Raw genomic sequence first — 57,671 nt, 5'->3', positions numbered from 1 at the left:
TTAGTCAACGGCAAGATTATTTACAACTTCTGCAAGGATTGTAGATGTTTAGTTGATTTGGTATGATTGGTGTTAAAGAAGAGCTTGTTATTTATATTCCATTTCATTTTATAATATCCTCTAAGGACGATGTAAATTGACAGCCTCTAGAATTCAGACTATACTATAAGTACAAAAGAGCCAGTTAACGTGTTCTAGGCGTTAGGCTCATCAAAGAATTACGAATTTGATAAACCTAACGTGTCTAAGTATTGCAGTACTTAGTCTTAAACGTTAGGTTTATCTTATTTTATAATCAAATAACTGATTATTTCTTAAGAATTAACACTACGAGGGTAGCGAATAAAATCATTAATGATAATGCTTCGTATACAGTCATAATGTCACCTCCCTCGAAAAGACGGAGATGAACCTAACTCACGTTAATGGCTCTTTCGTTATTAGTATATAGCGGATTTTGAATATTGAAAAATACGAATTAATTTCGTACAACTTTTACACGAATAAAAGGGAGACTTTATCAAGAGTCTCCCTTTGTTAGTTTTAAATAGACTAATATTTATTAATAGATTTTTATTACTGTCGTTCCTTAATTACAGTATGTTTCGTTCTTCAAAGACCGCTTTCACCGTGAACAGTGCGTTCAGCACGCGTGGAAATCCCGCATAGGGGATGCAGTGGGTACAGACCTCTACGATTTGCTCGGGCGCAATACCGACATTGAGTGCCGCATTGGTGTGTACTTTCAGCTGTGCCTCGCAACCGCCCAGCGTTAATAGGGATGCGAGCGTAATCAGTTCCCGTTCCTTGAAATCCAGGTTGGGGCGCGTGTAGATGTCGCCGAACAGCTCGACCAATAAATCGGCTATGGCCGGTGAAATCTCTTGGATTGTGTTATACACCTCCTCGCCGTGCAGCCCGTCAATTTGTTTCAATGTGTTCATACCGATGTTAAAACGTGTTTCTTTCATAATTATTACCTCCGTCTAGACGTATGATATATGCTCGAGTATACTTGAGGTCAAGGTGGTGAAAGTATGAAAATCGGTGAATTTTCAAAATTGGTAGGACTGTCTATTTCTACATTACGATATTATGAGGATCAAGGGTTCCTTCACATCGAGCGGCAGAACGGTATTCGCAATTACCATGCGGAGGATGTAGGATTTGTGCAGTTTATAAAGCGCTTGAAAGATATGGGAATGCCGCTTGCGAATATCAAGCGATATGCGGATTTAAGGTATGCCGGATCTCATACAGTCCATGAAAGAATAACACTGTTGCAAGAACACTATCGATTTATTGATGCCGAAATCAAACGATTGGAAGGCTATAAGAATAATCTAGAAGATAAATTGAAGTTGTATGAAACTGTAATAAAGAAAAATGAGATTGATTAGGTTTTTTTATTGTAGATGGTATATAGCACTTGTATCAATATGGAGGTAGGTACCTCCTATTAATCATAATTTGACGATATATGGTATTCAACCTATAATATGAGTAGATAGCCGAGCGAGTAGAGACGTCAGGCTCATCTCAAAAAACTGAAAAAATCAGGAAATGGCCTTTTCGTTTTATCTAGCTACGAGCTGTAACGAAGGGCTATTTGCTTTTTGTAAAGCAAATAAGGGCAATAAGTGAGCCGAATGAAATGAGAATTGTCAAAATATCTATGACAATTGATAAAATTTCAAAATCACTCATAGTTTCACCCCCTTCTAAAAAGAAGAGAGGCCCAACCTCGTCGGCTACACTATTATTATAATGCGAACTAATATGCGATACAATAAGCATTGATTAATAGAGATATAACTATTTTATAGAGTAGTTATAATGTTTTAGTGGAATAAAGTTTTATATGGTATAATACTTTCATTATGTAGTGAGAAAAGGAGATCTAAATGGCAAATTTACCTAACTGCCCTAAGTGTGGCGATGAGTACACATACGAAGACGGTCATATGTTTATCTGCCCTATGTGTGGACATGAATGGACGGCGGCTGACGCACAAGCTGCAGCTGAAGCAGGTATCATTCGCGATGCTAACGGTAACGAGCTGGCTGATGGCGATACAGTTGTTGTTGTAAAAGACCTCAAAGTAAAAGGTGCGGGCATCTTGAAACAAGGTACGCGCGTAAAAAATATTCGTCTCATCACTGATGCTAGTGATGGCCACGATATCGATTGCAAAATCGATGGTTTCGGTGCAATGGCATTGAAATCTGAAATGGTTAAAAAAATCTAATATAAGGAATCCCTACCGATATATTCGGTAGGGATTTTTTCATATCATAAATGGTATAATCAACGTATACTGCGTGTAGCGTGAGAGTATTTAGTCGAGAGGAAACTATGTTAAAACGTGTTGTGTTACTAGCCGTATTGGCGTCTATGATGGGAACTGTTACTTCTTTAGCGGCTGATTTAAAGCCTACAGATAAGCGTACCTATGAATTACAGCAACAAATCTCTTATAATGTCATCATTCCTAGTGAGGCTTTCAAAACGAGTGCTGACGGTACCTTGATTGTTCCAGTAGAGATTAAGACTGATGATAAGGGTAATATTGTGGCTGTTGAAGCGGGGCCTAATAATTGGAAATTAGATCGAGAGGCTTACCCCATCTTTGAAGAGGCTGCCAAAGAGGCGGCTTGGAATACAAAGCATGTCGATACAGAGGAAGAGTTGGTGATAACCATTCCAGTTAGTATTGTTATGCTATCCGGTGATAAGCCTAAGAAAAAATAAAGGAGCACTTATGGAATCTACAAAAGATTTAGAGAAATACACTTACGACCTACTGGCGGAGCGTGGCGTTACGGTAGAGGATATTGCAGAGCTCGTTTTATACGTTCAAAAACCGTATATGCCGAATTTAAAGATTGAAGAGTGTCGTGAGCATGTGGCATCCGTGCTTTCAAAACGAGAGGTACACAATGCGATAATTACGGGCATTGAGCTCGACAAGTTAACAGAACAAAATAAATTGTCTCAGCCTTTGCAACGCATCGTGGCTAATGATGAAAGCCTCTATGGTATCGATGAGATTCTAGCCTTTTCCATCGTTAATCTGTATGGCTCTATAGGCTTTACGAACTATGGCTATTTAGATAAGGTAAAGCCAGGTATTATTAAGAAGCTAGATAGTGAAGAGGGCGGTCACTGTAATACATTCCTCGATGATCTTGTAGGTGCCGTGGCGGCCGCTGCAGCAGGAAAGCTAGCTCATAATGAGCCACACCGCGTACGTCATGCGTTAGCTGAGGAAAAAGAATAAATTTCTAGTATTGATGTCATTGAGTATAAAGAGTATAACTAGTATAGTGAATAAATAATTTATTACTGGTAGGTTATATACAGGAGGAACTATGCAAAAGGTTCTAGTTGTTATTGATATGCAAAAAGACTTCGTAGATGGTGCCCTTGGCTCAGCACAGGCGCAGATGATTGTAGATAATGTGCGCCAAAAAATTGAGAACTTTGACGGGCCTATTATCTTTACGCGCGATACGCATGATACTAATTATCTTGAAAGCCAAGAGGGCAAGTTCTTGCCTGTTACACATTGCGTGAAAAATACAGAGGGCTGGCATATTGTGAAAGGTTTAATCGAAGCTGCAGAAGGTCGCCCTATTATGAGCCCTGTATCCTTTATCGATAAGCCAAATTTCGGATCCTTTGAACTATTATCACGTTTGGAAGGCATGAATTCGGTGAACCCTATTGAGTCTATCACGCTCGTTGGTTTATGTACTGATATTTGCGTTGTTTCTAATGCGATTATACTGAAAGCAGGTTTGCCAGAAATCCCTGTTTACGTAGATTCTAGCTGCTGTGCTGGCGTTACGGAAGAATCCCATCAAGCAGCATTAACAACAATGAAAATGTGCCAATGTATCGTTGAATAATTATCTTGTTATCACTATAGTAGATTGAATTACATCGGTGTATAGTGATTAACATATACTATTGATGCATAGTAAACATATAGCATTGAGAATTAGAATTTTATATTGGTAAACGAACCCAAAGGCTATAGGTTATCCTATAGCCTTTTTCTATAGGTATTTACATTGACGATTTTCTATATAGAGTGTACAATAAATGAAGAATGATAATTCATATCAATTAAATAAAATACAGATGCAGGTGCATCGAAACGCTTTCACAAGAACGATATCTAGTATTTAAAACCGTTCGTGCCCTATATTTAAGGAGGACTATTATGAAACCTTTCGAACTCGCACCATTACCATATGCTTATGATTACCTTGAGCCTGTTATCGATGCAGAAACAATGAAATTGCACCATGATAAGCACCATCAAGCGTATGTTAATAATTTGAACGCTGCTATCGCAAAATATCCTGATCTTGCTTATGGCTGTGTAGATTGTATTCTCGGCGATATCGCTAATGTGCCAGAAGATATCCGTCAAGCAGTTATCAACAACGGTGGCGGTCATAAGAACCACACTATGTTCTGGGACATCATGACAAAACCAGATACTTCTAAATTGGAAGGCCCTTTGAAAGAGGCTATCGACGCTGATCTTGGTGGTTATGATGCCTTTGTTGAAAGCTTCTCCGCTGCAGCGGCTACACGCTTCGGCTCTGGTTGGGCATGGCTTGTAGTGAATAAAGAAGGTAAACTTGAAGTCACATCCTCTGCGAATCAAGATAATCCTCTATTAGAAGGTAAAAAAGCCATTCTTTGCTTAGACGTTTGGGAGCATGCATACTATTTGCACTACCAAAACCGTCGTCCAGATTACATTAAGGAATTCTTCCGCGTTATTAACTGGGATAAAGTGTCTGAAAACTACGAAAAAGCATTGAAACCACACCATCAATAAGATAGCTTTTAACATTGTATATCTCTAAAACTTAGTTGATCTCAGAAATATGTAAATCTCTCATTTTACTATCTCTCAAAATACTAAACCTTTCAAAACTAATAAATCTCTCAGAACTTTCATCTCTCTAAAAACTAGATATATTTTTAATAGATAACGGATAGTTGGTTCAAAGCGTTCTAAATGATTAGATGACTTTGAATGCTTAGCTATCCGTTATTTTTATATGAAATTTCGATATTTTTGAAATATCTTTCAAAAGTATAGCCATGGATACAGATTTTATAATCGATATCGTTTATCATAGTGTCATAGGTTATGTTAGATAAACCTTTCACAGTATATATTGCCTTGTATACACAGTGGTACGTATAGAGGGCTACGCACATAAGTAATAAACAATATTTTTGACACGAGGGGATCAAAATGGAAAAGAAATTAGATTTGTCCAAATCTGTATATGATTTGGTAACAGAATATCCTGAAGTAACAGAGATTATGAAAAGTTTAGGGTTCAGCGAAATCACTAATAAAGTGATGTTGAACTCTGTTGGTAAAATTATGACCATCCCAAAAGGGGCTAAGATGAAGGGCGTATCCATGATCGATATCGTGAGCGCATTCATGAAAGCTGGTTTTACCTTGGAAGGTGAAATGCCAAATCTACAAGGTGATGAAGCAGCATCTGCTAAAGATGCTCCTGTAGAGACTGTGGCTACTCAAGTAGAGGAGCCTAAAGCTAGCCAAAATACAGAAACTAATGAAGAGGACACTGTTACAGATAGCGAACGTGTAGAACAATTGAAAGGTTTCTTGAAACGGTTAGGTACTGGTGAAGAGCTTGGTGCTGTTCGTGAAGATTTTGCGAGCCAATTCAAACATGTTGAGGCTAGTGAAATTATGAAAGCCGAACAAGGTCTTATGCGCGAAGGTACACCTTTAGAAGAGGTACAACAATTATGTGACCTTCACTCTGCGTTATTCCATGGTTCCACCATTCATGAACAAATGGATGCAGAACATGCTAAGGTAGAAGCGGTTCTAGAAGCTCAAGAAAAGAGCAAGAGCGTTGTGGGTTTGGTAGAGACTGCAGGTCATCCGTTAAACCGATTAACAGAAGAAAATAAAGCGCTCGATGAGTTGATTGAGGCTATTCGTCCAAAAGTAGCAGACAAAACTGCCACTTATGATGATGTGAATACAGTGCGTCAACTATCTGTTCACTATGCTAAAAAAGGCGATTTATTATATCCAAAATTGAAAGTGGATTATGCAATCGGTGGTCCATCCATGGTTATGTGGACTGTTGATGGCGATATTCGCGACCAATTAGGTGATCTAGCAAAATCTAGCCAAAGTGTAGATGATTGGTATAGACGTTTTGATGAACTTCTTACACGTGCTCAAGAAATGATCTACAAAGAACAAAATATCTTGTTCCCAATCTGTGCAGAAAACTTCAGCAAAGAAGATTGGTATCAAATTTACAAAGATACAGCGCAGTATGAAGACATCTTTGGGATAACACGCATTGCTTGGCCAGAAGCTGATACCGCATTAGCTGCGCAAACTACAAAACCAAGTGGTGATAATAATGCTATCGGTTTAATTGGTGGTACCTTAACTGTAGATCAACTAGATGCTATGCTCAATACAATGCCAATGGAAGTAACCTTCGTTGACCATGAAGATATTAACCGTTACTTTAACGATGGTGAAAAGGTATTCAAACGTCCTACTACAGCAATTGGCAGGGATGTGTATTCCTGTCATCCGCCAAAGGTAGAACCAATTGTACGCGGTATTATCGATTCTTTCCGTAAAGGTGACCGCGATAATGTGGCAGTATGGCTTGAAAAACAAGGCCGTCCATTCTATGTAAACTACATGGCTGTACGCGATCAAAACAATAACTATATTGGTACATTAGAACTCGTACAAGACATGCAATTTGCAAAGGAACATTTCGCTAGAATTAAATAAGAACTAGTGTAATACTAGTTGTGTGATATAGTGAAGCTATACTACAAAGAGGCTGCTCTAACATTGAATGATGCTAGAGCAGCCTCTTTTATTTGTACGAAATGAATTCTCTAATATGATTAATGTATTTCCTGAATTAATGTATTTTTTGATAAGAGGTACTCATTAAGGGTGTACGTACTTGATAATATTATGGGTAGCAGTCTTGATATTTTCAAGGCTAGTAGCCAAGTTTAGGCGTACAAAGGTGGTGTAGTTTTTGCCTCCAAACCATTCGCCAAAGCTTGGTGCAATGTGGCATTTATTTTCGAATAAGTCGTGCATATCTTCAGCTTTAACATAGGCACCAAAATCAATCCATGCTAAATAGGTGCCGTCCATAGGGCTGATGCGGATTTGTGGTAATGCCGTACAAAGCTCTCGGCACAGATATTCATAATTTTCACGTATAACAGCTAGTACATCTGTGAGCCATGCCTCCGCCTCTGGATGTGTGTAGGCTACAGTGATGGCCGTTTCGGCAATAACGTCGGAGTCCGTATGGTATACATGAGTTTTATAGGAATTGTATTGGCCTCTCAGCTTTTCGTTTGGGATGATAACCTCTGCATGATGCAAACTAGCCATATTAAACGATTTGGACAGAGAAGACATAGCAATAATGTTGTCCGTATAGGCACCGCTAGCTACTGTTAGGGCCGATGTAAATGGTGTTGAACCTGTGATGAGGTCCTGATGGATTTCGTCGCTGATGATGAGCACCTTGTGTCGCTCACAAATGCTAAATAACCGATCCATCTCATTTTCTGTCCATACGTGACCTACAGGGTTGTGTGGATTGCAGTGAATGAACAGTTTGACATCGTGCTTGGTAATTGCTGTTTCAAAGGCCTCGTAATCTACGGTGTAGCGATTATCTTCGTCGCGACTCATAGGAACGGCGATGATCTGGCGCTGTGCATCGCTAGCGCTCGTATCAAAAGCGCCGTACACAGGACTTAGAACGGCAATGGCATCATTTGGTTTTGTGAAAGCCCCAATACACCACATAATGCCTGTAATGACATTTGGAGCGCTGGTGAGCCAGTCTTTAGAAAGTATACAGTTGTGGCGCCGCTTATACCAATCTATGACTGCTTCAAGATACTTGGGATTTGTCATGGTGTAGCCTAAAGGTTGGGCTTTTACATAGGTACAAATAGCCTCTTGTATGCACTGAGGCGGCATAAAGTCCATATCGGCCACCCATAGGGGTAATAAATCGGTGCGACTAAATTTTAAGTGCTCGCCGTCCCATTTGCGAGAATGGGAACCGCGGCGATCGATATAGTATGTTTCGGTAAAGTCTATTGTGTTCATAGTGAACCTCTATACGTGTATGTTAATGTGGTGGGAACTAATTACTCTATCTATTATCAGTATACATGCATGGATATATATGTAAATATACCCTTAAGAATGGCTGTTACAGTATCTTCTTTTTCTATGCAATCCTTGCATGAATAGGGGCTATATTGGTATACAAAAGGTGCTATATTTGCTTGACTGTTGGGACTTTCACAATTTAGAATATACTATAGAATAGTGTGTGTCTGACCAGTGACCACACGTCTATCGAATGGTTACAAAAGATAAATCTTAGCAGCATGTGGCGGCATCCCTATGTGAGAGGGCTCATCGGATTGCTCAGGTACATGCAACGCTGTATAAGTATAGTACTGGATCCTTGTTAGGAGGCATGTGCCATGAGTAACGAATTAAAACCACTACATTTTGATGCGGATTATACAATGGAGGAAGCGCTCGCTGAGGCGAAACGTTGTCTGAATTGTCCAAAACCATTGTGCCGTATGGGTTGCCCTATTGAAAACGAAATCCCTCGTTTTATCCAAGCTATTGCACACGGTAACTTTGGTTTAGCCAACGATATCTTGGCAGAACGTACAAACTTGCCATCCATTTGTGGCCGCGTATGTCCACGCGAAAACCAATGCGAAGGTAACTGTATCATGAATAAGGCGAAGAAACCGCCTATTAATATCGGTAAATTGGAACGCTTTGCTGCTGATTTTGAAAGCATCAATGAACTTCGAAAACCTAAGAAAATCAAACAAGATCTTGGTAAGGTTGCCGTTGTAGGTTCCGGTCCTGCAGGCTTGTCCGTAGCCGGCGATATCGCTAAACTCGGTTATGATGTAACTGTATTTGAAGGCCAATCTGAACCAGGTGGCGTACTTTTATTCGGTATTCCTGAATTCCGTTTGTCTAAATCCGTTGTACGTCGTGAAATCGCACGTCTTGAAGGTTTAGGCGTTAAATTCGTATGTAATACATTTATCGGTCAAGATAAAACATTGGATGAACTCTTCGCTGAAGGCTTTGATACCATCTTTATCGGTACTGGTACCCATATTCCTCAAGAAGTACGCATGGAAAATGATGAAGTACATGGCGTATTCCAAGCTATGTACTTGTTGACTAACGTACAACTCGTAGAAAATGGTGAGCTTGATGAAGCTCAAATTCCTGTTAAAAAAGGTGACCGCGTAATCATCATCGGCGGTGGTAACGTAGCGATGGATGCGGCACGTACATGCGTACGTTTAGGCTGTGAAGCCGTAACGGTAGCGTACCGTCGTAGCCAAGAACAAATGCCAGCATTGTTGTCTGAATACGAAGAAGCACGTGCCGAAGGCGTTCAATTCCAATGGTTCGCTTCTCCAGTAGGTGTAGAAGGTAAAGACAAGGTAGAAGGCTTCAAATACGAAGTGATGGCTCTTAACGAAGATGGTGCTGGTATCCACGGTACTGGTAACTTCCAAGTTATGCCTGTAGATAAAATCATTATTGCTGCTGGTCACAAACCAAATGCACGTCTTATCGGCGAAGGTAATAACTTGAAAGTAGATGAAAAAGGCTATATCATTACATCTGAAGATCCATATGGTATGACTAATCGCGCTGGCGTCTTTGCTGGCGGTGACGTTGTACATAAACCTGCTACAGTAGTACTCGCTATGCGCGAAGCTAAAAAAGCTGTTGATGGCATGGTTAAATACATGGAAATCAAAAAAGCTCAAGAAAGTGCTAATCAATAATCTTATAGAGATAATTAAAGGGGCCATACTTAGTATAGGCCTCTTTTTACTATAAGGATTTGATTATTATAGTGTTTTAATAGTGTTTTATTATTGGTTTCAGTTTACGGTCAAAGTGGAGGGTCATGTATATATGTACCTATTATGATGTAGGCTCATCCAGTGTGATATTAGAATTCAAATTTGTCTTTCCTGCATAGATAATGTATAGAAATTACGATAAATACTTATAAAACCTGAGCTTATCGATTACAATACCTGTATTTTTAGTCTTAATTATCTCTAGATATACTAAAATTCCACGAATTGATGAAATTGGACATAACTTAATATGCAAAGAAAAAAGCCTCGATAGAACTAATTTATGCCTTAGTTTTTATGGAGGCTTTTCTGTTATCGCATTTCAACTGCTACTAGTCACGGCCTTGGGCTAGACGTATAGTAAAGGCATAACCATGTGTTGAGTGTGAAAGTAGATAGAGGTTGCTATGAATCCTATCATATGTTGTCGAGATTTACAAATTCGACAAGAAGTTCACAAACTCGGTGTGTTGATTTTGCTTTGGCGCAGACAATTGGGCATGACACAGTATCAATTAGCAGATAAATCAGGTCTAGCTCAATCTTATATAAGTGATCTTGAAAGTGGTGCTATTGATCCGCGGTGGTCCACAATTTATAGGGTTGTATCTGGATTAGGGCAAATGAGCGTACAAGATTTTCTAAATGGTCCACAAACCATTAGAAGCCTAAGGATTCATTGATAATAATAATCTCCATGGTTTGCATATTACGCATCTTTTTATAGTAAATAGTTAAGGCATTACATATACGATCTGGAGAGCCGCAGTCGTAGCATTTTTCGTCCAAGGTAGCACACGGATTGAGAGAGCTCTTTTTGTTTTTCTTACTGTTAAGTGGGGCTGCTACATTTCGTGCTCGATAAATGGCGGACGCTAAGTCAGGGGTGATTTTGTTAACTCCTAATACAAAGAATACCTCTTGAGAACCAAATAGAGAGGCTGCCACACGATTGCCTGTGCCGTCGATATTTACCATCTCTCCCGTTTGTGAAAGGGCGTTTACCGAGGTGAGAAATACATCGCGTCCCATTGTGCGTAACGCCGTATCGCGAAAGCTTTCACCAGGCAGTGGACGCTGAATGTCTGTTATGTCCTCGTTGACCTCAGATAAAGCATCATGAATACCTATTTCTAATAAAGTGCGAGAATCGCCAATGGCTACACATTTGTTTTGAATGTGATTTTTTAGATACGCAACGGCTTCGGCGCCCGTTTCAAAATAATGAACTACGAATTTATTGCGCTCTAAAGCTTTGATCGTTTTCTCTATATCGATGGGGGTATCGTTGTTTTGAGGATTGATAACTGCGTTAATCGTCGTTTCTGTATTGGCCATGAGTCCTCCTGAATAGGTATTTGTGATTAGAAGCTAATGTTTCGATTAGTAGTGTTTGCTATTTACTATTGTATCGTTTTATAGACTTAGAGTTCAATGAAAGCTATATATCTTCCTTGATATAAGAACAAATAGAGGTGAGGTATTATAATTTATTAGATTAATTATAGGAATAAAATCCAAATTATGTATCTATACAATAAAACTTTGGAATGAAATCCAACTTTGTGGTAATATTAGTATAAAGTTGGAATGGAATCCAAGTTTTATAGGTGGTCGATATGATGACTGACAATAACAGTAATTGGGTTCCATCTATGAGCAAGTACATAGATGAGGAGGCCCTTATGAAGTTGATTCAGCGCCATGGGTATATAGAGTTTTTGCGACGGAATCGTGAACGATCTATTATTAAAGTCGTTTCTGGTATACGTCGTTGCGGTAAATCGACATTGTTTCGTCTGTTTAAGGATGAACTACTAGCAGAGGGGGTAAATCCGGAGCAGATTATTTCTATAAATTTTGAAGAGTTAGAATACGAACCTTTACGAGAGTATCATGCGCTGTATCAATATATTTTAGATCGAATGCAGCCTAATCAAATGAACTATATTTTTCTTGATGAGATTCAACATGTAGATCAATTTCAGCGTGTTGTAGATAGCTTATTTGTAAAAGAGAACACGGATATTTATATTACAGGTTCAAATGCATATTTTATGTCTTCTGATATTGCTACACTATTGACTGGTCGATATGTAGAAATTCAGATGTTACCATTATCCTTTGCTGAATTTTACTATAGCAAATATGAAGAACAGCAGTACTCCTTGATTCCTGCCTATGAGGCGTATCTTCGTGAAAGCTCGTTCCCTTATACACAACAATTGGGTGGAGAAGATTTTGATATTCAAGAATATCTTCGAGGGCTCTTTAATACCTTGTTATTACATGATGTAGTAGCTCGATTAAAAATTAATGATGTCATGATTTTACAAGATATTGTGCGATATATTATGGCGAATGTGGGAAGCTTGCTTTCACCAAATAAAATAGCTAAATCTCTTGTTAGTGCTGGCCGAAAGATTGATAATAAAACGGTAGAACGATATTTACAAGGGTTACAAGATAGTTTGTTACTATACAAGGTGAATCGCTATGATGTACGAGGCAAAGAATTACTACGCATTAATGCGAAATATTATAGTGTTGATGTAACCTTGAGAAATTTGATTGTTGGCAATACAAGCCGCGATACAGGTCATATATTAGAAAATATTGTTTTTCTAGAACTCATACGTCGTGGATATACTGTATATGTAGGTCAACTAGCTAAGGGTGAAATTGATTTTGTGGCAGAAAAAGCTGGTATTACTGAATATTATCAGGTTAGTGAAACTGTGCTCGATCCAAATACGTTAAACCGTGAACTGGCGCCTCTTGAGGCTGTTAATGACCAATATCCTAAGTTTTTGCTCACCTTGGATGAATTAAATAAAAATGCAAATTATGACGGAATTCAACAACGAAATGTTTTAGAATGGTTGTTAGAGAGCTGTTAACTTGCTATAATAATAGTATTGATATGGCATAAGCCAATGTTAAGGAGGCAAAAATCGTGGATTTAATTCAAAAATTAAAAGACCAAGTAAAACCATTAGGTAAAAAAATCGTGTTGCCAGAATACAAAGATGAACGCGTATTGAAAGCAACTGAAATCATTTTGAAAGAAGGTTTCGTAACACCTGTATTAGTAGGTAACCCAGCTGAAATCGCAGAAGCTGCTAAAGCTGTTGGCGTATCCGTAGAAGGTGCTGAAATCATCGATCCAGCTAACTACGATCGTTACCAAGAAATGGTTGATACATTCGTAGAATTGCGTGCTAAAAAAGGTATGACTCCTGAAAAAGCTGACGCAACTATGAAAGGTGACTGCTTATTCTTCGGCGCTATGCTTGTTCGTCTTGGCGCAGTAGACGGCATGGTTGCTGGTTCCGCTTGCCCAACTGCAAACGTATTGCGCGCTGCATTACAAGTTGTAGGTACTAAACCAGGCCTTAAAACTGTATCTTCTTCCATGTTCATGTTTACAAGCAAAAAAGAATATGGCGACGACGGTATGCTCGTATTCTCTGACTGCGGCGTATTGCCTAACCCAACTAGCGAACAATTGGCTGATATCGCAGAATCCACTGTAGAAAAAGCTCGCAAAGTTGTTGGCATGGCTGACCCTCGCGTATCCATGTTATCCTTCTCCACAAAAGGTTCCGCTTCCACTCCAGAAGTAGACAAAGTGGTTGAAGCTGTTAACATCTTGAAAGAACGCAACGTTGACTTCAAATTCGATGGGGAATTACAATTGGACGCTTCCATCGTTCCTTCCGTAGCAGAAAAGAAAGCTCCTGGTTCCAACGTAGCTGGTAAAGCTAACATTTTGATTTTCCCTGATCTTCAAGCTGCTAACATTGGTTACAAATTGGTACAACGTTTCTCTGGTGCTGACGCTCTTGGCCCATTGATTCAAGGTTTGGCTAAACCAGTTCATGACCTTTCCCGTGGCTGCTCTGCTCAAGACGTTGTAGACGTTGCGGCTATTGCTGCTGTTGAAAGCATCTAATAGCTGCATAACTTCATATATAAACATATGTTGTATATGTTTTGATATGCTGAAAGCTGGCTCTATGGGGCCAGCTTTTTGTATGTTCAATATATATCTATATATTTTTATATTCATTACTTTATGTTATTTTTTACAGCCTTACCATTGTTGTCATGGTACTTTCAAATTGGTAGCTACTGCGACAGACAGAATCCATGGTTGATCGTATAGTATAACTATAAGAATATAGATCGGCGTAAACCATTGGAGGTGTATCTTATGAGTTTTGGAACTATTAATAAATCCATGACCGTAGCTGATGCGGTTAAAGTAAATCCAGAGTTAATGGATGTATTAGCAAAAGATGGAATTGATTTTTGCTGTGGTGGTGGACATCCTTTAGCAGAGGCTATTGCAGAAACAGGTAAAGATGTGGATGCATACATTGCTATGTTAAATAATGTACAAGTTGCTAAGAAATCTTCTCGTGTAGAGGTGCTTAGTTATTCTAAAGACCAATTGATTGATTACATCGTTCATACCTATCATCGAGAACAATTGAATATGATTGATGAAATTGACCAAGGATTGGCAAAACTACTAAATGTACATTATGACCATCATGGTGAGGAATTGACAAAGATTTATCAAACCTTTTTGCAACTCAAATCTGCTCTTGTACCTCATTTCCGGCATGAAGAACATGTAGACTTTCCTGAGTTTAAAGCGGGTAAACCCATAGACTTTGATGAACTTCGGGCTGAACACGAAGCTGCAGGTGTACTTTTGGAATCCTTAAGTGCATTGACCAACCAGTACACAGCACCAGCAGATGGCTGTGCTACTTATGTGTATGTATTTAAGACCATGAAAGCCTTAGAAGAAGGTCTTCATGAACATATTTTCTTAGAAAATTCTGTTTTGTTTGACATGAAGTAGATTATAATATCATCTGTATAACGACAAGGCTCTATTGCAAAATGGATCCTTGTATGTAGTAAAGACACCAATCGAATGGTTGGTGTCTTTTGTTTTCTTAAAAATTATGAGTTTTTGGCTATATTAGTTTGTAGTTATATTATGGTGAAATATGCGGTTTGCGTAAATACATATAGAAGGTGTATGATTAAATTAACTATATTTGATTAATATAATTAATCAATTTGTACATGTAGTTGTGTATGACGTAATAAAAAGGAGAGGGCTATGATTTCTGTATTCGACACAAATCCCGTTGTTTTTGAAGGTTCTGATCGGACTTTAACTATTAGTTATAATGGTGTGCTTTGCAAAGATGCAAATGGACAAGTTCTAACAGACATTGATTTTGAAGATGTAAATGAGTTATATCTTATGAGATATTTAAATTCAAATGGTAATTATTCTATTCTCTTTAGAGATCACAACTGGAAAAATATGGAAGGCCAAGATTTAGATACGGACCGCACAGAATCTAATACTGGTCACAACATTCGTGAAACAAAAGCGATTCTTGCAGCCTTTGCTCGAAATAAATTGACCGCAGATTTTCCTGCGAACTTAGATACTCTTCAATTGCCATTAGACTCTTCCTTTATGGGTAAACGAGAAATTACTATTAAAAACGGCGTTATCTCTAATGGTAAGGTAGATATTCCTATTAAAGATATCCGTCGCGTAGTATGTGCATCTAATGGCACGATTAGTAAATTGCTAGTATACAAGGAAGAAAAGCCTAGCTCTTTCCTTAAAAAGATATTTGACTCTCCTGATATGAAAATCACGTTGAACGCCATTACGTTACCATTATTGGAAGCTATTGTAACGCGCAATACAGGCCATGGTATTGACTTTACTCGTGGTAACGGTTTTGATCAAAAAGACTCCAACTATATCATCATTCGTTATCTTGATTCTGGATTCTTCCTTGAGAAAGATGGCACAGCGCCTACAGAATGGCAGAAAACTGCGGCTGAAAGAACGGCTAAATTTGGCTATGATGTGAAAACATTGTTGGTATAGTATCGGTTAATAAAACTACTTAGTATAGCAATTATAATATGTTAAAGCCCTATCTAGGGTAGTTATATAGAGTGTGTTTGTACTTGTGAAAGTTCAAATACACTCTATTTTTAGGAGGTAATCATGACTGTATATAATTATTCTTTACTTAATAAAGCTGGTGAAGAGCAATGCTTAAAAGACTTTGAAGGTAAAGTGCTTGTTATTGTTAATACTGCTAGTAAATGTGGTTTTACTCATCAATATGATGGGTTAGAGGCTCTTTATAAGAAATATAAAGACCAAGGTCTAGAAATTATCGCTGTTCCGTCTAACCAATTTGGGGAAGAAGAACCTGGTTCTAATAGTGAAATCCAATCCTTCTGCAAATTGAATTATGGTGTAACCTTCCCTGTGATGGGAAAAGCAGATGTGCGTGGTGAAAGTGCATTAGATCTTTTCAAATATATGATTCAAGAACAAAAATTCCAAGGTTTCCCACCTAGTGATAAGACAGAAATGCTTACGGATTATCTTAATAGTATTGACCCTAATTATCTTAAAGATGACGAAGTAAAGTGGAATTTTACTAAATTTGTTATAGACCGTCAAGGCAAGGTGGTAGGGCGCTTTGAACCTGTTGTAAAACCGGCTGAAATGGAAACCTTCATCAAAGAACTGCTATAATTTAATCAAAGAGAAAACATGCCAGCTCATTTAAAACCATATCTTGAAAAATAATAGACATGTAAAAACTGCTTGTACCTATGGTACAAGCAGTTTTTGTGTGTATAGATTTATCTAGTATTAGGGTGTAAGTTATTATTCTGCATCCTCAAAAATAAAGCCCGTCATGGATAGAGAGCCAGAGTTGTAAGTTTGGTTAAATACTGTTGGCTGTAGGCCTTTGCTAGCCCCCATAATGTAAATCAATGGGAGGTAGTGGTCTGGTGTAGGTACCGCATAGCTTGCTTGAGGATGCTGCGCATAATTGATGACCTTGTCCGTATCGTTCGCAAGGACTGCATCGGCAATGTATCGATCAAATTCAATCGTAGCAGGAGTACCCGATGGATTTTCCCATTCCAAGCGTCTTAAATTGTGAACGATATTACCACTGCCCATGATGAGATAACCTTCATCGCGTAATGATTGCAACTTTTCGCCTAGTTCATAGGCTTCTTTTGGGCTCAAGTATTTATTGATCGATAGTTGGACAACTGGAATCGATGCGTCAGGGAACATGTGAACTAATACGGTCCACATGCCGTGATCGATGCCCCATGTATCGTTGATAGAAACAGCGTCGCCCAGTACTTGTTGTACGTCTTTAGTTAAGCTGCTATCACCTTTTGCGGGATACACCACTTCGTACAGCTCTTGAGGGAATTCATACATATCGTAAATTTGTTTTGGGTTCTCTGCGCTTTGAATATAGGTGCCATCTGTATACCAGTGAGCAGAAATCGCTAAGATAGCTTTTAGTTTACCGTAATTATTGATTATGTTTTTGCCTATAGTTTGAAATGTGTTGGTTGTTTCCGTAGATTCTAAAGCCATCATAGGGCTACCGTGACCGACGAATAGTGTAGGCATACGTTTCATAATAGATGACCTCCTTAAAAAGTTTCTACCTTAGTTTTGTACTGCTGTAAAGCGTTGGCGGCTAAATTTGTGGTTGTTAATTTCATCAACCAATATTTGAGCATATGTTTCGTAGGATATGTATGAGTTGCCATCCTTATTGAGGATAAAGTTTTCATTACCTAATATATAGTCTTTAGATTCTACACCCTTTTCATCAAAATCAGCAGCAGGGCTAAAGAATGTCCAGTCTACATTGCTGAATTTACGTAAGATATCGATAGCATTGCCCTGTGCTTTAGCAAGACCTAAATATTCTTCAGGGAAGTCTGGTGTATCGTATAGTTGCACTGTGTGATCTTCGTCTACATAGAGGCTGCCTGCACCACCTACAACGATAAGGCGCGTATTTGTGTTAGCCAATGCTTTTACCAATAACAATGTTAAATCTGTTTGTAAATAATATGTATCTGGTGCGAAAGCGCTTGTCGCATTGACTACTACATCAAATTGAGTTAGTTCTTGTTTTGTTAATTGTAACGCATCTTTTACGATGGTTGGGATTCCTTCAATAGCACCTTCGCGGCGAACCACGCCTGTTACTTGATGACCTGCTTTGAGGGCTTTTTCTACAATACGACGACCTGCGTTACCATTTGCACCGATTACTAAAATATTCATGATAATTCTCCTTTTTGTGAAAGTCTCTTTTGTGAGATATAAGATGTGACTAATATGATTAGATTTTGTTTAGTTCTGTGAATCATAACACTTTATAATCATGACACTTTACTCTGTGTTGCTAGTGTTGTTCACCTGATGACCTCATTATATAGTTTTGCAAACATTTTGAATAGTAGAATTATTTTAGATAGGTACTATCAAAAGTGATAGAATTATGATATTTACTGATTAAATTTTTTTTCAAAAAGTTTTGTACCCTAAAAAAGATACTATAAAATGCTTGCCATACTAAAATTTTGTGATATGATTTGAACTACATTAGAAAGAAAGATTTCTAATTAATTTCGCTTTAATAATCTACTTAAGGTATACATATAAAAGGAGTATTACCATGGCAGAGCAACTCGTAAATGTTCATGACTTAGTGGGCAGATGTCCCTTCGCAACGAGTCAAAAGTTATTAGCCGGCAAATGGTCTTTATTGATCATGCACGAATTGGCGGGCGGTCCTGTGCGCTTCCGTGAATTAGAGCGCCGTTTACATCCTATTACTCAAGCTACACTAACAAGAGCGTTGCGTCAGATGGAGGATGATGGCCTTATACACCGCGAAGTATACGGTACGATTCCACCAAAGGTTGAATATAGCCTTACCGAAGTAGGGGTAGGTTTTAAAACAGTTCTAGCATCCCTTGAGTCTTGGGGTAACCAATATATTGACTATATGAAATCTTCCGGTCGTATTTAAAGAGAAGTATTTCGTATTTAAAGAGAATTATTCTAAACTGTATCACTACTTATCATGCCCTGTCTTTATAAAAATATGGTATAATAAACAATACGAATGATATAAATTCTCAATAAAATAGAGGTATTGATAATAATGTTAAATGTTACTTTTTTAGCTCATAGTGGCTTCCTCGTAGATGATGGTAAGCGTTGCTATGTATTTGATTATTATAAAGATCCTAATAATATAGTTTGGCAATTAGCTAAACGAGGTCGTGAGCTTTGGTTCTTTGTGAGTCACACTCATGGTGATCATTTTAATCCGTCTATTACGGAGTTTGATGGTCCTCAAACTCGTTATATTTGCCATCAAGATGTACCGTTAGAGGGTAAGGTGAAGAAATGTATTACCATGCGCCCTGGACAAGATGCCACACTTGATGATGTAGGTATCCATATGTATGGTAGCACCGATGAAGGCGGTTCTTTCTACGTAAAGACAAATACGGCTAACATCGATTCTGACTCTATCTTCCATGCAGGCGACCTCAACTGGTGGCATTGGCTAGGTGATACACCAGAAAATAATGCAGACGCAAAGCGCATGGCTTGGCGCGAGTTTAAGGAGCTAGAAGGCTTATCTGTAGATGTGGCGATGTTCCCTGTTGATAATCGCCTTGAAGACGCTATGGAGTGGGGCAGTATTGAATTCTTGCGCCGCGTACAAGTGAATAAGGCCTTTATTCCGATGCATCTAAATGGTCCATTATGGACACCATCTGTGTATTTCAAAGCACTCTTTGGGGATGTGCCAATTTGGGCGCCTCAAAAAGATGGTGATGAATGCTCGTTCTAAATCTACTTTCACAGTTATAGTTCGTGAAAGTTCGTGACCCTAGAGGTCACTACGTTATATGGGGAGAGTCTATATACGTAATTCAGTAAGTTAGGATCAAGTGATGATGAAGACTAAACCAGTGGCAACCACCCTGTTGGTTGTCATGGCTATTATATTTTTAATTGCATATCCGCAAAGACAGGATACGTTCTGGGCGTTTATTACGCACGTATCTGGGGCGGCCATGATTGGTGGTTTAGCTGACTGGTATGCGGTAACGGCACTCTTTACGAAGCCTTTGGGAATTCCTTTTAAGACCGCTATTTTGCCGCGCAGTAAGGAGCGACTCATACAAATGGGGCGAACCATGCTCAGTGAAGAGTTGTTGCGCGTGCCGCAGATGTATTATGCCATCAAAAAAGAGCGCGTCATGGTTCGTATCATTGAATACGGCATGAGCGATGTAGGGCAAGGTCAGATTAAAGAAATCTTGTACGGTGTAGGTAATCAAGTGTTATCCCATATGGATATCGAGCCTATGCGTCAAGAAATCAACAAGGCTGTTTATAAAGGTGTTACAAACTGGAAGGCGACGCCTCTCGTTATCTTGTTTGGCCGCTGCATGTTAGAGCGCCAAACAGCAAGCGTTTTCTGGCTCTATTTTAACCGTACCTGTCAGCGCGTTATCGCATCAAATCAGGTATATCCTTATTTGTATCGCGTTATGCTGGACATAATGAAAACCTATACAAAGGATTCCTTCTTCCGCGAATTGGCCATCGCCTTTGGTGGGGATGGGCTTTCACCAGAACGATTGGTGGAAACGGTGCAGAAAAAGGCCGTTCAGTTCCTTAAGGAAAATGAGTCCATCGATTCTGCGTTAGGTCGCTACGTATGGGGCCAAGCGATTCGATTTTTCAATAATTTGGAAACTAATAAGGAATGGCAAGCTTTCATCGAAGAACATAAAGACCAATGGATCCGAATGGTCCTTGAAGAATGGGAAGGTAAGCTCATCGACGGCGATACGGTAGATTGGAATCGCCTCATGGACATCGTTATGGACCGCTTTAATGTGCTCGGTACAGAAATCTTGCTGAACCCAGACAAGCAGGCGCCGTTTGAACGGTTCTTCTTGCTTCGCAGTATTCCGTGGTTACAAAAATTGAACCCGCTCATCGATAGAGTAGTCGGTCAGGAACTGTCTCGCTATTCACCAGATGAAATCACCCAAATCGTACGCGGCAAGATGTACTATGACCTTCAAATGGTTCGTATTAATGGTTCCCTTGTAGGGGCTGTCCTAGGCGGCATCTTCTACGGCTTGACCATTTTTGTAGAGGGGGTGCTCAAATGATTAGCTATTTGAAATCCCTCACCTTGCGGCAGCGCGCAAACGGTATTCTTGGTTTGACTGCTGTATTGTACTGTTTTGTTTTTATAGGTCAATTTTTCTATGGCTATGAAAGCTGGTATCAGCCGCTTTATTGGGCTGTACAGTCTGCGCTCATCGGCAGTGTAGCCGACTGGTTTGCCGTAACTGCTTTGTTCCGTAAGCCGCTCGGTTTTCCATACCATACGGCGCTCATCCCAAGAAATAAAGATCGCCTTATCAACGGTGTTATTAAGCTGGTTGAAACAAAGATGCTTACCAAGGATCGCTGCAAGGTATTGTTAAATAATGTGGAATTTGTTCCATTGTTTGAAAAATTCTTGCTATCACCGGAAGGGCAACGGGCAGCGCGTCTCGTGATTCATCAAGGGTTGCATCTATTATGGAAATCTCAAACGAGCGAGGAATGGGCTCAATGGGGGGCGAAACGCATTCGCGGTTTACTAGAAAAACACTCCCTCGTACCTGTATTAAAACACGTATTGCTCGATTTATGTGAACATAATCGCTATGAAAGCATGGTTGTACAGGTATTGAACGTAATTCAAGAACGTATCAATCATCCAGCTATGGTGACATGGCTTACAGCGGTTGTAGCAGAAGAGGCTCATAAGAAAAAGAGGAAAGGCTTCTGGTCTGATTTCCTCATCTCCATGTCTGAAGCGACTGATGTGGTAAACTACCATGAGTTGGCACAGGCTATCGTTCAAGAGGCTTATGCTATGCTTGAAAACTGGAAGCGACCAAATAGTCCTGAACGGACTGCATGGCTTCGCCAATGGGTAGATCCAATTCGCCATATTGAAGAAAACCGCGAGGTTTGTAATGCTCTCGATGAAGCGTGGGAACGTTGGATTCGTGAACAAGATTGGGAATCTGTCATTGAAAACCATTTATGCCCGTATGTAGAGGAATTGTTACTCGTAGGGGATGAAAATGGGGAAACACCAGCACAAGTTCTCGTGAATATTGCGCTTGAATTGTGGACTGTATATGGTCAATCCGAAGATCTTAGAAAACGTATAGAAGATACATTGCACAATATTGGCATATATGTCCTCGAACAGGGCTATGATCTCATTGAAACTATCATACGCCAAGTGCTCGGCGGCCTTAGCACAGAGAAGTTTATTTACTTCATCGAATCTAAGGTGGAGGATGACCTCAGTTGGATTCGTATTAATGGTGCCATCGTTGGTGCTGTAGCGGGTCTTGTTGTATGGACCTTCCTAGAATACGTTTATATGCCGCTATGGCAACAATTCATAGGCTAAACAATTCAAGGTTACATACTATAAACGCTACATAATACAAAAACGCTACATAATACAAAAACGCTACATAATACAAAAACGCTAGCAACGAGACGATGTCTCTGTGCTAGCGTTTTGTTATATGTCTGTAAGCTTTAGCTTATTCTTCAATTCTATTGTATGGCAATCGAACTGTAAATGTAGTTCTAACTTGTGGCTCACTGGTGGCAGTAACTGTGCCGTGGTGCAAGTTAATAACTTTGTTTACAAAGTACAGGCCAAGGCCAATACCATGGTTGGATTTCTTGTTCCGAGATTGCTCTGTTTGATACATTCGATCCCAAATATGCTCGAGATTTTCCGGCTCGATACCGATGCCGTTATCTGTTACCGTGATAATCAGTTCACCACCTGCAAGCTTAGCTGAAATGTCGATAGAGGAGTTCGTAAACTTGATAGCATTATCAACTAAGTTTGTAATGGCACGACGTAAGGATACTTCATGAGCGACAATACGCATATTAGGTTGAATGGTGGATGTGATGGAAATCCTTTTTTCTGTATTTTCTGCACAGAGCCGTGTATAGTCATGTACCATGTTCGTTAACATTAACGACACATCTACAGGCACTAAGTTAAGGTCATGAGCATTTTCAAGGCGTGCTACATCGAGCAATTGGCTTACGAGGTTTGTCATAAACTTGGCTTGTTCCAAGATATGTGTCAGACCTTCACGTAAATCATCTTCTGTACGACCGTATTTTAAAGCAAACTCACTTTCCGCTTTAATAACCGCAATCGGTGTGCGCAATTCGTGGGATACGTCAGAACTAAATTGCTTCTCCCGATTGGAGGAGTCTTCAAGGCCTGAAAGCATGCGATTAAATGTGGTAGTAAGCTCGTATATTTCATCTCGTGCTGTACGGGATGAAATATCAATACGGCGACTTAAGTCGTTATTCTTACCGATAACCTTAGCTGTTTTCGTCAAGGTTCGGACCGGCTTGAGACCTTTCTTGATGAATAGATAACCGCCTAATGATGAAATCAACAAGAATATAACATCACCTAATAATAAACTATATAAAAGGTTTTCTGTTTTTTTAGAGGCCGTTTTTACCTTTGTAACGGCGCGCAAAATACCACGATAATTTGGTTCGTTAACCGGTGTATCGTAGTAGTAGAAGGTATCATCGCCAACAGCGATTTCTCCAACCTGCCCCAAGGATAGGACTGTTTGATTAGGGAAGCCATCTGGTAGTGCACCTTTAATGATATAGCCGTCCTGGGTTGATACAAAGAAGAATGTGTTATCTTGGTACGGCTTAAATTTACGGATATCCGTAGCCATGATCATTGCTTGCTGCTGTAAGCGCTCGCGAACTTCTTTGTTATCGGATTCGTGCGTATATGCATAAATCCATGCGGATGCAACCATCAAAATGATAAGCAAGAAGATGGTATACCAAGACATGATTTTAAAAGTTAGGGGCAGCCGATTAAATAAATCGGTAGCTGCCCCAGACATGGTGTCTAGATCTCGGTGAGGATCATTAGTTTTCTGTTTTGAGGACATACCCTACTCCACGAACTGTTTGAATGAGTTTTACATTCTCATCAGTATCGATCTTTTTACGTAAATCTTTGATGTATACATCAATAAGATTAGAGTAGCTTTCATAATCGTATTCCCAAACGTGATCAAGAATTTGTTGACGGGATAATACGATGTTTTCGTTACTTGCTAAATAGTATAAGAGGTCGAATTCTTTTGCAGTCAATGTGATTGTTTCGCCGTCGCGTTTAACAGTACGTTGAGGCACATTGATAGTAAGAGGACCAACATGGATATCATTTTGTGCATGACGTGCGTTACGGCGAGCTAATGCATAGATACGAGCAGTTAACTCTTCAAGATCAAATGGTTTTACAAGGTAATCATCAGCACCAGTGTTGAGACCTGTAACTTTATCTTGTAAGGAATCTTTTGCAGTTAAAAGCAATACAGGTGTTGTATTGCCATCGTTACGCATTTGAGCAAGAGCACTAATACCATCGAGGATCGGCATCATGATATCCATAACGATAACGTCATAGCTAGATGTGTTTACATAATCAATCGCTTGTTGACCGTTGAAGCATGTATCAACCGTCATATTCTCTGCACGTAAATATTTGGCGGTAATGCCATTCAGCATTTCTTCGTCTTCTACAAGTAAAATTTTCATTCTCTGTTCTCCTTATGTATGAGTTAAAAATATAGCTCTCCAACTACATTAATATAGTCATTATATATATAAGCTTTCTTTTTGGTGAAAGCCACAACACCATATAAGGGTGACTATATATATATAATATTATATAACTTATTTATCTATTATCATACCTTATACAACAGGAATGAGCAAAAGATGAATGTATATGCGAGTTTATAAGCGTCTTCTTCATGTTTTGAAAGCCAAAAGATGGGAAAAACTTGAAACTTAATGAATTCTGCTAATGAATGAAGATGAACTATATCGAAGATTGCCGTATGCGCATAGATAGACCTGATTTTACCAATTTTGGCGAGTGTGAAAGAAATCACTAAAAAAACTTGTGATAATAATTATCAGAGAGATAAATACCAATAATAGTCGTAGAAATTTAATGATTTTCGATGGTTAAAATCGAGGTAGTTTTGGTAGGAATTTAACGGATATTAATTATTATGAATGATTTCGACGTTGAATAAACACAGTATTTATAAGGCTAGTTGATGTCTTGTAAGAAATAAAAATATACAAAAATTTCGGAACCGAATTACTTTCGTAATATCCTTAACTTCTTGTATGAAATATTCATAAATCTATTTTAAATGTTCATAAGTAAACAAGAAAAATACTAAGTGAAATAAATTATCAGTTAGATTAATCAAAATTAATTATGCATAATAGGGTTTAGACATCACACCAAATGCTCTCTATAATTATATGTAAAGCTATAAGAAAAGTCGCATAAGTATGGGGCTTTTCTTGAAAGAAAAATGATTAGGTTATCAAAAATTTTTATAAGTTTTTGAAATGAGATAGTCTAACAAATTTTCTTATTAATAGGTAGTTATGAGGAGGTCATTATGGAACAGTTTGATGTTCTAGTAGTAGGTAGCGGTGGCGCTGGTCAACGCGCGGCTCTTGAAGTTGGTCGTCGCAAAGGCTTAAATGTAGCTCTTATTACTAAAATTTTCCCAACTCGCTCTGCAACAGCAATGGCGCAAGGCGGTGTAAATGCATGTTTGAATAACGTTGCAGCTGAAGATACAGTTGAAACTCATACTTTCGACACAGTAAAAGGTTCTGACTATCTTGGTGACCAAGATGCGATCGAATTCTTCTGCTCTCGTTGTCCAGAAGGCGTACTTGAAATGGACCACATGGGTGCTCCATTCTCTCGTACAGAGCAAAACAAAATTGCTCAACGTAACTTCGGTGGTCAATCTTATCCACGTACTTGCTACTCTGCGGATAAAACTGGTCACGTAATTTTGCACACTACTTATGAACAATGCTTGAAAGAAGGCGTACACTTCTTACAAGAATGGTACCTTTTAGATCTTGTTAAAGACGCAAACGGTCACGTTGGTGGCGCAGTTGTGTGGAACATGAAAGAAGGTCGCGTAGAACAAATTAAAGCAAAAGCAGTTATCTTGTCTACTGGTGGTGCAGGTCGTATTTTCTGGACTCGTACTACAAACCCATTCCTTTCCACAGGCGATGGTATGGCAGCAGCATTCCGCGCTGGTAATGCATTGAAAGATATGGAAATGATCCAATTCCATCCAACTGGTCTTGGTCGTACTGGTATCTTGATGTCTGAAGCAGTTCGTGGTGAAGGTGGTTACCTTCTTAACGCTGAAGGCGAACGTTTCATGAAAAAATATGCGCCTAATAAAATGGAATTAGCATCCCGTGACGTTGTAGCGAAAGCAATCGAAGATGAAATCGCTGCAGGTCGTGGTTTCGGTTCTGGTCTTAACGCATACGTAGTAGCTGACCTTCGTCACTTAGGTCCTGAAGTTATCATTGAAAAACTTCATGGTATCCGTGACTTGGCTATGACTTTCGAACATTGCGATCCATTAGTACAACCAGTACCTATTCGTCCTACATGTCACTATACAATGGGCGGTATCGACGTAGTTGATTACAAAACTTGTGCATGTGAATTGCCTGGTTTGTTCTCCTCCGGCGAAGCTTCTTGTATCTCCATCCACGGTGCTAACCGTTTAGGTGGTAACTCCTTGGCAGACGGCGTAGTATTCGGTAAAGTATCCGGTGCTGGCGCAGCTGACTATGCTGAAACACATGAACAACCTAACGTAGATGCAGAATTAGCTGCAGCTGCAAAAGCTTGGGAAGCTAAATTCACTGAAGTAACAACTCGTGAAGGCGGTCGTCCTGTAGTTGAAATCCGCGATGCATTGGCTGATGCAATGTGGAACAAAGTAGGTATCTTCCGTAATGAAGACGGTATTACTGAAGCATTAAAAGAAATCGATCAATTGATGGAAGATTATAAAACTTGTTATGTAGGTGACCCTGAACGTACTTACAACATGGCATTCGTTAACTATTGTGAAATCGGTTCCATGTTAACAGTAGCTAAAGCTATTGCTATGGGCGCTTTACACCGTCGTGAATCTCGTGGTGCTCATATCCGTGAAGACCATCCAAAACGTAATGATGAAAGATACTTAAAACACTCTTTGATCAAATTGGGTGCTAACGGCGAGTACGAATTGACTGAACGCGACGTAGTGTTCACTAAATACGAACCACAAGAAAGGAAGTACTAAGATGAGACAAATCACCTACCATATTCACCGTTACCAACAAGGTCGCGCGTTTGTACAGACTTTCAAATTTGACTATGAAGCTGACCGTACAATTCTTTGGGGCCTTCAAAAAATTAAAGATACTCAAGATCCAACTTTAACATTCTTGGCAGCTTGCCGTTCCGCAGTTTGCGGCGCTTGCTCCATTCGCGTAAACGGCGAAGCAATGCTTGGTTGCGAAGCTAAAATCGACGAATTAACAGAACGTTATGGTACTGATGAATTGACAATTGCACCAATCGGCAACTTCCGCGTTATCCGCGACTTAGTTGTTGACTGGGAAGCAAAAGTTGATCGTTTGAAAACAGTTGCTCCTTGGATCTTCCTTAAAGCAGAATTCAACGAAGGTGACAAAATCGTTCGCCAAACTCCAGCTGACTTCAAAAAATTCGTTGCTGGTACAGAATGTATCCTTTGTGGTTGCTGCGCATCTGAATGTAACAAATTGACTGCACGTCAAGATGACTTCTTAGAACCATATGTATTCACAAAAGCTAACCGTTTCGTATTGGATAGCCGTGATGATGCACCTATGGCTCACATTCAACCTGCATTCGACAACGGTCTTTGGAAATGCGTTCACTGCATGAACTGTATCTCCCGTTGTCCTAAACACTTAAAACCTGCTCAAGATATTTCCAACTTGCGTAAAGAAGCTACAAAAGCTGGTCTTACTAACAGCAAAGGCGTTCGCCATGCAGTTGCTTTCAAAGACGATCTCTACAAAACTGGTCGCTTGAAAGAAGTTTCTATGAGCTTGAAATCTGATGGTGTTGTTGATTCCGCTAAACAAGCATTCTATGCTTTACGTTTGTGGAAACACAGCAAAATCAATCCATTCGAACTTGTAGTACCTCAAAAACCTGTAAATGGTATTGATGGTGTTCGCAGACTTATGAAAGCAGCTGAGGAGGTAAGCAAATAATGAAATACGCATTTTTCCCAGGTTGCGTTCTTGAAAGCGCTGCCAAAGAAGACTACTTAGCAACAGTTGCTGTAGCTAAAAAATTAGGCATCGAGTTGGAAGAGCTTGACGGCTGGACTTGCTGCGGCGCGTCCCACGTTCAAGACATCGCTCCAGAAATTACACTTGCTACAAATGCTCGTAACATTGCATTGGCAGAAGAAAAAGGTTTGAACCTTTTAACTGTATGTAACACTTGTACTTTGATGCTTCGTGAAGCTAAAAACGAGCTTGATAAAAACGAAAAAGAAAAGAACGAAGTTAACAAAAAATTAGCTCAAATCGGTAAACAATACCGCGGTACAACTGACATCACTCATTTCTTATGGGTATTGATCCGCGATTACGGTTTGGACAAATTAAAAGCTAAAGTTGTTAAACCTTTAACTGGTTTACGTGTAGCTGAATACTATGGTTGCCATATTCTTCGTCCTCAAACTGAATTGGGCTTCGAAGATTATCAAATGCCTACATCCTTAGCAGATTTGATCTCTGCTATCGGTGCTACACCAATCGACTTCTCCCGTAAACTTGATTGCTGCGGTTTCCATGCTGTATACCCTGCACATGATTCCGTAATGCAAATGACTGGCTCCATCAACAAAGATGCAGCTACAGAAGGCGCAGATTGCGTAGTAACTCCTTGCCCACTTTGCCAAATGCAACTTGATATGTTCCAAAAAGAAGCAAAAGAAGTTGTTGGCGGTGGCAAAGATATGCCAATCTTGCACATGTCCCAATTAGTGGGTCTTGCTCTTGGCATTTCCCCTGAAGAAATGGGCATGCCTAAACGTCACTTAACTGATACTGCAGCAGTGACTAAATTCGTTGGTTAATTCGTTTGATTTAGACATGACCTCAGTTGGTCCTCGTATTGTCTTAAATCTAAACCTATTATCATAATTACCAGAAGAACCCCCTAGCTTAGGCTAGGGGGTTTTTCTTTTGTGGGTTAAAACCAAGGTAGGTTATTTGAGATTAACATGAAGAGTTTGCCGATAATACAGTGTTTATCTATATTGGTGAAGTGAATTCTCTTTGATATGAGATGATAATTGTAGTATAATAAATACATTAATTGTATACACTTAAATGAGTAATAGCTAATATGCTATTACTCATAAATTATTTAATATTATATATTTCGAGGAATATAACAATAGAAGGGTAAATTGTTATATTACATTTTTTTTGAAATATATGCCTGAGGGACACTAGTGTTGTAGAGTGTTATACACAGGGAGGCTATAATGAATGATATGTTATTAGAATATATTGATCGCATAATCGATGAAGAGAAAGACCATCGTGTTTTTCCTGTAGAGTTTAATGATAAAACCTATTATGTAAAACAAGATATCAGTAATCACCGCTCTAGTTGGATTAAACCAGCTCCTAGAGCTTCTTTTGATTATGAGTTTTATAAAATTTCCTTCGTAAATACTCAGCTGCCTGTAGCGCCAGTGATTGCTGGTTTTAGAGAGCATTATTTCGTTACAGAAGGGTCTGGTAAAACATTAACCTATTATAGTGAATTACCAGCGCAACATCCTGATGATGATAGCTTACAAGATATGGTCACTCATATCTTCTATAGCTTTGGTAAAACATTGGGGCAACTTCATGACTATGGTTTGTCCCATGGCCGTCCTGCCATGCGAGATATCACCTATGATCCAGATACTGATAAGGTTACTTTATTAGATTGGGAAAATGGTCGTCGTTGGCCTGAATTTACACCGCAAGGTTGGGATTTACTCATCTTTGTGCATAGCTATTTGCGTGAAGATAATCTACCGATTTCTTACCTATACGCTATGATGAATGGCTATAGTTCGGCTCGTACGGCGCGTGATACGGTGTTACATGTAAAAGAAATTTTACGCAAACGTGAATATCTCTTTAAATTTTGTCGCTTATTAAACCCGCTACACTTTGTAGATACTGAGGCAGCTGTAAAAGCAAATGACTTTATGTTAGCCTTGAAAACTGAATAATATTTATCTATAGAGCACCGACCTTAATAATGGTGTATTGCATTTTATAGAGTTTCATTGCCTTTTATGGGCTTATGTAGACCTTTACGGTTGTTAGTTATATTTGTATAGCTAATGACTTGTAAGGGTCTTTTTTCTATATTTATGACAAGTTTATGGCGTGTATGTTCCTGTATTGTTTGTCAGATTTATATAAATACTACAAGAAGTATAGCTTTAGAGTTGTTGTTCTCTGACTTTCACAATGATTACCGTAATTACTCTAGAGGGGGTTGTCGAAGGAGGACCTCAGGAATATAAGAGGGTGAAAGGAGGTGATACGATGGCTAACATTAAACGCACTAAATTGGTGTTGCGTTTTAACATCGGTACCGAAGATGCGCCGAAGTATAAAGACGTAACCTATACACGTGTTGCAGAAGAAGCGTCCGACGATAATGTGAAAACCGTTGGTAATGCGCTGGCAGCCTTGTATGACCACAGCTTGTCCGACGTGGTCCGCGTCAATGAAGTATCTTTAGGACATTAATTGTAGATTATCTACACATGTTTGTTTTATGTGATCCAAACACATTCTAAATTGCTGATTTCATACATCCTTGCATAGTCGTAAAAGGGTGTAGCAATCGCAAGTCCACACATTCCCATCCTTATTGATATGAATCATGGATAGATATGTTTAATCTAAGTGTAATTACAGAATTACAGAGCTTATCCTATTCTATCTATACGAGAACTTGTTTATGAAACGTGAAAGGAGGCGCCCACATGGCGGAAAAACGCGTTGTATATCTTACATTTTCTACGGTCGGTGGTAAAAGCACATCAGTCACAATTAGTGCTCCTCGTGCTGGAATTACTTTACAAGATGCTAAAACAGCGGCTAATGCGCTAGTAGCTAACAAAGTAATCCTTGGTTCTGGTGATGCAGAACTTGCTGCATTTACTACGGCTCGCGAAGTAACAACTCAAACTACTGAATTGCAATAATCGTATACTGCAAATCGTTAAAAGGGCTTTCACCTGTGGTGAGGGCCTTTTTATTATGGTAAAATATAAGATATACCGAATAAGTATGGTAATGATGAAAATACTATGCCCAAAAATTTGTGCATAATGGACCCGTATGGGAATTAAAAAGGGGTAAAACAGTGGAATATATCATTTCATTTATGGAAACGTATGGCTATGGAGCCATGTTTATTGCAATGGTTTTGGAAAATGCTAACATTCCTATTCCTAGTGAAATCGTCTTAGGTTTTGCTGGATATCTGATTGCTCAGGGCATATTTGATTTACATACGACTATGGTTGTAGGTATTTTAGCAGGCATTGTAGGCTCTATCGTATCCTACTGGATGGGTGAGCATGGCGGACGTCCACTTCTTTTGAAATATGGCAAATACATATTCTTTAATGAACATAAATTTGAACTCGCTGAAAAGTTGTTTAATAAGTATGGTGGTGCCGCGGTGTTCTTTGGCCGTTTGTTGCCAGGTGTTCGTACATTTATTTCTTTCCCAGCTGGCATGGCTCGTTATCCAATGTGGCATTTTGTCATTTGGACTGTACTAGGCACGATTCCTTGGACAATCCTTCTTGTTTACCTGGGTAAAGTACTCGGTGAAAATTGGAAGGATCTTATCCAATACAATCATGAATTCTTGATTGTTATGATTGTTGTATTCGTTATTATAGCGGCTGTATTGGGCTTTAAATACTATCGCAATCGCCGATAAGGAGGCCCTTATGAAACTTTCACGATTAACTCCAGTCGTATTTATTGTATGGCTTGTTTTTTATCTGTTTGGCAATAATATGTTGCCTGTTACGGATCCTGTGGAATCTAACTATGCGTTAACTGCTAAGGAAATGGTTCTCTCCGGAGATTGGTTGTCACCTCAAATTTACGGCACCTATTGGTACGATAAACCGATTATGATTTATTGGCTCATTGCCCTTGGATTTAAAATCTTTGGTATTGCCGATTGGGTGGTTCGTTTACCCAGTGCTATCTTTGGCGCTTTATCTGTAGCGACTATGTATCAATCGACGCGTACTATGAGCGGCAAGTGGGCCCTCGGCTTAATTGCGGCCGGTGTTCTTGGTACATCCCTCATGTTCTGGACCGTAGCTCATGGCGTTATTACGGACATGGTGCTACTTTATACGACGATCATGGTCATGATTTATTCCTATAAGGGGATGGTAGAACAGAAACCATATGCTATGATTGTGGCCTATATCTTTGCCGCCCTCGGGGTGCTCACAAAGGGGCCTGTAGCACTTGTTTTGCCGGGAATGATTTTACTCGTCTTTGCCGGTATCAATCGTTCTTGGTCGATGGTGAAAGCTATCTTCGATTGGCGCGGTATTCTTGCTTTCTTAGCCGTTTGTATGCCGTGGTATGTGTATATGTACAGTGTTCATGGTCAAGATTTCATAAATGGCTTCTTAGGTCTTCACAATGTAACACGTGCCACACAATCCGAGCATCCAGAAGATAATGTGTGGTGGTATTATCTAGCTATCTTCCTCGGCGCTTCTATGCCGTGGACGGGGGCCGTTATTTACGGTATTATCGATGGTTTAAAACAACGTCATACAGGCTTTATCTATAATATGACTTGGGGCGTAGGCATCGTCTTATTTTATACGTTGATGGCTACAAAATATCCTTTATATACCTTTGTTAGTCTCGTTCCATTTAGTGCTATTGGTGCCATGGGCGTTATGAAGATTATACGTAAAGGTAAATCTAGAGCTATTAAATGGGTTATTATGGGACCTACCTTACTCTTATGGATTGCCTATGTAGCGGGATCATTCTTCGCTCCATGGGGCTTCTATTTCTTGCTTTACGTTGTAGTAGCTGTAGCAGTACTTCTTTTGTTCCATGCGTGGTATACAAAAAAAGGGTATCGCCTTGTTAGTGTCATTGTTCTAGGTACGATGGTTATTTCTTCCATTGTTGTGGTAGAAGGGTTAGAACCATTTGTAAAACAGCGTAGTAATATTGATGTAGTGCCTGTGGTAGATTCTTATGATGGCGATGTATATTACTACAACGGCTATAGTACAGCGACTGTATATTATACAGGTCATAAGATTATTAAAATCAACGGTGATGAAAGTCGCTGGGATGATCGAGATAAATTGAAAAAACGTAGTGCTGAATGGTCGAAGAAATATCTTATGGAACAAGTTAACGAAGAGGAATTTAACAAGATAATCGCCTCTGGTAAACCTCTGATGCTCATCGTTCCAAAAGGTGAAATCAAGCACTTCCGTCAGTCTACTATCTATCCAAATGTATCTGAGTCTAGCGAAGCTGGTACAGCGGAAGTATATATACTAAATAAAAAGAGACTGTTTTAAGTAAATTTTTACATACAATCTAACAATAAGTGAAAAACATTAAAGCTGAAAATATTAAAGCTAGTAGCAGGTAGTATCCAATGGATACTACCTGCTTTTTTGTTTAGTGATAGAGTTCTTGTTTATAGTATTGCTAAAGCTGGAGTGCTAAATCGTTTTGTAGATATAGTAGTTCATATCTTTAGACTACTATACTTAGACTATTATATTTATTTGGATTTATTTGGTCTATATTGATGTATTTCGTACCTAAATAATAATACCTACAATATTACTGTGTTTTATTGACATAATTAATACATATTGATATAGTAGGGTATAAATAAGTTTAGAAGACAAGGTATTCTAGAACCAGACTTCATCTAGGTTTTAGAAAAGTGTGAAAAATGACATGTGTCAAAAACGCCCCTTGTTGTGAGGTAGAAAGAGGGGAAGTTATGAAGAAGACATGGTATCTAATCATCGGAGTGGTTCTCTTGGTTATTGGCTGCATAGCCTATGGTTATCATGAATACCATAAACCAAAGACGGCACAAGAATTAAAGACTGTACGCGTAGCCTATTTACCAATTACTCATGCATTACCAGTATTTGCTACAAAAGAGCTGGAAACGGCAGATGGTCCTGTTCATGTAGAACTTGTTAAATATGGGTCTTGGCCAGAGCTTATGGATGCGTTAAATACTGGTAAGGTAGATGCCGCAGCTGTTCTTGTTGAACTGGGTGTAAAGGCTCGTGAACAAGGCATTGATGTTCGTGCTGCTGCACTTGGTCATACAGAGGGTAATATTATTATCGTCAATAAGGATATTAACTCCGTTCAAGACTTAAAAGGCAAATCCTTTGCTATCCCTCATAAACAATCCACTCAAAAAGTTCTCGTGGATTGCATGCTTGAAGAAGCGGGTCTTTCTGAAAAAGATGTACAAATCGTAGAAATGAGCCCTCCAGAAATGCCATCTGCTCTATCGGTAGGTCAAATTGCTGGGTATAGTGTAGCCGAACCATTTGGCTCTCTAGCCCTTGAAATGGGAACTGGGAAGGTCTTCGAAGATCCTGACCATCTCTGGCATGATAATATTTGCTGTGCCCTCGTGTTTAATGGTCAATTCGTCGATGAACATCATGACTTGGCAAAAGCTTTCACAAAAGCCTATCTCGATGCAGGTAAATACCTAGATGAGCATCCAGAGTCCCAAAAAGAAATTGCCTTAAAATATTTAAAGTTTAAGGATCCTATTATTGAACGTTCCTTACAAGTGATTGGGTTTAAAGATTTAGCCCTTACAGAGGACCGTTATAATGCGCTTGTGCATCATATGACACATATTGATTTAATCAAAAAAGTGCCGACCTATTCAGAGTTTGTAGATACATCATTGTTACCATAGGAGGGGGACCATGAAGAAATATACATATGTGCCAGGTTCATTTATCGCAGCTTGGCTAATTTGGGAGTTGATCGTTCGACTCGGCGGTTTTAATGAAGCGCTATTTCCAACGCCATATAAGGTATTACTCGGATTTGGAGAACTTATAGGCGATGGTGTTCTTTTTAAAGATATTGCAGATAGTTTAGTGCGTTTCTTTATCGGTTACATCATTTCCGTTGTGGCTGGCGTATTCTTCGGCCTTATCTTGGGGTGGTATAAGGGGATTTGGAACTACATCAATCCAATCGTTCAAGTCATTCGACCAATTTCTCCTGTGGCGTGGTTGCCGTTTATCGTTCTCTTCTTCGGTATCGGTCAAGCACCAGCTATCGTTATCATCTTTATTGCAGCATTCTTCCCGGTGCTATTGTCCACCGTATCTGCTATTCAAAATATTGACCCTGTGTACATCAAGGTAGCACGCAACTTTGGTATTAAACAGCCAGAACTATTATTTAAAATCGTATTACCTGCCGTATTCCCAGGCATTGCATCGGGTCTTCACATCGCTCTCGGTACGGCGTGGATCTTCCTTGTAACAGGGGAAATGGTAGGCTCCCAAACAGGCCTTGGCTTCCTTATTATCGATATGAGAAATAACTTGCGTAATGATCTCTTGATGGTAGCCATTTTGACCATCGGTTTCGTTGGGCTTTTACTCGATTGGGGCGTATCCCTCATCGAAAAATGGATTTACAAACGTTGGGGTATTGAGAAATAGGAGGTGGCCTCATGGGTTACATTTCGGTGCGCAATGCACACAAGGAATTTATGAAAGATGGGGAACCACTCACCATTCTTGAAGATATTAATCTAGATATTGAAAAGGGCGAGTTTATTTGCCTCTTAGGCCCTTCTGGTTCCGGTAAAAGTACGCTATTAAACGCTATAGCAGGCTTTGAGCTCGTTACATCTGGTTCCATTACTATCGACGGTGAAGAGGTGAAAGCGCCTCAACTCAGATATGTAACGGTATTCCAAAATTATGGCTTGTTGCCATGGCGTACGGTGGAAAGCAATATTGAGCTTGGTCTTGAAAGTAAAAAGGTGCCTAAAGAAGAGCGTCCCGCTATCATCGATAAATACGTTAAAATGGTAGGCCTCGATCATGCTCGCAATCGCTATCCTGCAGAACTATCTGGGGGCATGCAACAACGTGTATCCATTGCCCGTGCACTAGCGGTAGATCCAGATATTATCTTCATGGACGAGCCGTTAGGCGCTCTCGATGCATTAACACGTATCAACTTACAAGACGAAATCTCTCGCATCTGCCGCGAAGAAGGTAAAACAGTTGTATTCGTTACGCACGACATTGAAGAAGCCGTAGTCCTTGCAGACCGCGTTGTAGTACTATCTGCAAATCCAGGTCGAGTACAAACTATAATCCCTGTAAACATCATCGACAGAACCGATCGTACATCGCCGAACTTTGTTAATATACGGAACCACATCTTCGAACAATTCCAACTAGCAAAAGAAGACAAAATCGAGTTCTATATTTAGTTATATATGCCTTAATGAAACACCCAAGGAGTTTTACACTCTTGGGTGTTTTATAATAGACAAAACTCTAAAATAATGTATACTATAAGTAGCTGAAGGATTGTAAGAATTCACTGTAAGCACAAAAAAACTCCCTCAAGAACGGCGAAATACTTGAGGGAGTTTTTTATTGCTTTTAATCGTCTAAGCTAACGGGGTTAATCACCATGAAATTTCCTATCTAACCACTTGCAAATGAGATAGCTGGTCACATTTACCATGATAGGAATTAGAAGGATTATAAGAATATCTTTCACTGGTGCACCTCCTTTCTGTACCTGTTTCCCCAGAACGGAGTGGTGACATCTTGATTGTAGTACATATGACTATATATTTCTTATGCAATTCGTGTAATTATCATGTATAGTAGATATATATCGGTAATAACATATGAAATTTAAATTGGAGGCTGTATGTCTTTATTTGAGTTAGAGAAGATCTTGTCTTTTGATGAATATATAGCGTCCTTTGATGCAGAGAGAGTAGCGAAGGTACGTAGCTTTGTAGATTGGCTTGCTCAGTATCAAGGTAGTTTTGTTCATAATCCTTGGGGTGAGGTAAATCCTGATTTAGAGATTGTCGTAGAGGGCTTTGATGCGGCCCGAGTACGTCGAGATAATTTGGTCGCTTATTTATTGCCTCGTTTAGGTCGAGCTAAGGTCTTTGTAGTGGCAGAGGCTGTAGGCTATCAAGGGGGCCGCTTTACAGGTATTGCTATTACTTGTGAAAGAATGCTACTAGATAAGCACAAAACCATTCGTGCGAAGGATATCACGACTATTCAGTTGGAACGTACTAGTTCACCTACTAGCTCTTTGTTAAAAGGAACACAGCAAAAGGATGGTTTTAATGAACCTACTGACACTGTAGTATGGAGTGCCATTGTTGAAAAGGGCATCGATCCGTATGACACGTTGCTGTGGAACATATTCCCATTCCACCCACATAAGGATGGAAATCCATTGACTAACCGTACACCTACGGATAGAGAACAACAAGTAGGTTGGGAGTATACAAAACGCTTGTTAGATCTACATATAGAATTAGGCGGTGTAGATCCTCTCGTGCTCGCAGTAGGACAAAAATCTGCGGATATGATGGGCAAATTTGGCTTGTCTGCCATTGGTTTGCGCCATCCCGCAAACGGTGGTGCCAATCTATATCGACAAGGATTTTCTGATGCGGTAGATACCTATTTAAAATAATAGGTGATTGAGATTATTAAAATAATAAGTAATTGAGATAGTTAAAATAATAAAAGATTGAGAGTTTCGGAGAGAAGTTTATGAAACGGTATTGTGATGCTTGCCGTCATTATTGTGATGAGGCGGCTATGTTTTGCCCTACGTGTGGGCAGTATACAGTGGCAACAGAGGTGGAGCGTATCGCACCAGAAGGCGATGTAATCTATCCTTTCGCCCATTATCAGTTGAGCTATAAGGATACATTCCTCTATGTAATGGGGAAAAAGTTCATGGATACGGATGGACGTGCCTCTCGTAGAGAGTTTTTCCAGTTTCTATTGTTGTGGCATATTGCTATTGTCGGCTTGCTAGCAGTATTTTATGGCTTAACAGCAATATTCCATACGGGTCCATATCTAATCGGATTAGCAGGTCTTATCGTTGCCATACTCAGCTTAGTATCCTTGATGCCTTTAGCTGCGTTATCTGTACGACGTCTTCATGATACAGGTAAAAGCAGCGCTACCTTGTTGTTGTTTCTTATTCCTTTTGTAGGGCCTTTGATCTTATTAGGTTTGTTATGTGTAAAAGGACAGCCACAGGATAATCAATATGGCAGCGCATTGCAACATATCGTCATAGATAAGCGCTTGGCATCTATTATGAAGGTATCTCCTACGAGTAGTGCTTTAACTACACGTGTTCTAGTGGGATTACTTGTTATAGTAATCTGTGTGTTTGGCACATCTTTACGTGCGATGGGCCCAGTTAATGAAGTATTCCCTGACGGATGGCTTACAAACTCTATCGTTGGTGAAGGCAGTGCGGAAGCAGCGCGAGCTTCTGTGCAAAATTATTTTGATGCCGTAAATAACAAGGATTATGATAAGGCTTTCACCTATATCATTAGCCAAGCTAGTACAAACCCGACAGAAAAACAAAAATGGCTAGCATCTATGAAACAGGCGCCAAAGGTGGATGTAGTATCCCTAGGTGTTACACGGGTGAGTCGCACAGGGGATTTGAAGCGCATTGTCTTTGATGCAAACCTACAAACTACAAAGGTTGGCGCCGGTGTTGTAGAATCAACGCCGATGAAGCGCTATATTTCTGTTATTGAAGAGAATGGTGTATGGCGTATCGAAGGCTTTTACAAAACTATGCCAGATGATGATAAATAGAATGTGATATATCTAAGTAGCGTTAACATGGGGACTCGCCTCTTTTGTTAACGCTATTTTTATGTTACAATAGACATAACGTATGAAAGCGAGGCTTTCATCAAAATCGATCGGATTATATTGCAAGACCCATTGGATAGGAACGAAGAGAACGTACCCGTCGCGGCTGACATATCTAATGATGGCAATATACTCATTTGCTATGGCAAATGGTCACAACAACACTAGGAACGGCAAAAATTGATAGCGCATTTTTGCGCCTATTTGACGAGACGCTAGTATTTTAGCGCCTTTTTCTTTGTGTGGCCTCCATAGCATAGATCAATTCAAGTGATAGGTGAGAAAAGAAACTATGTTAAATAAAATAATGAACAAAATTTTAGGAGGAACTGTGAATACAACAGATAATCAGGTTACTGCACAAGTGAAAGCAGAACCAACAGTAGCAAAACCTGCTACTCGTACAGCTGCGGCTGAAGGCGAACATAAACAGACTCGCCGCCGCACTAATACACGTCGCCCTGCTGGCGAGGGTCGTACTCGTCAACATGCAGCTGGTGAAGGTGAAGGCACAACACGCCAACGCCGTACAAATACTCGTACAAATGCAAATGGTAGTCGTACTAATACGACACGCCGTACAAATACACGTCGTAATGCTGAGCAAGGTGAAGGTCAAGAACGTACAGAACGTAAACCTCGTCAAACTCGTGCACCACGTGGTGAACGTAGTGAAAATACGCGTAATACGCGCTCTAACAATGGTCGCAATAGTCAAAACCGTAATAACAACCGTCCAAATAATCGCTCCACAAACCGCAACAATCAAGAGGCTCCTGTGGAATTAGTAGGTCGTACACCAAATGGCGCTAATAAGGGTAAATTCCAAATTATCCCTCTTGGCGGTCTTGGTGAAATCGGTAAAAACATGACCATCTTCCAATATGAGGACGAAATCATCGTTCTCGACTCTGGCCTTGCGTTCCCTAGCGAAGACATGCTTGGCGTAGATATCGTTATTCCTGATATGAGCTATATCATCGAGAATAAGGATCGCGTGAAAGCTGTCGTAATTACCCATGGTCACGAGGACCATATTGGTTCCTTGGCATACCTTATGAAAGAAATTAACTGCCCAGTATATGCAACAAATCTCGTTTGTGGTTTGATTGAAGGCAAGTTTAAAGAACATAAGGTATCTCCAAAATGTCTTCGTACTATTGCTGCAGGCGATGAAGTTCAAATTGGTCAAGTGAAGGTTGGTTTTATCCAAACAAACCACTCCATCCCTGACTCCTGTGCTGTGTACTTCGATACACCAATCGGTACTGTACTTCATACAGGGGACTTTAAAATCGACCAAACACCAGTTGATGGCCGTTTGATGGATATGCACAAATTTGCTGAGCTCGGCAATAAAGGTGTATTGGCCTTGATGTCCGACTCTACAAACGTTGAAAAACCAGGTACTACAGGTTCTGAAAGTTCCGTAGGTCCTGCTATTAAACAAGCTGTTGGAGAAGCAAAAGGTCGCGTTGTGTTAGCTACATTTGCATCTAACGTATCTCGTATCCAACAAGCTATTGATGCGGCAGTTATGTTTAACCGTAAGGTTGTCGTTATGGGCCGCAGTATGGTAAATGTTACAGAAATCGCTCAAGAACGCGGTTACTTGAACATTCCACCAAATACAATCATCGACGTAGATGTAATGCACAACTACACAGATGACCAAATCATGATCTTAACAACGGGTTCTCAAGGTGAACCGATGGCAGGCTTGTCCCGTATGGCTACAAGCAACCACCGCACTGTAGAGTTGGCACCGAATGATACAGTTATTATCTCTGCTACACCAATTCCAGGTAACGAAGGTGCTGTAGGTAGAACTATTGATAACTTGCTCCGATTAGGTTGTCACGTTGTATATGGTAAAGATCGTGGTATCCACGTATCTGGTCATGCGAGCCAAGAAGAGCTTAAAACGATGCTTAATCTTGTTCGCCCAGAATACTTCATTCCAGTTCATGGTGAGTACCGCATGTTGCGCCGTCACGGTGAACTTGGCGTTGCTATGGGCGTAGATCCTAAGAAAGTTCTTATCGGCGACAATGGTCAAATCTTTGAATTTGATAAAGATGGTGGCCGTAAAGGTGGTCGTGTACAAGCTGGTGCTATCTTCGTAGATGGCCTTGGCGTGGGTGACGTAGGCAACATCGTTATCCGTGACCGTCAACAATTGGCTCAAGAAGGTATGGTTATCGTGGTAATGGCGATGGATAAAGCTTCTGGTACAATCGTAGCTGGTCCAGATCTCGTATCTCGTGGCTTCGTATACGTACGTGACGCAGAAGAACTTATGATTGCTGCAGAACATCGCGTAGACCAAGTCCTTGAAGAATGCGAAATGCAACGCATTAAAGATTGGACTACAATCAAGCAAAACGTACGCGACGCGTTGGGTAAATTCTTCTACGATAAAACTCGCCGCCGTCCTATGATTTTGCCGATTATTCAAGACGTATAGATATAATTAAGACAAGCAGTTGTTAAAATATTTATTTAACAACTGCTTGTTTTTCATTGGTATATGATTGTAAAATTAACGTAATCAAAGTAGGAATTTTACAATAAGTAGCGAATATTATTTAGTAGAAGAGTAATAAAGGGGAAAGGGAGGTGAGGGTATGGCCGGACGGTTTCCGGTGAGTGGAGCTATTTTAAACTGGTTACCTAAATATAGTGGTAAAGGTTATGAAGCTTTTTATAAGCGGTTTCCAAAGTATGGAGAGTGGATTGCAGGCAGTGTACATCCGACAATTTGTCAAATACAGGCATTAGCAACCTTTTCCAATGTACCGTTAGGGTATATTTATTTAAAGAATCCTCCACAGTTATCGGATAAAGAGATTACTGATTTTAGAAGACTAAATGGTGAAATCCCTGATAAGCCATATAGTCCTGAGTTAAGAGATACTATTTATGATATGCAGATTCGCCAAGATTGGTTGAGCCAATATCGAAAGCTTAATTTAGGAATAGGTGCGTTATCTTATGTTGGGGGTTTTTCTACACACATGGATAGCAGAAATCTTGTGCATCAAGCTTATTCGTTATTGGATATAGAGGCTGGTTGGCAAATAGGTATAGCAGATCCGTTTACATATATACGTGAACGCATCGAGGCTATCGGGGTTACTGTATTTGTTAACGGCATTGTGGGCTCTAATACTAGACGTAAATTATCTGTCGATGAGTTTAGAGGATTTACATTAATTGATTCTTATGCACCTGTTATTTTTATCAATGGAGCTGATTCGAATCATGGGAGGCTGTTTACGATTATTCATGAGTTTTGTCATATATTATTAGGTGAGGAAGGCGTTACTGATAGCTCTTCTGAGCCGTATTGTAACAGCTTTGCAGGTGAATTTCTTGTGCCGGAATCCCGATTTATTCCAGTGTGGAATGAACATTTGGAGGATTATGAAACCGTAGCTAAGCGTTTTAAGGTGAGTGAATATGTTATTTATCGTATAGCATTAGAGCATGGATATATTACTCGAATTCAATATCATAGACTAGTGGAACATTTTAATCAGCGATTACAAAGCTTACCTGAACGAGAGACAAGAGGTGGTGGGGATTTTTATGTCAATGCTCACGCTCGGTTGGGTGAAAGTTTTAGTCGTACTGTTGTCAAAGCTGCTCGAGCAGGCGAATTGGCATATCGAGATGCGTATGAGTTGTTGGGCTTACGTGGTAGTACTTTTACAAAATATGTGAATGAGTATAGTTTTTAGGAGAAAAAACTATGTATGTTCTTGATAGTAATACCTTTATAGATGCAAAGAACCGCTATTATGGGTTTGATATTGTTCCATCGTTCTGGAATGAGTTGATATCTCGCAGTAGAGGTAATATTTTAACTATTGATCACATTAAAAATGAAATTATGAGCGGTAATGATGAGTTATCTACTTGGTTTTACACTCATTATTTGACATTTACTGAAGCGACAAATGATGATGAGATACAAAATACATATGTAGATATCGCTGAATATGTGATGTCAAATCAACAATATAAGGATGCAGAAAAACATCGTTTTTTGGCTAAAGCGGACCCTTGGCTTATAGCTTATGCGAGTGTCCGCAGAGGTGTGGTTGTAACCCACGAAACTTTAGCAGGACCAAGCACTACGAAAGTCAAAATACCGGATATATGTGAGCATTTTGATGTTTCATATGTGAATGTATTTGAAATGATGCGTCAATTACATATGGTAATATGAGATGAGGAGCTACTTTAGGTGGCTCCCTATTTTTTTCCGTCATTTATATGTGTTGTCAGTACTATAAATAGCGGTGTCATCGCATTTGTCTACTATATAGGGTATTTGAAGTTACCTTTTTAAACTGTTATAATTAAAAGATACCAATTAATCTATCTTCTTTTATTTAGAGTGGAGATTTATGAAACAAACAAATACAAGAGCGATGGTAGAAACAGGATTTGTTAGTGCTATAGGTGTCATCCTTAGTGCTATTAGTGTGTATTTACCAGCTTTCGCTTTTTTATCATTTTTTGTTACACCTGCAGCTATTGGTATAATTGGAACAAAATGGGGTCGCAAGTATAGTATATCGGCAGCTATTGTTACTACTTTCTTAGCGGTAGTTTTGTTTGGACCATGGAATGGTATACCTGTTGGCTTATTTGCTGCGGTAGGTGTAGGGGTAGGAGAAGGTAACCGTCTTTCTTTAGGGACGATTAAACGACTATTACTCCCTAGTATTGCTATGTTTGTTGCTGTATTAGTAACTTTAATGGCACAAGTATATGTATCTGGTATTAATCTATCAATGATAGATACACAGATGACGGAGCAAGCTCGTATGATTGCTGATCAAGCATTACAGACGAATCCTAATATCACACAGGAACAAGCTGATTTATTTGTAAAAAATATAGATAAGCTTGCTACTGGTTTGAAGGATGCGTTTTTTGTAGCTGTAGCTATAGCTGCAGTATCATACAGTTATATAACTATTCAGATATCTATATGGCTAGGTAAGCGATTACGTATCTCCATACCTAGATTTTTACCGATTGAAGAATGGAGAATGCCTATCTGGAGTGCAGGTCTATATGCTTTAGGTATCATTGGTATATATGGTGCTCCACATATCAATATGGACGCTTCATGGGGCACAGCTATTAGTACTAATGTATTACTCCTCGGTAGTTCTATGTGTTCTATTCATGGTTTTGCAGCTTTAGCAGATTTAATGAGTAGTTACCGCATGAGTAATAAATTGAAGTGGATATTGCTTGGGGTGTATGCCTTTTTCTTTGGACAAGCATTAGCTATATTTGGTGTCATAGACATGTTTTTAGATTTACGGACACGTTACAAAGCGCGTCAATAGTAATAGAAAGGAGGCCGTTATGAAATCCTTTCAACGGAGATGGGAAGGTTTAGAAATTACCATTATTACCGTTATCGTATTATTGTTATTATTGTTGGCCTATTTGAATTGGGCCATTGCAATTCTAGCGTTAATTATCGTAGTAGCGGCGTATTTGGTTAACTATAACACCCTTCATAACCGGCGTCGTTTAGCAAGGGAACAGTTTGGGGCGATGATGAAAAACGTCACACAAGCTTCGAACTTTGCTTTACAAAACTTGCCAATGGGGATTGCTCTTGTTAATAAACAAGGTACCCTCGTATGGAATAATAGTGTCTTTGCAGACTGGGTCAAGGTAGACTGGAATAAACTTCAAAAAATGTCTGCTCTTATGCCTGGCTTCCGTATTGATAAAATCTGGGGGAAATCTGGATTTATGACGGAACAGTACGAAGATAAGTATTTCCAAATTATTTACAAATTCATTGATCCTCGTGATACACGACCAAATATTGATAGCGATGATGAATTAGCAGAACATGCAGTAATGGCGCTTTACTTTAAGAATATTACAGACTTAGAAAAGGCGCGTATTAAAGCTGAAGAGGGCCAGCCGGTATGGGGCATGATTCAAATCGATAATCTCGAAGAATTGACAAAAGGTCTTAGTGATCGTGAGTATACTAGCGTTTGGACAGATATTAATAACATTATTATGGATGAAATTGATAGACAAGAAGGTTTCATTCGTAACTTCCAAGATGATATGTATACCTTTGCTATTTCTCGTGGTGCACTTCATGCGATGGAGGAAGATGGGTTTAAAATCCTTGAGAAAATCCGTAAATTGCCATCTCCTCGTCAAGTGCCAGCAACAATTTCTATCGGGATTAGCGAGAACGTAGGCTCTGTAAAAGAGGTATCGGGTCGAGCTCGTGCTGCTCTAGATATTGCATTAGGTCGCGGTGGTGACCAAGTGTGTATTATGGATGGTGAAAGCACTCGCTTCTTCGGTGGTAATACAGCTGGTGTTGAGAAGAACACACGTGTTCGCGCTCGCGTTGTTTCGCAAGCTTTGCATGAGCTTATGATCGACTCCGACAAGATTCTTATCATGGGTCATCAACGTGAAGACTATGATGCCTTAGGTGGTATTATCGGCGTCACTTCCATTGCTCGAGCACTTGGTAAAGAAGTACGTGTTGTACTTTCAAATGAAACGAGTGCTATTGATAAAATGGTGGCCGTTCTTAATGAATCTGAGTTCTGGCAAGAGCATTTTATCACTGTAGAAGGTGCAAAGGTATGGGTAGATGCGAATACGCTCACTATCGTGTGTGACACGCATCGTCAAGCAATGGTAGCAGCCCCAGAGGCGCTTGAAATTTCTGAACGACGCATCGTTATCGACCATCATCGTCGCGCAGCGGATTTTGTAGAAAATCCATTACTTACCTATTTGGAACCTACTGCATCGTCCACATCTGAGCTCGTCACAGAGCTTGTACAATATGCAGGTGTTCCTGTGAAACTTTCAAAAGCGGAAGCTACAGGCATCTATGCAGGTATCGTTCTAGATACGAAGAACTTTGTTCAACAAACTGGTGCGCGTACCTTTGAAGCGGCTGCATTCTTGCGCCGTGCAGGAGCGGATATTGAAAAGGTTAAACAATTATTTATTGAAACCTTCGATTCTGTTCAATTGCGTGCTAAAATAGTATTTGAAGCTAATCGTACCGAAGGAATTGCTATTTCCGTAGCTCCTGAAGGTTTGAAGGATATGATGGCATTAGCTGCACAAAGTGCGGATATGCTCATCAGTAATGAAGATATTGAAGCAGCCTTTGTACTGTATACCTTAAATGACGGCGGTATCGGCGTTAGCGCTCGATCCAAAGGCAAGGTAAACGTACAAGTTGTAATGGAAGCCTTGGGTGGCGGTGGTCACAGAACTGTGGCTGGTGCCCAATTGCAAGGTATGACCGTAGAGGAAGCGAAGCAGGCCATCTTAGAGCGTGCTCTAGAAGCCCTTCATTCCGCTGAACAAGAGGAGGAACAACAATGAAAGTAGTATTGTTAGAAGACGTTAAAAAAGTTGGTAAAAAAGGCGAAATCGTTGAAGTTAGCGACGCATATGGTCGTAATGTATTGATTAAAAAAGGTCTTGGCCTTGAAGGTACAACAACTAACGTAAATAACGCGAAACAAAAGCAAGACTCCATTGCTCACCACAAAGTAGTAGCGAACGATGAAGCTAAAATCTTGGCAGCTCAATTGACTAAGGTTGAAGTAACTGTAAAAGTTCGCATGGGCGAAGAAGGTCGCGTATTCGGTTCTGTTACTGCAAAAGACATTTCCGATGCAGCTAAAGCTCAATACAAAGTAGATATCGATAAAAAGAAAATCGAAATCAAAGAACCATTGAAAACATTAGGCGTACATGACGTTTTAGTTCGTGTTCATCCTGAGATTACAAGTACTATCAAGGTTAATGTAGTAGCTGAATAATAGTGTTCACCATGCTCTTTGAGTATGGTGAATTCTTTTATCCATAGTGGTTGTGTGAAGGGGATTATCATGGATGTACGCATTCCACCGCATAATCTAGATGCGGAAAAGGCCGTTTTGGGGGCCTTATTAACCAATGGATCCAACTCGGGCGCTGTTGTTGATACAGTGACGAGCATTCTAAAATCTGAAGACTTTTACCGCGATGCACATCGTATTATTTATGATGCTATCTTAGAAATCGTGCATGCTAATAAGACGGCGGACTTTATCACTGTTGGTGAAGAGCTTGATCGTCGTAAACGTCTCGATGCGGTAGGCGGTCTTGCATATATTACATCTTTGGCTAATGAATCGGTGTCCTATAATGTAGAGGAACACGCAAAGATCATCAGCGAGAAAGCTCAGTTGCGCCGCCTTATCGATGCAGGGAATAAAATCGTAGGTATGACGTATGCTGGCGAAGATGAGCCAACGGCTATCCTCAACAAGGCAGAGCAAATGGTACTAGACGTAAGTGGTCAAACTCAATCTGAATCTTCCTTTGCTCCCATTAGTGAGATAGTATTATCTAACTTAGATAAATTAAACGCATTGCAACAGCATGATGGCGCTATTACAGGCGTTCCAACAGGCTTTAAAGATGTAGACCATGTCTTTAATGGTCTACAAAAATCTGACCTTATCCTCGTAGCAGCTCGTCCTGCCATGGGGAAAACGGCTTTCACCTTGAACATTGCTCAAAACGTAACGATGTTATACGACAAGACGGTAGCGTTCTTCTCCCTAGAAATGGGCAAGGAGCAACTCGTTGGTCGTATTCTCTCCTCCGTAGCTGGTGTAAGCTCTGAAAAATTGCGTCGTGCGAACATGGACCCTGCTGACTGGGAAAAGGTTATTGTCGCAGCGGACCGCATGAGCAAAGCCAAGCTCTTTATCGATGATACGCCGGGCCTTACCGTGCAAGATATGCGCTCTAAATTGCGCCGTCTTAAGGTGGAACATGGTCTCGATCTCGTTATCGTCGATTATATTCAGTTGATGCAAGGTCGTAACTCCGGTAAGGGCAGCGAGAACCGTCAACAAGAGGTATCTGAAATTTCTCGTAACCTCAAATTGATCGCTCGTGAGTTTAACGTGCCGCTCATCGCCTTGTCTCAGTTGTCTCGTGGTGTTGAAAGCAGACCAGATAAAAGGCCTGTACTTTCTGACCTTCGTGAATCTGGTTCTCTCGAACAAGATGCGGATATCGTTATCTTCTTGTATCGCGATAAATATTACGATGAAAACTCCGAAAAAGGGGACAATGCAGAAGTCCTCATTCGTAAACACCGTAATGGTTCCGTCGGTACCGTGGAACTCCAATTCGTTGGGGAATTCACACAATTTAGAGACGTGGAATTCCGAGACATGGGGCCGGAACAATAATGAAAACTATCGTGGGTGTGCCTATATTGATGGGGCCCGACTTTATTTCGACAACTTAGTTACAAAAAAGCACCACCTATCTCGTGGCTCCAAACGACACGTAAGTCGCCCCTCGATAGGTGGTGCTCTTTTTGTATTACGTTAGCAAAATAAGTCCCATCAATATATAATAGAACTAGATAGTTTTCAGTGTATTGTTAGGAAAGGAGCGCGTGATGGGTAGCGGCATGGAGTTTTTTGTATTTTACTTCTGTTGTGTGGCTCTTTGGTTAATACTTAGTGGGTTGTATTTAATTATCAAACGATTTGTATTGCGTCGCAATGGAACTCCAGTAACGATTGTGTCTGTACTTCCACGAGTTATAAAGGAACTACCATTTGTAGTTCGTGGTATGGATAAATATATTTATGGTTATGATATTAAGTATATCTTGAATGGTGAGACTCATACTGCTGAAAGTGTAGAGTTTTATATTCCTTTTGGACCAATCGGTGGACCTGTAGTTCTATTTAGTCCGACAGGTGTGCTTGCAAAAAATGGAGAAGTAAGTATAGATAATGTAAGGGTAACTATTGTGTATGGCCTTGCTTCAATTGCATTAGGACTAGTGGTATTTTTGGGGATGTTGGATTTTGTTAGATAGAAATAAATAGCTATATTTAATAATGTGTTAAACACATAGGCATCTAATATTAGATTATATATCTAGTGTTAGGTGCTTTTTATTTTCTATAAATTTATCTTTATAATAACAAACATATGTTTGAAAATACTCTGTATTTTTGTTATACTAATCATAGAAATTCTTCTTTTCATATTTCTTGTAGAGGCTAGTGGTTTAGCGGTTTGAGGAGGTGTTTGTATGGGTTCAGCTGATACGGATCGGATGTATATGTGCATTGATTTGAAGAGTTTTTACGCGTCTGTGGAGTGCGCCGATTTGGGGCTGGATCCGTTTACAACGCCTTTGGTGGTGGCCGATGGGTCTCGTGGCAAAGGGGCTATTACATTGGCTATTTCACCGGCTTTAAAAAAGTTAGGCGTTAAGAATCGCAGTCGTCTTTTTGAGATCCCTCCGCACATTGAGTATTTGACGGTGAAGCCTCATATGAAACGGTATATGCAGGTGTCTGCTGAGATTTATGGGGTGTTGCTCAAGTATGTGGCGCCTGAGGATGTGCATGTGTATTCTATCGATGAGTATTTTATCGATATTACGCCTTACTTGCCGCTCTACAAGAAAACGCCCCGTCAGCTGGCGCAGATGTTACTTGATGCGGTGCTAGAGGCGACCAAGATTTATGCCACTGTTGGGATCGGCACGAACTTATTCCTCGCCAAGGTTGCCCTCGATATTCTCGCAAAACATGCGCCTGATTTTATAGGGTATCTTGATGAAAGCCTCTTTAAAGAGAAAATTTGGTATCATCAGCCCTTGACCGACATTTGGCAGATTGGCAAAGGTATAGCCAATCGTTTGCACAAGTATGGCGCGTACGATTTGCATGGTATCACCATGGTTCCAGAGGCTAAGCTATATAAGGAGTTTGGCGTTAACGCCGAGCTCATCATTGATCATGCTTGGGGACGTGAGCCCTGTACGATTGCAGATATCCATGCGTATCGTCCTATCAAGCATTCTATCTCTCATGGTCAGATTTTGTTGCGTAACTATACTTACGAAGAGGCGTACGTGCCTATGCGGGAAATGGTGGAGTCCTTGGTACTAGAGCTGCTACAAATCAAAGGGGTTACGAACCATATTCACGTTCATATCGGCTATGCAGATGAAATGGTGCGCTCCACAGGGGGCTCTAAGAAGCTCAAACAATATACAGACTCTCTACAGACGTTGACGGTGGCTATTATTAAATTATATGAGCAGCATTGCCATAAAAACGAGCTTATCCGTCGTATTGGGATCAGCTTTGAGGATTTAGTGAATCGTTCCGCAATCCCTCAAGAGGAGGACTTATTTAGTGCTCTTACGACGGATACAGAGGAAAAGGAGCGACAAGTACAAGAGGCAATGCTATCCATCAAGGAACAATTCGGCAAAAATTCTATTCTACGCGCCTCTAGCTTGCAAGAGGAAGGGACCATGCGCTTTAGAAATACCTTAGTAGGCGGGCACAATGGGGAATAAATAGTAGAATAACTAAATTGGGAATATTAGTCGCATAAGGGGAGGTATACATTAATGAAACATCGTATGTCTCGTTTACAACGGGCGAAACAATTTATGCCTTTTGCGGCATTGAAGGGCTTTGAGACTTTATTATCGGCTGTTGCACGGCCTAAGGAGGCGCGTGTGGAGCTGTCAGAGGATCAATTAGAGGAGTTAAATCGTACCATACAATCTTTAGTGGAAGGCGATTTTGTACGAGTCCTTTACTATACAGGTCACTGCTATACGGAGTTAGTAGGATCTATCGAGGCTATAGGTAAACCTTTACATAGTCTATCTATTGAGGGCGTTGCTATTGCTTTCAAAGATATAAAAGAAATTAATCTTTTTGAATGAGACTTTTTGAATGGTTGATAATAGCAATACAACGTATGTAGGATGTAACGTAATCAAAGAAAAAATAATTAAAGAAAATAATTAAAGTAAATAATTAAAGTAAATAATTAAAGTAAATAATTAAAGTAAATAATTAAAGCAATTGTAAACTAAAGCAATATAGAATTAGCCTGTACTTATGAATCATGAGTATAGGCTATTTTTCTATCATTTATTGTCATAATATATATTGATAATTCTTCTTGACAGACCTTATGAATTCGATTAAAATAAACATATGAACAGATATTCATATAAATAAAATATCTGATGAAAAATGTTTAGGAACATATATAACAAGATATGAAACAAGATATGTCTAATAAGTATTAGAAATAGACAATAAATTAACTTATAATACGGGATAGAAACTTTTACTATTATCGAAGGAGATATTATGGAAGAAACATTATTGTTGAAGGATTTGAACTGTCCGAACTGCGCAGCAAAAATTGAAGATCGTATCCGTAAAATGGATGTTGTAGAGACTGCAAATTTCACAATTGCTACACATCAATTAAAATTAACCGGCTCTTGGGAAGACCGCGAAGCTCTTAAACGTGACATTCAAGACATTTGTGATGCCATTGAAGAGGGTGTAACAGTAGCCGATTACGAGCGTAAATCTAAAGCGGCTATGGATGACCACGGTCATGATCACGATCACGGCAGTGATGCAGTAACAATTGCAGTTATCGTAGCAGGCTTGTTATTCATGGCCTACGAAGGGTTGACTACAGTTGTGCCGTCCATCGGCTTGCCAGAGTCTATCGAAACTCCAATTTACTATATTGCCTATATTCTTCTTGCATTTCCAGTATTGCGTATCGCAGGTCGCAATATCTTAAAAGGCCAAGTGTTCGACGAGAACTTCTTGATGTCTATCGCTACATTGGGCGCTATTGCTATCGATGCATTGCCTGAAGCCGTAGGCGTTATCTTGTTCTACCGTATCGGTGAGTTCTTCGAAGAAAAAGCTACAGATCGCAGTCGTACAGAAATCATGAACGCTGTCGATATGCGTCCTCAAGAGGTGCGCGTTGTAGACACATGCGGCGGTGGTGAAATCGTAGTTATGGCTCCTGAAAAGGTTGAGGTAGGCTCAACTATCGAAGTTCGTCCTGGCGATTTGATTCCGCTAGATGGCACAGTGCTTGAAGGTGAAACTCGCGTTAACACAGCGCCTGTAACAGGCGAGCCTGTACCAGTTCGCGCAGTTCCTGGCACTCAACTCATGTCTGGTTGTATCAACGAATCTGGTCGCATCACAATGCGCGTAGATAAGGTTCTTGAAGAATCCATGGTTACTAAAATCCTTGATGCCGTTGAAAATGCAGCATCTTCTAAACCTAAAATCGACCGTTTCATTACGCGTTTTGCTCGCGTGTACACTCCAATCGTTGTAGCTCTTGCATTGGCTGTTGCTATCATCCCATCCCTTATTACTGGTGAATGGCATAAATGGATCTACACAGCCTTAACATTCCTCGTTATTTCTTGCCCATGTGCATTGGTGCTTAGCGTGCCACTTGCATTCTTCTCCGGTATCGGCAATGCGTCTAAACACGGTATCTTGCTTAAAGGTGGTCGCGTTATCGAGGCGTTGGCCAATGTGAAAGCAGTAGCTCTTGATAAAACTGGTACAATCACATCTGGTGAATTTAAAGTACAAAACGTAGAAACTGTAGGCTCTCATGTGAGCAATGCCCAATTGTTATCCATGGCGGCAGCTATCGAAGCCGTTTCTACTCATCCAATCGCAACAAGCATCGTGTCTGAAGCAAAAGAACAAGGCATTACTGTAGAGGCTTCCGACTTCGTTCAAGAGTTGGCAGGCGAAGGTATGGTAGGTATGACTGATGGTCAACAAGTTCTTGTTGGTAACCGTCGTCTTATGGAACGCTATGCAGTTCAAGGCTATCCAACAGAACCTGCTGAATACGGTACAGAAGTTCTAGTAGCAGAAGGTAATGTATACCTTGGTCGCATCATCATCGCCGATGAAGCTCGTCCTGATTCTGCAGAGGCTATCGCTGATCTTAATGGTCAAGATATTAAAACTGTTATGCTTACAGGCGATGCGGAAGCAAGTGCAAATTACATCGCTAAAGAAACTGGTGTAAGTGCTGTTCGCGCTCAATTGTTACCACAAGATAAATTATCCGTAGTACAAGATATTCGCTCTGAATATGGTCCAACTATGTTCGTAGGGGACGGTATCAACGATGCTCCAGTACTTGCTGGTGCTGATGTTGGTGGCGCGATGGGTAGCGGTGCTGATGCGGCTATCGAAGCGGCAGATGTTGTGTTCATGCGTCCATCCTTGACTGCTATTGCACACGTTCTTGACTTGTCTAAAGCAACTTTGCGTGTAGCATGGCAAAACGTTGTATTCGCTATTGCTGTAAAAATCCTCATCATGGCGCTTGGCCTTATGGGATATGCATCCATGTGGTGGGCAGTATTTGGTGATACTGGCGTATCCATCCTTTGTATCTTGAACTCTATTCGCATCTTGCGCCGCAATTAGGTGAAAGCAGAGTTTATAGCTCTATAGAGGAACGAAATAAATTACATTATCCTGATCTGAATGATTAGGGCTGATATAAATAACCTCTAGGTTAGTAACTGGCTAACTTAGAGGTTATTTTATTGTGTGAATTAAACATTTACGATACTTTTATTATATGATGAATTGTAAAATATATTGCGACATACATTTGTACATTATAAATAGACATAAAACTGTATATGTATGTTCTAGATACACAAAACTTTCACAATTGAATTGAATAATAGCTATAAAATAGTATATAATTTATTAGATGATTACTATATATTCGTTGGAAGGAGGGATAGCATGATTACGGTGTACAAACACATAGAAGAAGAGTTAGTTTCAGACTGCACTGTATCAGATGCCACAAAAGGTTCTTGGGTAAATTTGGTGAACCCAGACCCCGATGAGTTATCCCTTATCAATATTTTGACAGAAATTCCAACGGACGTTTTAAAGACCGCCCTCGATATGGAAGAACGTTCTCACGTGGAGTTAGAGGACAATTATATCTTCGTTGTTATCAACATTCCAGTTGTTCGCGGTAACGATATGTACGATACAGTGCCGCTTGGTATCTTCTTGACGCCGGACTTCTTTATTACGGTCTGTCTCGAAGAATCTGAAGTATTGTATCCGTTTATTTCCAATCAGATTTCTACGTTCTATACGTTTAAAAAGACCCGTTTCTTGTTCCAAATCTTGTATCGCACAGCGACTATGTTCTTGCGTTACTTGCAACAAATCAACCGTCGTACAGACGACATTGAAATTCAATTGCGTCATACCACAAAGAATAAAGACTTCTTCCAATTGTTGGAATTACAGAAGTCCTTGACATATTTTACCTCTGCATTGCGTACGAATGGTACAGTTATGGAGCGTCTATTGCGCTTGCGTGGTCATAGCGCTTATAGACATTTGCTCAAAATCTACGAAGAGGATGAAGACTTACTAGAGGACGTTATCATCGAGAATAAACAGGCCATGGAAATGGTTGAAATGTACTCCAATATCTTGATGAACATGATGAACGCCTTCACATCCATTATTTCTAATAACCTTAACTTGGTTATGAAAATGTTGGCTACCCTAACTATTGCTATGGCGGTTCCGACCATCGTATTTAGCTTGTGGGGGACAAACGTGCCATTGCCATTCCAAGAGGATCCAGAGGGATTCTATGAGGTTATAGGTGTTGCATTAGTATTCTCTATTATTGCCATTATCGGTATGTGGAAAAAAGACTTGTTCTAATCACTAAATACACATGAAAAAAGCTGGCTATGAGCCAGCTTTTTTGCTTGCTTAACTATTACGTTATTGCTTATTATTGGGCCAATCTGATATAATAGTACCGTTATGGAGAGGTGTCCGAGTGGTTTAAGGAGCTGGTCTTGAAAACCAGTGACTCCGCAAGGGGCCGTGGGTTCGAATCCCACCCTCTCCGCCACAATTTAGAAAGCCCTTTAGGTTATGATATGTACCCCCTTTACTGGACAACCAGTAAAGGGGGTATTTTAATGAGATATAGTTATGAATTTAAAAGAAAAGCAATTGAATTATTCTATCAAGGTTTAAGGGAAGTAGCTATTGTAGCGGGTATTAACTCTGGGCAACTGTATCAATGGGTTCATAAATACAAAACTTTGGGATACAATGGTCTTATGAATAAACCTAAAGGTCGAATCAAGATCCTACAGTAGTTAGCAAGGTTATTTAAGGTAATTAAAATGAAAAAGCTTTTTTTAAATCTAGAAGTAATTGATGGTTATCCTCCAGTATCTATGGAAAGCATTTGGGCAGAAGTGACTGAAGAAGGCTATCTTAAAATAAATAATATTCCTTTTTATAGCAAAGAAATCTCTTTAGGTGATATTGTTAGTGGAATACAAACGGAAGAAAATTACTTATTATATGATAAAACCATAATTCATAGTAAAAATAGTACATTGCGGATTGTTTTCTTTAATGAAAACCAGAAATTTAAAGATAAAATATTAACTAAACTAATAGATCTTGGATGTGAGTATGAAGCATTTAATGTAAATTTCTATGCAATAAACATACCAATTCAAGTAGATATAGAAGAAATATATCTCTTCTTAGATGAGTTTGTGGAAACTGACGATTTAGATTATGACACAGGGTATTTGGCACAATAATTTGTGCAAGCTATAACTTGCGTAATATCGCAATATGTAGAAAATTCTAGCATTGTTTACGTAATCTCAACAAAGAAAAAATTTATGGAATATTCTATCAAGTCAAAGATAGTGAATGCTTCAGAGGCCGATATTAGTAATTTTCATTGGGAAAAATATAAACTACATAAGTGTTCTGATACATTCATCTGATTTTATTAACTGTAGCAAGCGTAAGTTGGGTCGAGACCCAACAAAATATTAAGGTCGTCTGAAATAACCTTCAGACGACCTTTCTTATGATTTTTATCAAAAAAATACTGACAAAGGTATGCCTGGGAAAATAGTCGGTTAGCTATCACAAATGAAAACAGTGCGTGCTACCGCTTTGCCTACGACGTACTCGACCGCCTTAAAACCTACCACGGCACGACCTATTACTACGACTGCACCGGCAACCTGATCCACCGCAAACTGGCCGACGGCGAAAGCCGCCAACAAACCCACTACTTCCACTGCGACCAAATCGGCATCCCGAGAGAGATGATTGATAAGGACGGTAACCTGGTTTGGCTCAGGGATTATTACGGTTGGGGAAAACTAAAGAGCGAAACCAAAGTAACAGATAGCGCATACGAGCCCTTCCGCCTGCAGAACCAGTATGTCGACCATGAAACGGGGCTGCATTACAACCTGATGCGTTATTACGAGCCTGAGGCCGGGCGGTTTGTGAATCACAATCCTATTAAATATTTAGGAGGTACAAATTTTTATACTTATGCATTTAGTATCGTAAATTGGGTAGATTTTCTAGGATTAAATCCCTTTAGAGTGTTTGGCAAAGTTACAATAATTGTTTAACAAAGCAAATAAAAAAATAATAAATCTGATAAATGTGATCGAGAATATCAACTAGCGAAAAGGTTTTGTGATACTCCAGTATCACCTCAAGCGTCTATATGCGCAACTCTAAGTGCGCAAATTAATCATGCCAAAAGATGTATCGAGTTATAACTAATTAGGATAGAAAAATGTAACCCTGGAGACATACAATCAAAATAAATGGTTGTTAAAATAGGCTAGATGCTTTAAAAGAAAAAGCAAAATCTGAATATACTAAATAAATTCTTTATGAGGCTAAATAATGAATAATTTCTTGAAAAATCTTTTTTTAAATATCAGGATTTCCCTAGTTTTTTGAATCATAGTCCTATAACCTCCGTACATGACTTAGGATTTATGGGAGAAACATTATTAAATTTAGCAGTTAATTCCCAATCTAAAAAAGATGTTATTCTATTAATAGAAAATGGAGCAAATGTCAATCAACAAGGTGAATTAAATTTCACTCCTATTCAAAATGCTTGTCTTCATGGAAATCTTGATATTATTGAAATTCTTTTAAAAAATGGTGCTAAAACAAATATAAAAAATGAGTTTGGATATGATGCAAAACATTATACATCTGAAGAATATCACGATAAAAAGAAATCTAAAGAAATTAGAAACCTAATGGGATATTACAAACAATAAGTTACATATTTAATAGAAACCTGATAAAACATTAAGGCCGTCTGAAAAACGAAGAAGTTTCAGACGACCTCGAAGAGGAAACCGGATTTGTTTGGGACGGCAGTTACCTCTTGCAGAAAGTCCAGCCGGACGGCAGGTATACCTATATCTACACCGATTCCTACAGCTATAACCCTTGGCACAGGTACACAACCGGACCAACATGGTAATAAATACTCTTTAAAGAATGCACATAAGAAGGAGAGATTTTGTATTTAGATCAAGTAAATTATGAATTAAACAAAAAAATCAATGATTTTGTATGTAACTCAAATGATGCTACTACGCCGGAGGAAAGCATTGATATTCTCAATCAAGCATGGGAACTTTTACCCAAACCAGCTACTCAATTCGTTGAGCCTACTTCGGCAATCGCCTGTGGTATTTCAGAAAATTATAAAAAATTAGGTGATTATCAAAAAGCCCTTGAGTGGATGTTAATTGCACTTGAGGCACGAAAAGATGAACCTGCAGCAGGTGTGTTTATATGGACAGGAATCGTTTATTACG

Annotated in this window: 57 protein-coding genes and 1 tRNA gene (1 of these 58 running past the window's edge); 50 read left to right on the top strand and 8 right to left on the bottom strand. The window is 39.6% G+C overall.

All coding sequences use genetic code 11. The features are described 5' to 3' along the window. Positions 1 to 44, top strand: partial view of a type II toxin-antitoxin system RelE/ParE family toxin gene (locus tag KH109_RS07735; RefSeq protein ID WP_105093714.1) — the final stretch only. 283 nt of this gene lie to the left of the window's left edge; only the last 44 of its 327 coding nucleotides appear in the window; its start codon lies off the left edge, out of view; it ends in the stop codon at positions 42 to 44. 263 nt (positions 45 to 307) lie between these two features. On the opposite strand, the gene KH109_RS09795 is transcribed toward KH109_RS07735, so the two are convergent. Both KH109_RS09795 and KH109_RS07730 read right to left on the bottom strand, forming a co-directional pair. Next, entirely contained in the window at positions 308 to 379 is a 72-nt protein-coding gene (locus tag KH109_RS09795; RefSeq protein WP_219565824.1) for a putative holin-like toxin, read from the bottom strand. A gap of 214 nt (positions 380 to 593) precedes the next feature. Continuing rightward, a complete protein-coding gene (locus KH109_RS07730) occupies positions 594 to 971 on the bottom strand; it encodes a carboxymuconolactone decarboxylase family protein (RefSeq protein WP_038141050.1) in 378 nt (125 codons plus the stop codon). A 66-nt stretch (positions 972 to 1,037) separates the two neighbouring features. On the opposite strand from KH109_RS07730, the gene KH109_RS07725 reads away from it, so the two are divergent. The 7 genes from KH109_RS07725 to KH109_RS07695 all read left to right on the top strand — a co-directional run bounded on the left by KH109_RS07725 (position 1,038) and on the right by KH109_RS07695 (position 6,842). After that, positions 1,038 to 1,400: a MerR family transcriptional regulator gene (locus KH109_RS07725; protein ID WP_295218173.1), complete on the top strand. Its 363-nt coding sequence runs from the start codon at positions 1,038 to 1,040 to the stop codon at positions 1,398 to 1,400. A 504-nt stretch (positions 1,401 to 1,904) separates the two neighbouring features. After that, the gene (locus KH109_RS07720) at positions 1,905 to 2,249 is read left to right on the top strand and encodes a zinc ribbon domain-containing protein YjdM (protein WP_295218168.1); all 345 of its coding nucleotides are present in this window, start codon (positions 1,905 to 1,907) and stop codon (positions 2,247 to 2,249) included. Positions 2,250 to 2,356: 107 nt separating this feature from the next. After that, positions 2,357 to 2,752: a hypothetical protein gene (locus KH109_RS07715; RefSeq protein WP_105093712.1), complete on the top strand. Its 396-nt coding sequence runs from the start codon at positions 2,357 to 2,359 to the stop codon at positions 2,750 to 2,752. A gap of 10 nt (positions 2,753 to 2,762) precedes the next feature. Further along, a complete protein-coding gene (locus KH109_RS07710) occupies positions 2,763 to 3,281 on the top strand; it encodes a phosphatidylglycerophosphatase A (RefSeq protein ID WP_105093711.1) in 519 nt (172 codons plus the stop codon). A 91-nt stretch (positions 3,282 to 3,372) separates the two neighbouring features. Further along, a complete protein-coding gene (locus KH109_RS07705; RefSeq protein WP_295218163.1) occupies positions 3,373 to 3,912 on the top strand; it encodes an isochorismatase family cysteine hydrolase in 540 nt (179 codons plus the stop codon). 317 nt (positions 3,913 to 4,229) lie between these two features. Then, positions 4,230 to 4,859, top strand: a complete 630-nt coding sequence (locus tag KH109_RS07700) for a superoxide dismutase (RefSeq protein ID WP_295218160.1) — start codon at positions 4,230 to 4,232, stop codon at positions 4,857 to 4,859. Positions 4,860 to 5,285: 426 nt separating this feature from the next. Then, on the top strand, positions 5,286 to 6,842 hold the full coding sequence (locus KH109_RS07695; protein WP_295218157.1) for a DUF438 domain-containing protein: 1,557 nt from the start codon (positions 5,286 to 5,288) through the stop codon (positions 6,840 to 6,842). Positions 6,843 to 7,007: 165 nt separating this feature from the next. Here the strand turns inward: KH109_RS07695 and KH109_RS07690 are convergent, their stop codons facing one another. Further along, positions 7,008 to 8,201 carry an aminotransferase class I/II-fold pyridoxal phosphate-dependent enzyme gene (locus tag KH109_RS07690; RefSeq protein WP_295218152.1) on the bottom strand — a complete coding sequence of 398 codons (1,194 nt, stop codon included), beginning with the start codon at positions 8,199 to 8,201 and terminating at the stop codon, positions 7,008 to 7,010. 386 nt (positions 8,202 to 8,587) lie between these two features. Here KH109_RS07690 and KH109_RS07685 point away from each other — a divergent pair, with 386 nt between their 5' ends. Beyond that, positions 8,588 to 9,940 carry an NAD(P)-dependent oxidoreductase gene (locus KH109_RS07685; RefSeq protein ID WP_195186239.1) on the top strand — a complete coding sequence of 451 codons (1,353 nt, stop codon included), beginning with the start codon at positions 8,588 to 8,590 and terminating at the stop codon, positions 9,938 to 9,940. A 488-nt stretch (positions 9,941 to 10,428) separates the two neighbouring features. Continuing rightward, positions 10,429 to 10,704, top strand: a complete 276-nt coding sequence (locus KH109_RS07680; RefSeq protein ID WP_295218147.1) for a helix-turn-helix domain-containing protein — start codon at positions 10,429 to 10,431, stop codon at positions 10,702 to 10,704. Here KH109_RS07680 and KH109_RS07675 read toward each other — a convergent pair. Then, complete coding sequence (locus KH109_RS07675) at positions 10,682 to 11,359, bottom strand: lactate utilization protein (RefSeq protein ID WP_295218144.1); 678 nt, start codon at positions 11,357 to 11,359, stop codon at positions 10,682 to 10,684. The two genes, KH109_RS07680 and KH109_RS07675, sit on opposite strands and share 23 nt — an antisense overlap. A gap of 347 nt (positions 11,360 to 11,706) precedes the next feature. Here KH109_RS07675 and KH109_RS07670 point away from each other — a divergent pair, with 347 nt between their 5' ends. The 5 genes from KH109_RS07670 to KH109_RS07650 all read left to right on the top strand — a co-directional run bounded on the left by KH109_RS07670 (position 11,707) and on the right by KH109_RS07650 (position 16,625). After that, positions 11,707 to 12,921, top strand: coding sequence for an ATP-binding protein (locus KH109_RS07670; protein ID WP_295218142.1), 1,215 nt, complete (start codon positions 11,707 to 11,709; stop codon positions 12,919 to 12,921). A gap of 56 nt (positions 12,922 to 12,977) precedes the next feature. Beyond that, positions 12,978 to 13,976: a phosphate acetyltransferase gene (pta, locus tag KH109_RS07665; protein WP_295218139.1), complete on the top strand. Its 999-nt coding sequence runs from the start codon at positions 12,978 to 12,980 to the stop codon at positions 13,974 to 13,976. A gap of 261 nt (positions 13,977 to 14,237) precedes the next feature. Continuing rightward, complete coding sequence (locus KH109_RS07660) at positions 14,238 to 14,897, top strand: DUF542 domain-containing protein (RefSeq protein WP_295218133.1); 660 nt, start codon at positions 14,238 to 14,240, stop codon at positions 14,895 to 14,897. 267 nt (positions 14,898 to 15,164) lie between these two features. Beyond that, entirely contained in the window at positions 15,165 to 15,959 is a 795-nt protein-coding gene (locus tag KH109_RS07655) for a hypothetical protein (protein ID WP_295218127.1), read from the top strand. A gap of 123 nt (positions 15,960 to 16,082) precedes the next feature. After that, entirely contained in the window at positions 16,083 to 16,625 is a 543-nt protein-coding gene (locus KH109_RS07650) for a glutathione peroxidase (RefSeq protein WP_295218113.1), read from the top strand. Between the two features lie 135 nt (positions 16,626 to 16,760). Here KH109_RS07650 and ygiD read toward each other — a convergent pair whose 3' ends face one another. Together ygiD and KH109_RS07640 are read right to left on the bottom strand one after the other, a co-directional pair. Continuing rightward, positions 16,761 to 17,543: a 4,5-DOPA dioxygenase extradiol gene (gene ygiD / locus KH109_RS07645; RefSeq protein WP_295218101.1), complete on the bottom strand. Its 783-nt coding sequence runs from the start codon at positions 17,541 to 17,543 to the stop codon at positions 16,761 to 16,763. 30 nt (positions 17,544 to 17,573) lie between these two features. After that, on the bottom strand, positions 17,574 to 18,203 hold the full coding sequence (locus KH109_RS07640) for an NAD(P)H-binding protein (protein ID WP_295218088.1): 630 nt from the start codon (positions 18,201 to 18,203) through the stop codon (positions 17,574 to 17,576). Between the two features lie 394 nt (positions 18,204 to 18,597). Here KH109_RS07640 and KH109_RS07635 point away from each other — a divergent pair, with 394 nt between their 5' ends. The 4 genes from KH109_RS07635 to KH109_RS07620 all read left to right on the top strand — a co-directional run bounded on the left by KH109_RS07635 (position 18,598) and on the right by KH109_RS07620 (position 22,440). Next, on the top strand, positions 18,598 to 18,954 hold the full coding sequence (locus KH109_RS07635; protein WP_295218083.1) for a helix-turn-helix domain-containing protein: 357 nt from the start codon (positions 18,598 to 18,600) through the stop codon (positions 18,952 to 18,954). Positions 18,955 to 19,089: 135 nt separating this feature from the next. Next, a complete protein-coding gene (locus KH109_RS07630) occupies positions 19,090 to 19,791 on the top strand; it encodes an MBL fold metallo-hydrolase (RefSeq protein ID WP_295218072.1) in 702 nt (233 codons plus the stop codon). Positions 19,792 to 19,894: 103 nt separating this feature from the next. Then, complete coding sequence (locus KH109_RS07625; protein WP_295218058.1) at positions 19,895 to 21,130, top strand: DUF445 family protein; 1,236 nt, start codon at positions 19,895 to 19,897, stop codon at positions 21,128 to 21,130. Next, positions 21,127 to 22,440, top strand: coding sequence for a DUF445 domain-containing protein (locus tag KH109_RS07620; protein ID WP_295218046.1), 1,314 nt, complete (start codon positions 21,127 to 21,129; stop codon positions 22,438 to 22,440). Before KH109_RS07625 ends, KH109_RS07620 begins: the two co-directional genes overlap by 4 nt. Before the next feature lie 139 nt (positions 22,441 to 22,579). On the opposite strand, the gene KH109_RS07615 is transcribed toward KH109_RS07620, so the two are convergent. Continuing rightward, positions 22,580 to 23,995 (bottom strand): HAMP domain-containing sensor histidine kinase, encoded by a 1,416-nt coding sequence (locus tag KH109_RS07615; protein ID WP_295218036.1) that lies wholly within the window; start codon positions 23,993 to 23,995, stop codon positions 22,580 to 22,582. Next, a complete protein-coding gene (locus KH109_RS07610; protein WP_024066445.1) occupies positions 23,973 to 24,647 on the bottom strand; it encodes a response regulator transcription factor in 675 nt (224 codons plus the stop codon). The genes KH109_RS07615 and KH109_RS07610 overlap by 23 nt, the downstream gene beginning before the upstream one ends. Before the next feature lie 887 nt (positions 24,648 to 25,534). On the opposite strand from KH109_RS07610, the gene KH109_RS07605 reads away from it, so the two are divergent. The 31 genes from KH109_RS07605 to KH109_RS07455 all read left to right on the top strand — a co-directional run. Beyond that, positions 25,535 to 27,253 (top strand): FAD-binding protein, encoded by a 1,719-nt coding sequence (locus KH109_RS07605; RefSeq protein WP_156719811.1) that lies wholly within the window; start codon positions 25,535 to 25,537, stop codon positions 27,251 to 27,253. A gap of 1 nt (position 27,254) precedes the next feature. Beyond that, positions 27,255 to 28,217, top strand: coding sequence for a succinate dehydrogenase/fumarate reductase iron-sulfur subunit (locus KH109_RS07600; protein ID WP_005385096.1), 963 nt, complete (start codon positions 27,255 to 27,257; stop codon positions 28,215 to 28,217). Further along, the gene (locus tag KH109_RS07595; protein ID WP_060923769.1) at positions 28,217 to 29,092 is read left to right on the top strand and encodes a CoB--CoM heterodisulfide reductase iron-sulfur subunit B family protein; all 876 of its coding nucleotides are present in this window, start codon (positions 28,217 to 28,219) and stop codon (positions 29,090 to 29,092) included. Before KH109_RS07600 ends, KH109_RS07595 begins: the two co-directional genes overlap by 1 nt. Before the next feature lie 414 nt (positions 29,093 to 29,506). After that, on the top strand, positions 29,507 to 30,253 hold the full coding sequence (locus KH109_RS07590) for a hypothetical protein (protein WP_295218007.1): 747 nt from the start codon (positions 29,507 to 29,509) through the stop codon (positions 30,251 to 30,253). 322 nt (positions 30,254 to 30,575) lie between these two features. Continuing rightward, positions 30,576 to 30,782 carry a DUF1659 domain-containing protein gene (locus tag KH109_RS07585; protein WP_009352393.1) on the top strand — a complete coding sequence of 69 codons (207 nt, stop codon included), beginning with the start codon at positions 30,576 to 30,578 and terminating at the stop codon, positions 30,780 to 30,782. A 239-nt stretch (positions 30,783 to 31,021) separates the two neighbouring features. Beyond that, positions 31,022 to 31,243 carry a DUF2922 domain-containing protein gene (locus tag KH109_RS07580; RefSeq protein ID WP_009352278.1) on the top strand — a complete coding sequence of 74 codons (222 nt, stop codon included), beginning with the start codon at positions 31,022 to 31,024 and terminating at the stop codon, positions 31,241 to 31,243. Between the two features lie 161 nt (positions 31,244 to 31,404). After that, on the top strand, positions 31,405 to 31,992 hold the full coding sequence (locus KH109_RS07575) for a DedA family protein (RefSeq protein ID WP_295217994.1): 588 nt from the start codon (positions 31,405 to 31,407) through the stop codon (positions 31,990 to 31,992). 10 nt (positions 31,993 to 32,002) lie between these two features. Further along, positions 32,003 to 33,631, top strand: a complete 1,629-nt coding sequence (locus tag KH109_RS07570) for a glycosyltransferase family 39 protein (protein ID WP_295217982.1) — start codon at positions 32,003 to 32,005, stop codon at positions 33,629 to 33,631. 437 nt (positions 33,632 to 34,068) lie between these two features. Continuing rightward, complete coding sequence (locus KH109_RS07565; protein WP_119206784.1) at positions 34,069 to 35,022, top strand: ABC transporter substrate-binding protein; 954 nt, start codon at positions 34,069 to 34,071, stop codon at positions 35,020 to 35,022. 10 nt (positions 35,023 to 35,032) lie between these two features. Beyond that, positions 35,033 to 35,785, top strand: coding sequence for an ABC transporter permease (locus KH109_RS07560; RefSeq protein ID WP_038122972.1), 753 nt, complete (start codon positions 35,033 to 35,035; stop codon positions 35,783 to 35,785). Positions 35,786 to 35,796: 11 nt separating this feature from the next. After that, a complete protein-coding gene (locus tag KH109_RS07555) occupies positions 35,797 to 36,570 on the top strand; it encodes an ABC transporter ATP-binding protein (RefSeq protein WP_024064372.1) in 774 nt (257 codons plus the stop codon). Between the two features lie 452 nt (positions 36,571 to 37,022). Next, positions 37,023 to 37,814: a uracil-DNA glycosylase gene (locus KH109_RS07550; protein WP_295217929.1), complete on the top strand. Its 792-nt coding sequence runs from the start codon at positions 37,023 to 37,025 to the stop codon at positions 37,812 to 37,814. A gap of 80 nt (positions 37,815 to 37,894) precedes the next feature. Further along, a complete protein-coding gene (locus KH109_RS07545; protein ID WP_295217916.1) occupies positions 37,895 to 38,974 on the top strand; it encodes a DUF805 domain-containing protein in 1,080 nt (359 codons plus the stop codon). A 352-nt stretch (positions 38,975 to 39,326) separates the two neighbouring features. Beyond that, a complete protein-coding gene (locus KH109_RS07540; protein ID WP_363158781.1) occupies positions 39,327 to 41,501 on the top strand; it encodes a ribonuclease J in 2,175 nt (724 codons plus the stop codon). 160 nt (positions 41,502 to 41,661) lie between these two features. Further along, positions 41,662 to 42,777, top strand: coding sequence for an ImmA/IrrE family metallo-endopeptidase (locus KH109_RS07535; protein ID WP_295217887.1), 1,116 nt, complete (start codon positions 41,662 to 41,664; stop codon positions 42,775 to 42,777). An 11-nt stretch (positions 42,778 to 42,788) separates the two neighbouring features. Continuing rightward, positions 42,789 to 43,268 carry a DUF4411 family protein gene (locus tag KH109_RS07530; protein WP_295217877.1) on the top strand — a complete coding sequence of 160 codons (480 nt, stop codon included), beginning with the start codon at positions 42,789 to 42,791 and terminating at the stop codon, positions 43,266 to 43,268. Positions 43,269 to 43,449: 181 nt separating this feature from the next. Beyond that, positions 43,450 to 44,406, top strand: coding sequence for a DUF2232 domain-containing protein (locus KH109_RS07525; protein ID WP_295217867.1), 957 nt, complete (start codon positions 43,450 to 43,452; stop codon positions 44,404 to 44,406). 19 nt (positions 44,407 to 44,425) lie between these two features. Continuing rightward, positions 44,426 to 46,453 carry a DHH family phosphoesterase gene (locus tag KH109_RS07520; protein ID WP_295217856.1) on the top strand — a complete coding sequence of 676 codons (2,028 nt, stop codon included), beginning with the start codon at positions 44,426 to 44,428 and terminating at the stop codon, positions 46,451 to 46,453. Continuing rightward, entirely contained in the window at positions 46,450 to 46,896 is a 447-nt protein-coding gene (gene rplI / locus KH109_RS07515; RefSeq protein WP_009352526.1) for a 50S ribosomal protein L9, read from the top strand. The genes KH109_RS07520 and rplI overlap by 4 nt, the downstream gene beginning before the upstream one ends. Positions 46,897 to 46,965: 69 nt before the next feature. After that, complete coding sequence (gene dnaB / locus KH109_RS07510) at positions 46,966 to 48,324, top strand: replicative DNA helicase (RefSeq protein WP_295217836.1); 1,359 nt, start codon at positions 46,966 to 46,968, stop codon at positions 48,322 to 48,324. A 215-nt stretch (positions 48,325 to 48,539) separates the two neighbouring features. Next, positions 48,540 to 48,968: a hypothetical protein gene (locus KH109_RS07505; RefSeq protein WP_295217827.1), complete on the top strand. Its 429-nt coding sequence runs from the start codon at positions 48,540 to 48,542 to the stop codon at positions 48,966 to 48,968. 219 nt (positions 48,969 to 49,187) lie between these two features. Next, the gene (locus KH109_RS07500) at positions 49,188 to 50,471 is read left to right on the top strand and encodes a DNA repair protein (RefSeq protein ID WP_295217821.1); all 1,284 of its coding nucleotides are present in this window, start codon (positions 49,188 to 49,190) and stop codon (positions 50,469 to 50,471) included. Between the two features lie 54 nt (positions 50,472 to 50,525). Further along, positions 50,526 to 50,849 carry a YolD-like family protein gene (locus KH109_RS07495; protein ID WP_295217809.1) on the top strand — a complete coding sequence of 108 codons (324 nt, stop codon included), beginning with the start codon at positions 50,526 to 50,528 and terminating at the stop codon, positions 50,847 to 50,849. A gap of 436 nt (positions 50,850 to 51,285) precedes the next feature. Continuing rightward, positions 51,286 to 53,418, top strand: coding sequence for a heavy metal translocating P-type ATPase (locus KH109_RS07490; protein ID WP_295217799.1), 2,133 nt, complete (start codon positions 51,286 to 51,288; stop codon positions 53,416 to 53,418). Between the two features lie 330 nt (positions 53,419 to 53,748). Next, on the top strand, positions 53,749 to 54,702 hold the full coding sequence (locus tag KH109_RS07485; protein ID WP_295217786.1) for a magnesium transporter CorA family protein: 954 nt from the start codon (positions 53,749 to 53,751) through the stop codon (positions 54,700 to 54,702). Between the two features lie 107 nt (positions 54,703 to 54,809). After that, positions 54,810 to 54,898 (top strand) — tRNA-Ser (locus KH109_RS07480). A 70-nt stretch (positions 54,899 to 54,968) separates the two neighbouring features. Then, a complete protein-coding gene (locus KH109_RS07475) occupies positions 54,969 to 55,151 on the top strand; it encodes a helix-turn-helix domain-containing protein (RefSeq protein WP_295217778.1) in 183 nt (60 codons plus the stop codon). Positions 55,152 to 55,178: 27 nt separating this feature from the next. Next, on the top strand, positions 55,179 to 55,610 hold the full coding sequence (locus KH109_RS07470; protein WP_295217766.1) for a DUF4265 domain-containing protein: 432 nt from the start codon (positions 55,179 to 55,181) through the stop codon (positions 55,608 to 55,610). Positions 55,611 to 55,946: 336 nt separating this feature from the next. Beyond that, a complete protein-coding gene (locus tag KH109_RS07465) occupies positions 55,947 to 56,450 on the top strand; it encodes an RHS repeat-associated core domain-containing protein (RefSeq protein WP_363158803.1) in 504 nt (167 codons plus the stop codon). A gap of 378 nt (positions 56,451 to 56,828) precedes the next feature. Next, on the top strand, positions 56,829 to 57,122 hold the full coding sequence (locus KH109_RS07460) for an ankyrin repeat domain-containing protein (RefSeq protein ID WP_105093790.1): 294 nt from the start codon (positions 56,829 to 56,831) through the stop codon (positions 57,120 to 57,122). Positions 57,123 to 57,370: 248 nt separating this feature from the next. Next, positions 57,371 to 57,671 (top strand): tetratricopeptide repeat protein (locus KH109_RS07455; protein WP_295217753.1); only part of this gene is annotated, 301 nt, incomplete at its 3' end.

Source organism: Veillonella sp., assembly GCF_018381775.1.
Lineage (GTDB): Bacteria > Bacillota > Negativicutes > Veillonellales > Veillonellaceae > Veillonella.
This window is presented reverse-complemented; position numbering and strand designations above follow the sequence as displayed.

Bases quoted from the DNA above. Each gene is read 5' to 3' on its own strand.
- KH109_RS07605 (WP_156719811.1), top strand. From the start codon at position 25,535: ATGGAACAGTTTGATGTTCTAGTAGTAGGTAGCGGTGGCGCTGGTCAA.
- KH109_RS07650 (WP_295218113.1), top strand. From the start codon at position 16,083: ATGACTGTATATAATTATTCTTTACTTAATAAAGCTGGTGAAGAGCAA.
- KH109_RS07725 (WP_295218173.1), top strand. From the start codon at position 1,038: ATGAAAATCGGTGAATTTTCAAAATTGGTAGGACTGTCTATTTCTACA.
- KH109_RS07560 (WP_038122972.1), top strand. From the start codon at position 35,033: ATGAAGAAATATACATATGTGCCAGGTTCATTTATCGCAGCTTGGCTA.
- KH109_RS07730 (WP_038141050.1), bottom strand. From the start codon at position 971: ATGAAAGAAACACGTTTTAACATCGGTATGAACACATTGAAACAAATT.
- dnaB (WP_295217836.1), top strand. From the start codon at position 46,966: ATGGATGTACGCATTCCACCGCATAATCTAGATGCGGAAAAGGCCGTT.
- KH109_RS07505 (WP_295217827.1), top strand. From the start codon at position 48,540: ATGGGTAGCGGCATGGAGTTTTTTGTATTTTACTTCTGTTGTGTGGCT.
- KH109_RS07690 (WP_295218152.1), bottom strand. From the start codon at position 8,201: ATGAACACAATAGACTTTACCGAAACATACTATATCGATCGCCGCGGT.
- KH109_RS07565 (WP_119206784.1), top strand. From the start codon at position 34,069: ATGAAGAAGACATGGTATCTAATCATCGGAGTGGTTCTCTTGGTTATT.
- KH109_RS07470 (WP_295217766.1), top strand. From the start codon at position 55,179: ATGAAAAAGCTTTTTTTAAATCTAGAAGTAATTGATGGTTATCCTCCA.
- KH109_RS07675 (WP_295218144.1), bottom strand. From the start codon at position 11,359: ATGGCCAATACAGAAACGACGATTAACGCAGTTATCAATCCTCAAAAC.
- KH109_RS07525 (WP_295217867.1), top strand. From the start codon at position 43,450: ATGAAACAAACAAATACAAGAGCGATGGTAGAAACAGGATTTGTTAGT.
- KH109_RS07485 (WP_295217786.1), top strand. From the start codon at position 53,749: ATGATTACGGTGTACAAACACATAGAAGAAGAGTTAGTTTCAGACTGC.
- KH109_RS07720 (WP_295218168.1), top strand. From the start codon at position 1,905: ATGGCAAATTTACCTAACTGCCCTAAGTGTGGCGATGAGTACACATAC.
- KH109_RS07585 (WP_009352393.1), top strand. From the start codon at position 30,576: ATGGCTAACATTAAACGCACTAAATTGGTGTTGCGTTTTAACATCGGT.
- KH109_RS07570 (WP_295217982.1), top strand. From the start codon at position 32,003: ATGAAACTTTCACGATTAACTCCAGTCGTATTTATTGTATGGCTTGTT.
- KH109_RS07520 (WP_295217856.1), top strand. From the start codon at position 44,426: ATGAAATCCTTTCAACGGAGATGGGAAGGTTTAGAAATTACCATTATT.
- KH109_RS07640 (WP_295218088.1), bottom strand. From the start codon at position 18,203: ATGAATATTTTAGTAATCGGTGCAAATGGTAACGCAGGTCGTCGTATT.
- KH109_RS07715 (WP_105093712.1), top strand. From the start codon at position 2,357: ATGTTAAAACGTGTTGTGTTACTAGCCGTATTGGCGTCTATGATGGGA.
- KH109_RS07625 (WP_295218058.1), top strand. From the start codon at position 19,895: ATGATGAAGACTAAACCAGTGGCAACCACCCTGTTGGTTGTCATGGCT.
- KH109_RS07540 (WP_363158781.1), top strand. From the start codon at position 39,327: ATGTTAAATAAAATAATGAACAAAATTTTAGGAGGAACTGTGAATACA.
- KH109_RS07695 (WP_295218157.1), top strand. From the start codon at position 5,286: ATGGAAAAGAAATTAGATTTGTCCAAATCTGTATATGATTTGGTAACA.
- KH109_RS07550 (WP_295217929.1), top strand. From the start codon at position 37,023: ATGTCTTTATTTGAGTTAGAGAAGATCTTGTCTTTTGATGAATATATA.
- KH109_RS07590 (WP_295218007.1), top strand. From the start codon at position 29,507: ATGAATGATATGTTATTAGAATATATTGATCGCATAATCGATGAAGAG.
- KH109_RS07460 (WP_105093790.1), top strand. From the start codon at position 56,829: ATGGGAGAAACATTATTAAATTTAGCAGTTAATTCCCAATCTAAAAAA.
- KH109_RS07700 (WP_295218160.1), top strand. From the start codon at position 4,230: ATGAAACCTTTCGAACTCGCACCATTACCATATGCTTATGATTACCTT.
- KH109_RS07495 (WP_295217809.1), top strand. From the start codon at position 50,526: ATGAAACATCGTATGTCTCGTTTACAACGGGCGAAACAATTTATGCCT.
- KH109_RS07635 (WP_295218083.1), top strand. From the start codon at position 18,598: ATGGCAGAGCAACTCGTAAATGTTCATGACTTAGTGGGCAGATGTCCC.
- KH109_RS07705 (WP_295218163.1), top strand. From the start codon at position 3,373: ATGCAAAAGGTTCTAGTTGTTATTGATATGCAAAAAGACTTCGTAGAT.
- ygiD (WP_295218101.1), bottom strand. From the start codon at position 17,543: ATGAAACGTATGCCTACACTATTCGTCGGTCACGGTAGCCCTATGATG.
- KH109_RS07530 (WP_295217877.1), top strand. From the start codon at position 42,789: ATGTATGTTCTTGATAGTAATACCTTTATAGATGCAAAGAACCGCTAT.
- KH109_RS07670 (WP_295218142.1), top strand. From the start codon at position 11,707: ATGAAGTTGATTCAGCGCCATGGGTATATAGAGTTTTTGCGACGGAAT.
- KH109_RS07710 (WP_105093711.1), top strand. From the start codon at position 2,763: ATGGAATCTACAAAAGATTTAGAGAAATACACTTACGACCTACTGGCG.
- KH109_RS07595 (WP_060923769.1), top strand. From the start codon at position 28,217: ATGAAATACGCATTTTTCCCAGGTTGCGTTCTTGAAAGCGCTGCCAAA.
- KH109_RS07475 (WP_295217778.1), top strand. From the start codon at position 54,969: ATGAGATATAGTTATGAATTTAAAAGAAAAGCAATTGAATTATTCTAT.
- KH109_RS07500 (WP_295217821.1), top strand. From the start codon at position 49,188: ATGGGTTCAGCTGATACGGATCGGATGTATATGTGCATTGATTTGAAG.
- KH109_RS07545 (WP_295217916.1), top strand. From the start codon at position 37,895: ATGAAACGGTATTGTGATGCTTGCCGTCATTATTGTGATGAGGCGGCT.
- KH109_RS07600 (WP_005385096.1), top strand. From the start codon at position 27,255: ATGAGACAAATCACCTACCATATTCACCGTTACCAACAAGGTCGCGCG.
- KH109_RS07610 (WP_024066445.1), bottom strand. From the start codon at position 24,647: ATGAAAATTTTACTTGTAGAAGACGAAGAAATGCTGAATGGCATTACC.
- KH109_RS07655 (WP_295218127.1), top strand. From the start codon at position 15,165: ATGATTTCTGTATTCGACACAAATCCCGTTGTTTTTGAAGGTTCTGAT.
- KH109_RS07660 (WP_295218133.1), top strand. From the start codon at position 14,238: ATGAGTTTTGGAACTATTAATAAATCCATGACCGTAGCTGATGCGGTT.
- KH109_RS07535 (WP_295217887.1), top strand. From the start codon at position 41,662: ATGGCCGGACGGTTTCCGGTGAGTGGAGCTATTTTAAACTGGTTACCT.
- KH109_RS07615 (WP_295218036.1), bottom strand. From the start codon at position 23,995: ATGTCCTCAAAACAGAAAACTAATGATCCTCACCGAGATCTAGACACC.
- KH109_RS07680 (WP_295218147.1), top strand. From the start codon at position 10,429: ATGAATCCTATCATATGTTGTCGAGATTTACAAATTCGACAAGAAGTT.
- KH109_RS07630 (WP_295218072.1), top strand. From the start codon at position 19,090: ATGTTAAATGTTACTTTTTTAGCTCATAGTGGCTTCCTCGTAGATGAT.
- KH109_RS07555 (WP_024064372.1), top strand. From the start codon at position 35,797: ATGGGTTACATTTCGGTGCGCAATGCACACAAGGAATTTATGAAAGAT.
- KH109_RS07620 (WP_295218046.1), top strand. From the start codon at position 21,127: ATGATTAGCTATTTGAAATCCCTCACCTTGCGGCAGCGCGCAAACGGT.
- KH109_RS07490 (WP_295217799.1), top strand. From the start codon at position 51,286: ATGGAAGAAACATTATTGTTGAAGGATTTGAACTGTCCGAACTGCGCA.
- rplI (WP_009352526.1), top strand. From the start codon at position 46,450: ATGAAAGTAGTATTGTTAGAAGACGTTAAAAAAGTTGGTAAAAAAGGC.
- KH109_RS07580 (WP_009352278.1), top strand. From the start codon at position 31,022: ATGGCGGAAAAACGCGTTGTATATCTTACATTTTCTACGGTCGGTGGT.
- KH109_RS07685 (WP_195186239.1), top strand. From the start codon at position 8,588: ATGAGTAACGAATTAAAACCACTACATTTTGATGCGGATTATACAATG.